Source organism: Rhodococcus sp. KRD175 (assembly GCF_017168275.1).
GTDB lineage: Bacteria > Actinomycetota > Actinomycetes > Mycobacteriales > Mycobacteriaceae > Rhodococcoides > Rhodococcoides fascians.
On sequence record NZ_JABFAQ010000007.1, the window covers coordinates 127,421 to 185,091 of the forward strand.

Here is a 57,671-nt window from a genome sequence, read left to right on the forward strand (position 1 = left end):
CAGCGGATCGCATTCGATCGGCCGTGCCCAGCGCCTGACCGCCGTCCCTACGCAAAACAAACTGCCGGTGACGCCCACTCGAAAGAAGGCGTCACCGGCAGTTCGCGGTTGGTCAGAGACGATCGGCAGGACTCAGGGTGCGGGGCACGCCGGGCTGGTCAGCTGCGCGAGAGACACGATGCCGCAGGCGTTCTCCTTGGAGAGCTTCCACACACCGTCCTCGGGGACGAACTTGAACGTGCCGGGGTTGGCCTGGCCGTTGAGGGTGATAGTGATGCCGGCGTTGAGCTCACCGGTGCCCAGATCGTCGATGCTGGTGATCTCGATCTGTGCGTTGTTGGCCACAGCAGCGGCGGCAACCTGGTTGATCAGACCCGGATCCTCGGACGCACCCTGGATCAGAGCAGCCTTCTCCTCGACCGGAACGTTGGGATCGAGTCCGCGGTTGAGCTCGGTGTTGAGCTGCTCGACGGTGGGCACCGGCGGGTAGTCCCCGCCCGCGGGTGGCGCGGCGGTGGTGGTGGCAGCCGTCGTCGTCGTGGCAGTCGGCTCGTCGCCGCCACCGGAGCTGCAGGCAGACATCGTCAGTGCACCGGCAATGGCGATACCGGCAACCATGGCCCGTCGGGTGTTGCGAAGCTTCAAGTGCTTGTCCTTTTCACTCTGAGTCACGTATCGATCGTTCTGTGACTCGTCGGTCGTCTGTATGGGGGTCGTCTCGGACCGAGTCCACTATGTCAGCTCGACTCGCCCGAGTCACAACGCGAAGGGCATACCTGTGAAACCTCACAGAGTTTCCTCAGCCGCGCCACAACTCACGCCAAGCTGTCCAGAACATCGGCCACGACCAGGTCGGTGTCCGATTCTGCAAAGGTGCGGGCCGTTCCCGGACCGGTGGTCCGTGTCTCGAAACGGACCGTCACCACCGAGTGTCCCGCGCCCTGCACCCACCCGTGACCGTACCGAACATGCCGAACGTCCATACCCGGTTGCCACCGCGGACCGTCCTCGACCACGGCGAGATTCGCGGCCTCCTCCGTCGCGGGTAACGGCTCGTCCGGGACCGGAGCAACCGGCTCGTACTCGAGTTCGGGGAACAACGATCCTTGCCGAACCGCGGACAGACCGGCGAGCCCTACACCGACGAGCCGGATCGGTCCGACATCCACCGGATCGACCGCCAACCGCTGAGCAGTGGCCACGATCGTCTGCTTGTCCACCGTCGCGTAGGGCAATGTCGCCGATCTGGTGATGATGCTCATGTCGGACTTACGCAACTTGAGCACGACCGTGCGGGCCCCCCGGCCGTCCTTCAGCAACCGGCGATGAGTCGACTCGACGATGGACTCGATCGCCGGGCGTAGTTGAACGAGAGTCGTCAGGTCGTTCGCGAACGTCGTCTCGGCACTGACCTGCTTGGCCTCGGCCCGCTCGGCCACCACCCGGTTGTCGATGCCGCGCGCCAGCTGATGCAGGCTCGGGCCCATGGTCGCGCCGAGAATCGACGCCACCTCCGACTCGGGCGTAGCCACGAACTTGCCGATGGTGTCGATCCCCAAGCGGTGCAACCGTTCTCCGGCAACAGGGCCGATCCCCCACAACTTGCGCACCGGCAGATCGGCCATCAACTCGGCCTGGATGCCGGGCGCTACCACCGTGATTCCATCGGGTTTGGCCAGACCCGACGCGATCTTGGCGATCTGTTTCCCGGACCCGGCACCGATGGAGGCGACGAGCCCGGTCTCTGCCAGTACCAGCGCCCGCAGATCGGCACAGAAGCGCTCGACCTCGGCGACCGTCGCGCCCGCCAGCTCGAGCGGCTCGCCGAAGGCCTCGTCGATCGAGAGCTGTTCCAGCACGGGCATGCGCACCCGAAGCGCCTCGAAGGCACGTCTGCTCAGCTCCGAGTACAGCGGGAAGCGCGGCGGCAGGACCACTGCGCTCGCACCGACGAGTCGACGGGCCTGATGCATCGGCATCGCCGAACGAGCCCCGAACGCCCGGGCCTGATAGCTGCACCCGGCCACCACGCCTCTGCCGCCTGCACCGCCGACCAACACCGGCCGACCCCGCAGCGTCGGCCGCGTCAGCTGCTCGGCGGACGCGAAGAACGCGTCCATGTCCAGATGCAACACCCAACGCCGGCTCCGCAGAGTCCGATCGACACTGTCGGGCATGGTCAACGACGGCCGTCGGGCGGCTCGAACGGGGCGTCGGCGCCGAAGCCGAGCACACGTGCGGCCCGCTCCGGTCCGGGATCGGACCACAGTGCGGCGTACTGCTCGGTCGTGGTCAGCGACCGTGTGTGCGCACGATCGATGTACAGCGTGCCGGCCAGGTGATCGCTCTCGTGGGCCACGATCCGTGCGGGCCAGCCACGCACCACCTCGTCGATCTCTCGGCCGGTCTCGTCGGAACACAGAAGCCGGACTTCCGCGGCGCGAGTGACGACGGCCTGATACCCCGGCACACTGAGGCAGCCCTCGTAGAACGAGGCAGTGCGTCGTCCTACCGGGGTGTACCGAGGATTGATCAACGCTCGGAACGACAACGGGGTGCGCTCCCGGACGAGGGCGACGCCCTCCGCAACATCGAAGAGATCCTCGATCACCGCGATCTGCAACGGAATTCCGATCTGCGGTGCAGCAAGGCCGACACCGGGCGCGTCGTGCATCGTCGCGCGCATCACCTCGATCAACTCCGTCAACACATCACGCTCGAGCTGACCGGTGTAGCGCAGCGCCGGGGCACGCAGCACCGGATGGCCGGCGGCGACGATGGGAACGACGCCGGCGCGAGCCTCGGAGAGACGCTCGTGCACGGCATCGACCACCTCCTCCTCGGTCACGACGACCCGGTGCCCCTCGCTCATATGCCCTCGGTCACGACGACTTCGTGATCGCTGCCCGAACTCCCTCACCGAGATCGCTGCCGTCGTCGCCGACCGAGCCGTCGACCAGCGACAACGCGAGTACTTCGCGCGCGATCAGATCCCGATGAGCGTCCAGCCACGCCCGTCGATGTTCGGGTACCTCGACGACGATGTCGATACGGTCGGACACATCGAGTCCGCGGCTACGACGCGCATCCTGCAGCTCACGGATGCGGTCCTTGGCCCAACCCTCGGCCTCCAGCTCTTCGGTGACCGCCGAATCGAGCACCACGAGTCCTGCGTTCCCGGGCAGCGGTGCCGTCGATTCCGGCTCCGCGGCAACGAGTCTGCGGGTGTACTCCTCGGGCAGCAACGCGATGCCTGCGGCGCTCACGACACCGTCGGCATCTTCCGACCAGTCACCGGCCTTGACTGCCTTGATGACCTTCTGGACATCCTTACCGATCCGCGGACCGGCAGCGCGTGCGTTCACGACGAGCTCGAATTTGCCGTGCACGGCAACGTCTTCGGTCAGATCCACCTTCTTGACGTTGACCTCGTCGGCGATGATGTCGAGGAACGGACGCAGCCGCTCGGCGTCGGCGGCCGCGACGGTCACCTCGGGCAGCGGCAGCCGCACGCGCAGATTCTGTGCCTTACGCAGACCGAGCACCGTGGAGCACACGGTACGAACCTCGTCCATGCTGTCGACCAGCTCCGGGTCGGACGGCAACTCGTCGGCCGTCGGCCAATCCGTCAGGTGCACCGATCGGCCACCGGTCAATCCGCGCCAGACCACCTCGCTGATCAACGGCAACAACGGAGCGGCGATGCGGGTGAGCACTTCGAGCACGGTGTGCAGGGTGTCGATCGCGTCGGCGTCCTCGCCCCAGAAGCGTGAACGCGACCGTCGCACATACCAATTGGTCAATGCGTCACAGAACGTACGCAGTTCGTCGCACGCCCCGGCGATGTCTTTGCCCTCGAGCGCATCGGTGATCGCATCCCGCGTGGCGGACAGTTTGGCCAGCACGTACCGATCGAGAACGTGCGGAGAATCGGTCCGCCACTGCCCCGGCGTCGACGCGTAGAGCTGCAGAAAACTCCACGCGTTCCAGATCGGCAACAGCGCCTGCCGGACTCCCTCGCGGATGCCCTGCTCGGTGACGATCAGGTTGCCACCGCGCAGGATCGGCGACGACATCAGGAACCACCGCATGGCATCCGAGCCGTCGCGGTCGAAGACCTCCTTGACGTCCGGGTAGTTCCCCTTCGACTTACTCATCTTCAGACCGTCGTCACCGAGCACGATGCCATGGGCAGCAACAGTTTTGAAGGCAGGCCGGTCGAACAAAGCAGTCGCGAGCACGTGCAGGGTGTAGAACCAGCCGCGCGTCTGACCGTTGTATTCGACGATGAAGTCGCCCGGGTTGTGCGTCTGGAACCACTCCTCGTTCTCGAACGGGAAGTGCACCTGTGCATACGGCATCGAGCCCGATTCGAACCAGCAGTCCAGCACCTCGGGAACGCGACGCATGGTCGACTTGCCGGTCGGGTCGTCCGGGTTGGGACGCGTCAGGTCGTCGATGTACGGCCGATGCAGATCGGTGGGACGCACACCGAAGTCACGCTCGAGTTCGTCCAGGCTGCCGTACACGTCGAGACGAGGGTAGGCGGGGTCGTCGGACGTCCAGGCCGGGATCGGGCTGCCCCAGTACCGGTTTCGGCTGATGTTCCAGTCGCGGGCACCTTCGAGCCACTTGCCGAACTGACCGTCCTTGATGTGCTCGGGCACCCAGGTGATCTCCTGGTTGAGCTCGACCATCCGATCGCGGAACTTGGTGACCGCGACGAACCACGACGGAACCGCCATGTAGATCAGCGGCTGACCACTACGCCAACTGTGCGGGTACGAGTGCTCGATGGTCTCGTGCCGCAGCAAGCGGCCCGAGGCCTTGAGATCCTTGATGATCACCGGATTGGCGTCGAACACCATCAGGCCCTCGTAGGGCGGCACCAACGACGTGAATTTGCCGCCCGCATCGAGCGGTTGCACGACCTCGATACCGTTCGCGGTGGCGACGTCCATGTCCTCCTCACCGAATGCCGGTGCGAGATGGACGATTCCGGTGCCGGAGTCGGTGGTGACGTAATCGGCCTCCAGAACGCGATGCGCATTCTCGTGGCCGAGGAAGAAGTCGTAGGGCGGTGCGTAGGCGAGGCCGACCAACTCCGCGCCGGTGTGCTCCGAGAGCACCTCCGGCTCCTCCCCCAGTTCCTTCGCATAGTGCGCGAGTCGGGCAGAGGCGAGCACGTAACGCTCCCCGTCGGCACCGCGGACCTGAACGTAGTGCACCTCCGGATGCACCGCGATCGCGAGGTTCGACGGCAGAGTCCACGGAGTGGTGGTCCAGATCAGTGCGTTCGCGCCGTCCAGGGGTGTGCCCGGTGCCGTCAGTGGCATGGTGACGGTGACCGCGGGATCCTGACGCATCTTGTAGGCGTCGTCGAGCCGGGTCTCCTGGTTGGACAGCGGCGTCTGCTCGTACCAGCTGTACGGCAGCACTCGGTAGCCCTGGTAGATCAGGCCCTTGTCGTGGAGCGTCTTGAACGCCCACATGACGGACTCCATGAAGTCGACGTCGAGGGTCTTGTAGTCGTTGTCGAAGTCGACCCACCGCGCCTGCCGAGTGACGTAATCCCGCCACTCGTCGGTGTACTGCAACACCGATTGCTTGCAGTAGGCGTTGAACTTCGCCAAGCCCATCTCGTCGATCTCGGACTTGTCCTTGATGCCGAGTTGCTTCTCCGCTTCCAATTCGGCGGGAAGGCCGTGGCAGTCCCACCCGAAACGACGCTCGACCTTCTTGCCGCGCATGGTCTGGAACCGGGGCACGAGATCCTTGACGTACCCGGTGAGCAGATGGCCGTAGTGCGGCAAGCCGTTGGCGAACGGAGGTCCGTCGTAGAAAACGAATTCCTCGGCATCGGCGCGGTTGTCGATGCTGGCGCGGAACGTACCGTCCTCGGCCCATTCGTGCAGCACGATGCGCTCGAGATCGGGAAACGGAACGCTTCCCGATCGACCTTCGGCCAGATCCACCAGCGGGTACGACGCGTTCTCGGTGCGTGCGCTCGAATCTGTCATATCTGTCTCCTCCGTGCCGGACGCGTACAGGACGCGACATCGATTGGCACGGGGACGACATTCGGCGATGGGGACGCCGAGTACCGCGGTACCACCCCGCTTGCTCGGACCGATGGAACCCGTCGGACCGAGCCTCTCCACACGAGCTGTGACGGGCTCACCCGTTCGGTTCTACTGAACAGCCCATTTCGGTCGTTGCAGACCGAATCGTCACTGTCGTTCTTCCGAAGGCTCCCCGGTGATGGCCGGATCGATGCCTGATTGTTCTTTCGTCTGACAACCGTCGAACTGATGCACTACCGCCTGGTGTACTGCCGCCTGATGCACTACCGCGTAGATGCTACCTGTCGATCTCGGGCGGTGGCCGTCGCCCGAGCAGGGCCCCGACCAGGAGCAGCACCGCCCCGACTATGCAGATCACGATGCAGGCCCAGGCCCAGACGACCGATCCGGTCATCAGGGCCAACACCAGGAACCCGAACCCGACAGCCGCCGCGCCGAGGGTCAGAATCAGCACAGGATTCCTCGCTCACCACTCGACGCTACAACCGAGCCCGACGCTGCCCCAAGAGGCAGCGTCGGAGAACGATCGCGTCAGTTGTTGCCCTTGGCGTACGACTGGCTGTAGCCGGACGTCTGGTTGTCCTGGTTGAAGTTGTCCTGGCCGTTGTCCACCGGCAGCGCCGAGGAACGGTTCTCGAGCTCTTCGAGCTGCGATTCGAGGTACGACTTGAGGCGCACCCGGTATTCGCGCTCGAACGTCTTGAGCTGCTCGATGCGACCTTCCAGCACGGACCGCTGCTGGTTGATCGTCGCCATGATCTCGGTGTGCTTGCGCTCGGCGTCGGCCTGCAATGCGTCGGCCTTCTCCTTGGCCTGGCGAAGCTGGGTCTCGGAGCGAGTCTGTGCATCGGTGAGCAGCGACTCGGACTTCTGCCGCGCTTCGGACATCATCGACTCCGAGCGAGCGCGGGCATCCGACACCAAACGTTCGGCGTTGGTGCGCGCATTGCCGAGCAGCTGCTCGGACTCGGTCTTCGCATCGCCGGTGAGACGGTCCGCCATTTCCTGCGCGAGACCGAGAATCTTCGCGGCCTGCATGTTGGAGTCGCCGCTCTGCTGCGGTGCTGCGGCCACGGGAGCGACCGGCGCAGGCTGCTGAACCACCGGTGGCGGCTTGGGGGGATCGACCGGCCGCTGCGGCTCGGCTTTCGGTGCGGCGACCGGAGCCGACTGTGGGCTCTGGCGCGCAGAGTTCTTGGCGTCCGCAAGCTCCTGGTCGAGCTCACCGACGCGCTGGCGCAGGTCGGCGTTTTCTTCGATCAGTCGGGACAACTCTTGCTCGACGAGGTCGAGAAATGCGTCGACCTCGTCTTCGTTGTAACCGCGCTTACCGATGGGCGGCTTGCTGAACGCAACGTTGTGCACATCAGCTGGAGTCAGCGGCATGGAAGGATCCCTTCACGCGTCTTGGGGCGGTAGAGCAAGCATTCAGTTATATGCCATTCCGCGCGAGTGCAGAACAATCAAACTGTAACTGGCGTCCATTCTGTCACACGGGACACGCAGCTTGCGCTGGGTCCCGAGTTCTAACATTCCATCTTCGGCCTCAGGCCGCGAGGCTGCTGGTCACATTCCACAGGATGAACACGACGAACAGCAAGACCATGATCGACAGGTCCAGTCGCACACCACCGAGGTTGAGCGGCGGAATTATCCTGCGCAGGAACTTCACGGGCGGGTCGGTGACCGTGAAGATCGCCTCCAGAAGGATGACGACCAGCCCGGTCGGTTGCCAATCTCTCGCGAAAGTCCTGATGAACTCGACGATGATTCGACCGATGAGAAGGAGCCAAAAAAGAAACAATACGATGTTGATCACCGTGAACACGATCACGGCTATACTCTGCCTGACTTCGCCGGGCTGAGCAAAGTGCGCTGGTCACAGCTCCGACTTGCCGCCCCAAGGGGAGAAACGATCACTGCTGGCTGTAGAAGCCGGTTTCCGCGATTCGCCTGCGCTCCTGCGGGGATACATCGACATCGGCCGGCGAAAGCAGGAACACCTTCGTGGCCACCTTGTCGAACGATCCACGGAGCGCGAAGGCCAATCCGGCAGCGAAGTCGACGAGTCGCTTGGCGTCGGCGTTGCTCATTTCGACGAGATCCATGATGACCGGAGTGCCGTCACGGAAACGCTCACCGATGGTGCGCGCCTCGCTGTAGTCCCTCGGGCGCAGGGTGGTGATCTTCGAGAGTGGGCCACCGTCGTCGACGATCGGGCTGCGTCGCGTCTCGGCCCGCACGTCCATGCGGGTGTCCATCGCCAGCGCGCCACGGGTGGCAGCGCCTCGGGTCGACGGTCCTGCTGTGCCGCGTGCGCGTCCACCGATCGGAGCGAGCGTCGCAGCGGGGCGAGGGGCCTCGTAATCGTCGTAGTCGTCGTCGGCCTGCGCGTGCCGCGAGCCACCGAACGACGGCTTGACGAAGTCACGATCGTCGATGTCGTCGTAACCGTCACGGCCACCACGGGGACTGCGGCGGGTGTCCGGATCGTCGAGGTAGTCGTCCTCGTAGTCCGCGAGCGGAACCATGCCGAAGTACGCCTTGAACTTGTGCAGGGTGCTCATCGTTCTGCCTTCCGTGGCCGTGTCTACTGTCCATCTCCAGGTTCGCAAGTGTCTGTTGTGACTGATGTGATCCGTGGACTGTTATTGGGAGGCTATCGGCCGCGCACCGAGTATTGCGGTACCGACACGCACGCACGTCGATCCGTGTCGCACAGCAGCTTCCAGGTCCCCCGTCATGCCGGCCGACAACTCGCGGGCATCGGGATGATCACGCAGAAGTCGCTGATGCAGCACCTCGAGATCACCGAACGCAGCGTCCGCATCGGCGTCCAACGGAGGTACGGCCATGAGTCCGGCCAGACGCAAGCCGGGTGCGGTCGACACCGCGTCGGCCAACTCGTACAGGTCCCCGCGTTCGACGCCGCCGCGGTGGACATCGCCGTCGAGACTGACCTGAACGAGGACGTCGAGCGGCGTCGTCCGAGCGCCGTCGTCGAGTGCTGTCTCGGTGGCCTTGGACAGCGCGGTGACCAATCGAGCACTGTCCACCGAGTGAATGGAGTGCGCCCACGCAGCGATGGACTTCGCCTTGTTTCGCTGGAGATGCCCGATCATGTGCCACCGCGGCGGATCACCGCGGAACTCTTCGGCGGTCTCGGCCACCTTGGGCGACGCATCCTGCTCTCTGGACTCGCCGAACTCACGGCAGCCCAGCTCGTACAGGATCCGAACGTCGGACGCGGGGAAGAACTTCGTCACCGGCAGCAGAGTCACGGTCGAGTCTTCACGACCTGCGTCCGCACATGCTCGCGCCAGTCGTTCGCGTACCGACGCCAACGCGGCGGCGATCTCGGCAGCTCGGTCGGTGGACTCGCTCACGACATCCTCTCCTGGCCGGAGTCGGGAACCTCGTCTGCGGATGCGGAATCCATCCACACGACGCTCGCGATACGGCCGGTCGAACCTTCCCGGCGATGGCTGAACAGGGTGCGATCCTCGATGGTGCACCGGGGATCCTGAGCCACTCCGTGCAGTCCTGCGGCGATCAGCTGCGCGCGCACACCTGCCGGAATATCGAGACCGGGGGTGTTCCGAACCGTCGTCGTCGCGCTTCCGGGAAGGTGCTTGTCGACGTCGGCACGCATGTGTGCGGGTACCTCGTACTGACGCCCACTGGCCGCCGGGCCGAGGAAGGCCCCGATCCTCTCCGGGACCGCGCCCAGCTCGACCATCGACGCAAGTACCCGAGGAATGATGCCGATGCGGGCACCGACGCGGCCGGCGTGTACCGCGGCGATCACGCCCGCCTCTTCGTCGGACAGCAATACCGGGACACAGTCGGCGGTCAACACCACGAGCGCGAGATTGCGCTGCGTCGTCACCAACGCATCGGTCATGGGAACGGGCTCGGACACCGGCCCGTCCACCACCGTGACGGTGCGGCCGTGGACCTGTTCCATGAACACCATACGTTCGATGCCCATACCCAACCGGTCACCGAGGCGCCGACGGTTGGCCTCGACAGCAGCCGGGTCGTCGCCTACGTGGTCACCGAGATTGAAGGTGTCGAACGGCGGGGCCGACACGCCGCCTGCTCGCGTCGTCGACACCCGCCTGACCCGAAAGGAGTCACTCACCGCCGCATGAAGGACGGCACGTCGACCTCGTCTTCGCCGTCGTCCTCGGCGACGGGAACGCGGCGTCCGGATCCGACCGACTCACGGCCCTGACCGCCGGAATCCCGGCCGTGACCGGCTGCGGACTCGCGGCTGGACGATTCGCGGTTCGACGAACTGGACGAGTTCAGCGGGGGCAGGCTCGATCCGCTGGGTGCGCCGACCGGGTCGCGGAACACAGCGCCTTCGGTGCTGTCGTTGGAGCGTGAGGAGACCTCACCCGAGCGTGCCGATCCGATCGGGCCGCGGGTGGATGCCGCTGCCTCGACCGGACGACGCGTGGGCGTTCCTCCGTCGAACCCGGCGGCGATGACGGTGACACGAACCTCGTCGCCGAGAGAGTCGTCGATGACGGTTCCGAAGATGATGTTGGCGTCGATGTGCGCAGCTTCCTGGACCAGCGAGGCGGCCTCGTTGATCTCGAACAGGCCGAGATCCGAGCCACCCGCGATGGAGAGCAGCACTCCGCGGGCACCTTCCATGGACGCTTCCAGCAGCGGCGAGTTGATCGCGGATTCCGCGGCCTTGATCGCGCGGCCTTCACCGCGGGAGGAACCGATGCCCATCAGCGCACTGCCTGCGCCGGACATGACGCCCTTGACGTCGGCGAAGTCGACGTTGATCAGCCCGGGGGTGGTGATCAGATCGGTGATGCCCTGCACACCGTTGAGCAAGACCTCGTCGGCACTGCGGAACGCATCCATGAGGCTGACGGCCGCGTCGCCGAGCTGAAGCAGACGATCGTTGGGAATGACGATGAGCGTGTCGCAGGATTCACGCAGCTGCTGGATACCGGTGTCGGCCTGGCCACCACGGCGCTTGCCCTCGAAGGAGAACGGACGCGTCACGACGCCGACGGTCAGCGCGCCGAGCTTGCGCGCGATGTTGGCGACGACGGGAGCGCCACCGGTGCCGGTTCCGCCGCCCTCACCTGCGGTGACGAAGACCATGTCGGCACCCTTGAGGACCTCTTCGATCTCGTCCTTGTGGTCGTCCGCTGCGCGGCGACCCACCTCGGGGTCGGCCCCGGCACCGAGTCCGCGAGTCAGCTCACGGCCGACGTCGAGCTTGACGTCGGCGTCACTCATCAGCAAGGCCTGAGCGTCGGTGTTGACGGCGATGAACTCGACTCCCTTGAGTCCCTGTTCGATCATCCGGTTGACCGCGTTCACGCCGCCGCCGCCGATGCCGACGACCTTGATTACGGCGAGGTAGTTGTGCGGGGGCGTCATGGGCTCTCGCCTTCCGTGGATTGTTGCTCGAAAAATGTGGAAAACCCTCAACCTAAACCACAGGCTTAGAGTTATGTCAAGTACTCGACTGATCGGAACGCTATTCACCGACGGCCACGATCGCCATTAGGCGCGCCGATGCCGCGCCGAAAATATGAGCCTTTCGGGCCCGTTGCTATTTCGTGGTCGGAAGATCGGGACTGGACACGTCGAAAATCTGACCCGGTTGCGACAGCAACGCGATCGCCACCGCCCCCTTGCGCTCGGAGTTGTCCTTGTTCCCCCACACGACGGTCCGCCCGTCCAACAGGAGGATCGAGATGTCGGACAGCGTGCTCGCGCGCACTTCGCCGACCTGACCTCGGATCAGCGGCGGCAGCGAATCGAGCACAGTCAGTGCATCTTTCGTCACCGGATCGCCGAAGACAGGATTGTCGGTCACCAGTCGGACCACCCCGGGCGGAGGCGGTGCGACGGCGAAGTCCACGCCCGTTGCATCGAGCAAGTGAGCGCCGTCGGGGGAATCGACGAACGCCACCGGGACACGTTCTTCGACGGTGACCTGCACGGTGGACGGGTATTTCCGTTGCACCCGAACCGATGCCAGCTCCGGTATCGACGCAACACGCTGGGCCGCGGCCGCGGCGTCGACACGGACCAGCGGCAGGCCGGTCGGCACCTCGAGTCGGTCGAGGATCTCCTGTTCGGACACCGACGAGGCTCCCACGACCGAGATCGTCCGAACCGACAGCAGCGGCGTGAAGTAGACCAGTACTGCCGACCCGACGATCACTGCGACAACCGCCACGACGGCAAGCACCGCGCGACGGCGTGACCGTTTCACGCGAGCGCGCTCTTCTTCCCTGGCCTGCGCGCGAGCTTGCCTGTCTGTGACCGACGACGTCGAATCACCCTGCCCGGCAACGGGTTCCGATCTGGAAGCGCGGTCTCGATCGGACCGACGAGTCACGTCGACGGCCGATCCTTCGGTACCGCGCGGCCGGTCGTGGCACCGAAATCGGTTTTGGAACGAAGGGCGTCGAGAATGGGACCGCCGAGCATGGTCACGTCGCCCGCACCCATCGTGATCACCACGTCGCCGGGACGGCTGAGATTGGCCACCTGCTTGGCGACCAACGACAGATCCGGTTGGTAGTTCACCGGTTTGGTCACCGACGCTGCGACCAAGGCCCCGGTCACACCGGGCAGGGGTTCCTCGCGAGCGCCGTAGACGTCGAGCACCACGATCTCGTCGGCCAACGACAGTGCGGTACCGAATTCCTCGGCGAACGTCGCAGTACGTGAGTACAGATGCGGTTGGAACACCACCACGACCCGCCCCCGCTCGCCCGGAAGTGCTTGACCCGCGACCAACGCCTGCGCAGCGGTCAGCACGGCCCGCACCTCGGTGGGGTGATGGGCGTAGTCGTCGAACACTCGTACTCCGTGCTCGCGTCCGGTGAACTGGAACCGCCGGTGCACTCCCCCGAATCCGGTCAGCCCGGCCAGCAACTCCTCGACCCCCGCGCCCACCTGGCGGGCAGCCACGAACGCCGCCAGGGCGTTGAGGGCGGTGTGCCGTCCCGGTACTCCCAGCCGAACCGTGCGGGCAGAGTCCTCACCGGCGATCTGCAACTGCGCGACGCCGCCGATGTCCTCGGGCTCCCAGGCCAACAGGCGAACGGCCATCTCGACCGGTCCGGCGTCGACGTCGGACGACCCGTAGCCGAGCACCGTCACTCCGGGGAGATTCTTCTCGACCACGCGGCGGGCCAGAGCTGCCGAACCCGGATCGTCCATGCATGCCACCAGCACACCGCCCGGGTGCAGCAGCGCGGCGAAATCGTCGAACACCTTCACGTAGGCCTCGGTCGTACCGAAGAAATCGAGATGATCGGCCTCGATGTTCGTCACGATGATCACGTTCGCGGAGTACTGCAACAGCGAACCGTCACTCTCGTCCGCCTCGGCGACGAAGACGTCGCCACTGCCGTGATGCGCGTTGGTGCCGGCCTCGTTGAGCTCACCGCCGACGGCGAACGACGGGTCGAACCCACAGTGCTGCAGTGCGACGACCAACATCGATGTGGTCGACGTCTTGCCGTGCGTGCCCGACACCAGCAGGGTGCGGTACCCCTCCATCAACGACGCGAGGACGGCGGGCCGCAACACCACCGGAATCCCGCGATCGCGAGCCTCGACGAGTTCGGGGTTGGTCTTGGGTATGGCCGCGTGGGTCGTCACGACCACGGTGGGGCCGCCGTCGATCATGTCCAGCGCGCTTGCATCGTGCCCGATTCGCACCAGCGCACCGCGGGCTCGCAGCGCCAACACCCCGCGCGATTCCTTGGCATCCGATCCGGACACCTGACCACCGCGCGCCAGCAGAATGCGTGCGATCCCGGACATCCCGGCACCGCCGATTCCCACCATGTGCACCCGTTCGAGCTCTGCCGGCAACTCCGACATCGCCGCACCCTCAGTTGTCACGCGGACGTCTCCCTCGTTCTGTGGCATTCTCGTCGCCGCCCGGTTCAGCGCCGCGCCGCGTGCGCGGTATCGAGCACGATCTGCGCAACGGCAGCCGCAGCACCCTTGTGACCGGCTCCTGCCGCAGCACGGGACATCGCGGCGATGCGCTCGGTGTCGGCCACCAAAGCGACGACCGTGTCGGTCACGTACTGCGCGCTCAGCGTCGCGTCGGCTACCAGGATGCCACCTCCGGCGTCGACGACGGGACGGGCATTGAGCTCCTGCTCACCGTTGCCGTGCGGTAGAGGCACGTACACGGCAGGAAGCCCGGTCGCGGAGACTTCGGCGACCGTCATGGCACCGGACCGGCAGATCGCGAGGTCGGCCGCCGCGTAGGCCAGGTCCATCCGGTCGATGTAGGGCACTGCGACGTACGGAGCATCCGGATTGCTCTGCTCCGCGTCCAGTGTGTTCTTGGGACCGTGTGCGTGCAGAACCGAGATGCCGGCGGCGGCAAGGGCGGCCGAGGCACCGGACACTGCGTCGTTGAGTGAACGCGCGCCCTGTGAACCGCCGAACACCAGCAGCACCGGCCCGTGTTCGGGCAGACCGAAATGAGCGCGAGCCTGCGACCGCATCGCTGCGCGATCGAGACCGGTGATGGTGGGCCGCACCGGAATTCCGATCACTTCTGCATCCTCGGACCCCGGTGCAGAGATACCAGATCCGGCGACGGCGGCAAGGACTCGTTCGGCGCTGCGTGCACCGACCTTGTTCGCGATGCCGGCGCGGGCATTGGCCTCGTGAATGATCACCGGAATACGGCCGCCGCGACCGAGAAGACGACCGCGGGCAGCGAGATACGCAGGAAGCGCGACGTAGCCGCCGAAGCCGACCAGTACATCGGCCTCGACCGCAGCGAAGATCTCCCGGGTTCGACGCACCGACCGTGCGACCTGAACCGGTAACTTCACCAGGTCGAGAGTGGGCTTGCGAGGCAGCGGCACGGGCGGTATCAGTTCCAGCGCGTAGCCGCGGGCGGGTACCAGTGTCGTTTCGAGCCCCCGGCTGCTGCCGAGGGCCGTGACGGTGACGGTGGGGTCGAGCTCGCGTAGGGCGTCGGCCACGGCGAGCGCGGGCTCGATGTGTCCGGCGGTTCCGCCTCCGGCCACCACCACGGATATCGGCCTCGATGTCTGCTTCACCGTCGATATCCTCGCTCACCCGAGCGGACCGGCGGACGACCGGGTTGCGGTTCCGGACGCGGCCGATACGGCGACCGAGGTCCGGCGGCGTACCCGCTGCCGGTGTCTCGGCGTTGGGGCTCGGCACGGCGGGCGTGGCCACGGGGTGCGTTCCTGACCGACCCGTTGGGGCCGGCCGTGTCCACCCGTGAACTCGACACCCGGGTACGTCCGGGCTCGGGTGACCGTGCCCCGCGGCCGTCCTTGTTCTTGCGGGACTCGAGACGTGTGCGATCCTGCGCCGCCAACGTGGGACGGGTCGATTTGGAGCGTGCCATCGCGGCCCGCTTCGGTGAGAAGACAGCAGGCAGCGGCAATCTCAGAGCTCGGGCGATACGACCCTCTTGCCCGGCGTGCAGTGCGGCGATGGCTTCCGGTTCGTGTCGGGCCGCACTGGCGATGATCCCGAACATCAACAGCGTGATGGCCGTGGACGTACCGCCGTAGGACACCAGCGGAAGCTGCAGACCGGTCACCGGCAGCAGCCCGACCACATAGCCGATGTTGATCATGGCCTGACCGAACACCCAGCACGTTGCGCCTGCAGTCAACAGACGCAGGAACGGATCGACCGACCGCATCGCGATGCGTAGGCCGGTGTAGACGAAGAGACCGAACAATCCGATGACGGCAAGGCAGCCGATCATGCCGAGCTCCTCGCCGATGATCGCGAAGATGAAGTCGTTGTGCGCGTTGGGGAGGTAGCTCCATTTCGCGCGACTCTGTCCCAATCCGCGACCGAAGAGTCCGCCGTCGGCCAAGGAGTACTTGGCCTGGGTGGACTGATACGACAGACCCTGGGTGTCCTCCCCCGGGTTGAGCCAGGCCTTGACGCGGTTCGAGCGGTAGCCGGCGGTGAACGCGAGCACGGTCGCCAGAGCCAAACCGGTCACCAGGACTGCTCCGAACAGCCGGGCGTTGAGGCCGGCGAACCACAGCAGTGCGACGAGAATGATGCCCAGGGCGATCGCGGTACTGAGGTTGGGCTGGAGCACGACGAGCAGACACATGAGCAGGCCCGCAGGCAGCAACGGCACCAGCAGTGACTTGATGTTGCCGTGCTCGCTGCGACGGGAGGCCAGCAGGTGCGCTCCCCACAGAACCAACGCGACCTTCGCCAGCTCGGACGGCTGGAACGAGACGACACCGAAGTCGAACCAACGCCGTGCGCCCTGACGCTCGGCACCGATACCGGGGATCAACACCAGCATCAACATCGTGATCGAGACCAGGAAGAGCGGGAACGACAATTTGCGCAGGTATCGCACCGGCAGTCGAAGCGCCGCATAGAACGCGACCACACCCAATGCGACACCGATCAGCTGTTGCGTGAACAGCGCGTAGCCGGACTCGTCGGCTGCGAACGATTCGGCCGACGACGCGGACAGCACCATCACCAGTCCGAGCACGGTGAGCAGCACCGCGATCGTGACGATGAGGTGGAACGACGCCAGCGGCCGACCGAACCACAGTCCGATTCGGGTGCGCGGCGTGGTGGTGCGACGAGGTGGACGCGCCGGTCGAGCTGCGGTGGTCACGATCGCGGCGATCCGAGGGCGGCGATGTCGAGGCGCTCGACGGACTCGGCGAAGCTTCGGCCGCGGTGACCGTAATCGACGAACATGTCCAACGACGCAGCCGCGGGGGCCAGCAGGACGGTATCGCCGGAGGCGGCGAACCCCGCAGCGTGGTCGACGGCCGCTCGCATCACCGCATCTGCATCTTCAGCCTCATGAGTCACACCAGCATCGTCTCCCGAAGGGAGCCTGACGACCGGAACATCGGGGGCGTGTCGCGCCAAAGCCTCTGCGATCTGCATCCCATCGCGGCCCAACACCACCGCAGCCACGAGCCGATCGGCGATTTCGACGACCAGATCGTCGATCACCGCACCCTTCAACAACCCGCCCGCGATCCACACGACCCGATCGTGCGCGAGGATCGACGAGCGCGCGGCATGCGGATTCGTCGCCTTGGAATCGTCGACGAACGTCACCCCAGCGAGTTCACGCACCACTGCGGCCCGATGCGGTCCCACCCGGTACGTCCGCAAACCGTTTCGGACGGCCTCGGCGTCGACACCGATCGATCGCGCCAACGCAGCCGCGGCCAACGCGTCGAGCACACCGGACGGGCCACTCGGTTCCACCTCGTCGGCCCGGAGCAACTCGACGTTGTCCCCGAACGCACGGTCGACGAGCATTCCCGCCCGCACTCCCAACTCGCCCGCGGCGGGTTCGTCCAGCCGGAAACCGACGACCGTCTCAGCAGGTGCCCCCGCCCGCAGACCGGCCGCCACCGCATCGTCGAGTCCGACGACCCCGACGTCCCCGCTCAACGCGCGCGCCTTGGCCTGGACGTACCCGTCCATGCCCCCGTGCCAATCCAAATGATCCTCGGCAATGTTGAGCACCACCCCCGCCGCGGGACGAACCGACGGTGCCCAGAACAACTGGAAGGACGACAGCTCGACCGCGAGGACACGGGGATGCGGGGTACCGCGCAACGCGTCGGCGATGGGGAGGCCGATGTTTCCGCAGGCGACGGAGTCGATTCCGGCAGCGACGAGGATCGACGCGAGCATCGAGGTGGTGGTCGTCTTACCGTTCGTGCCGGTGACCACCAGCCAGCGAGCTCGCGGGCCGTACACCTCGGCGCGGTCGAGATGCCACGAGAACTCCACGTCGCCCCACACCGGGACGCCGTGGTCGGCGGCCGCAGCCAGCACCGGAGAGTCCGGCCGGAACCCGGGACTGGTGACGACGAGCGCAAAGGCCGCGATCGCGTTCGAATCGGCGAGCAGATCGTCCTGAACCACTACGGCAGCACCGAGCGCCGACGCCTCGTCGAGCGCAGCTCGGTTCGAGTCGGTGACGGTCACGAGTGCGCCGAGGTCCAGCAGTGGGCGTACGACGGCCAGCCCGGAGATGCGCGCACCGGTGACCAGCACCGAACTACCGCGCAACCAGGACAGATCGGTTGAGGCTTCGGTCATCGCCTAGCCGCCCACAGCCGCGAGGTATTCGCTGTAGAACAGTGCCAAGCCGACGGCCGAGGCGATCGCGGCGAGCAACCAGAACCTGATGATGACCGTGGTCTCGGCCCAACCGGCCAACTCGAAGTGGTGATGGAACGGGGCCATTCGGAACACGCGTCGCCGACTCGACCGGAACACTGCGACCTGGATGACGACCGACGCCGCTTCGGCGACGAACAACGCGCCGATGACCACCATGATCAGTTCGGTCTTGGTGACCACGGACAGTCCTGCGATCAGGCCGCCCAGAGCGAGGGATCCGGTATCGCCCATGAAGATCTTGGCGGGCGCGGCGTTCCACCACAGGAAACCGATGCAGGCACCGGCCGCCGATGCGCACACCAGGGCCAGGTCGAGAGGGTCGCGTACGTCGTAGCAACCCGGCGCAGGACCGGCCGGCCCTGCACACGCCTGCCGGTACTGCCAGAAGGTGATGACGGTGTACGCCCCGAGGACCAATGTCATGGACCCGGCCGCCAGGCCGTCGAGGCCGTCGGTGAGATTGACCGAGTTGGACCACGCGATCACCAGCAGACAGACGAAGAACACGAAGACAGCAGCCGACATCGACCACGTTGCGATGTCGCGCACATACGACAGTTGAGTGCTGCCCGGAGTCAATCCGTCGTCGCTGCGAAATTGCAGGACCAGGATGGCGAACAGCACCGCCGCGGTGATCTGGCCGACGTACTTGCCGGTGGCGTTCAGACCGAGGTTGCGCTGTTTACGAATCTTGATGAAGTCGTCGAGAAATCCGACGAGGCCGAGCACGGTGGTCAGGCCGAGTACGAGTAGCGCCGAGGCCGACGGCCCCTCGGCGTCGTATCCGATGCCGATCAGGTGCGAGCCCCAGTAGCCGGCCCAGATCCCGACCAGGATCGCCACGCCGCCCATGGTGGGAGTACCGCGCTTGGACTGATGGCTCGCCGGGCCCTCGACCCGGATCTCCTGGCCGAAGCCCTGTTTCGAGAAGGTCTTGATGAGCACGGGAGTCAGCAGAATTGCGACTGCAAGTGCGATCCCTCCGGCGAACAGGATCTGTCTCACTGCTCGCCCTCCGACGGTTCGGCCAACAGGGCGTCGGCCGACGGTTCGGCCAACAGGGCGTCGGCAACGGTCCACATCGCGCCCGACTGCGAGGCCTTGACCAGAACGATGTCGCCGGCGCGAACCTCGTCCTCGAGCACGGCGATGGCGGTCTCGCGGTCGGGTACGAGCATCGATTCCTCGCCCCAGGACCCTTCCATGACGGCGCCCTGATGCAGCGCACGCGTGGGCCGACCCGAATCGACGATGATCAACCGATCGACGTCCAGGCGGACGGCGAGCCGACCGATCGCATCGTGCTCCACCACCGATTCGCCGCCTAGCTCGCCCATCTCCCCCAGCACCGCCCAACTGCGCCGCTTCGGCCCGTCATCACGCCGCGACATCGACACCAGCGCCTTGAGGGCGGCCCGCATCGAATCGGGATTCGCGTTGTACGAGTCGTTGATGACGGTGACCCCGTCCGCGCGGGTGCATACGTCCATCCGGCGGATCGAGGTGGGTACCGCGGTCGAGAGCGCTTCGGCAACCTGGGCCACGCCGGCCCCGCACTCGAGCGCGACGGCCGCGGCAGCCAGGGCGTTGCCCACCTGATGTTCACCGTGCACCGCCAGGGTGATGTGCGCCGTGCCTGCCGCACATATGAGCGTGAACGACGCCCGCGCATCGGTGTCGACCACGACGTCGACAGCCCGGACGTCGGCGTCCGCGTTGAGTCCGACCGTGACGACGGCCGCCTTCGTGCGTGTCGCCATCTCGGCGACGAGCCGATCGTCGATGTTGAGGATCGCCACGCCGCCGTCCGCGGCAGCGGGCAGTGCCTCGACCAATTCGCCCTTGGCCAACGCGATGGCGGCACGTGAACCGAACTCGCCGAGGTGCGCGGTTCCGACGTTGAGGACCACCCCGATCCGCGGCGGCGCAAGCCTGGCGAGCTCGGCGATGTGGCCGATTCCCCGGGCGGACAGCTCGAGGGCGAGGAAGTCGGTATCGGCGTCGGCCCGCAGAGCAGTCCATGGATGCCCGAGTTCGTTGTTGAACGATCCGGGTGGGGCCACCACGGATCCGAGCGGACGCAGCACCGCCGAGATGAGATCCTTCGTCGACGTCTTGCCCGACGACCCCGTCACGCCCACCACGGTCAGGTCGTGGCGCGCGGTCAGTTCGAGCACCGATTCCCGGGCCAACGCACCGAGCGCGGTCAGCACCGCAGCGCCGGCCCCCTCCGGGTCGTGTTCGAGTGCCATCGCACGGCTCGAGTGCGGTGCCGGCCGAACGACGACAGCCGGGACGCCTACCGGACGCGCCGCGAGAACGACAGCAGCGCCTGCGGCCACGGCGTCGGCCGCGTGCTCGTGGCCGTCCACCTTGGCACCGGGCAGGGCGAGAAAGACACTGCCGGGTGTGACCTTGCGTGAGTCGAACTCCACCGGCCCGGCGACCAGCACCGTCGGGTCCGCCACGTCGTGCAGTTCGCCGCCGACGATCTCGGCGATGCGAGCGATCGAGAGCGGTATCACCGTGCGCCTGCGCTCGTGGTGACCAGTCGTGCGTCGATGGCCGATGCGAGTACCACTCGGTCGTCGAACGGATACTTCACCCCCGCCACCTCCTGGCCCGTCTCGTGTCCTTTACCTGCGATCAACACAACGTCCCCCTCACGTGCCCACGCCACGGCTTGTTCTATCGCCGCTGCGCGGCCTTCGACATTTCGTACTTCGCCACGAGCGTCGTCGGGCACCGACAGTGCACCGTCTTCGACGGCATGCCGTATCGCTGCCGGATCCTCACTGCGCGGATTGTCGTCGGTCACCACGAGCAGATCGGCACCGCGCGCTCCGGCCGCGCCCATCAGAGGGCGCTTGGCGGTGTCTCGATCCCCGCCGGCACCCAACACGACGGCGATACGTCCACGGGACGACTCTCGCAGAGTCGCCAGCACCGCTTCGACCGCAGCAGGCTTGTGGGCGTAGTCGACCACCGCGAGGAAGTCCTGGCCGCGATCGATTCGTTGCACTCGACCGGGCACGTCGACGGTCGCGATTCCGGGCGCCGCCGTCGCGGCATCCACGCCTGCCGCTTCGCAGGTCGCGAGCGCGAGCACGGCGTTGGCGACGTTGTAGCGACCCGGCAGACGCACCGACACCGGCAACGACGTTCCGTTCGGATCGGCAACGGTGAACGACTGCGTTCCGTCGTCGTGCTTGGCCCACTCGGAGACGGTCCACTGCGAGTCGGCACCGGTGGACACCGTGACGACCGTGGATCCTGCCGACCGGGCGATATCGGCCATCCGCACGCCCCAGGCATCGTCGACGCACACGACCGCTGTGTCTGCCCGTACCGGCGAATCGACCCCGAACAGCCGGCTCTTGGCCAGAAAGTAGTCCTCGAGCGAGTCGTGGAAGTCGAGATGATCCTGGGACAGGTTGGTGAACGCGCCGACCGCGAAGTCGGTGCCGTCGACTCGGCCGAGGGACAACGCATGGGAGGACACTTCCATCACCACGGTGTCGACTCCGGCCTCGACCATGACGGCGAAGAGCGCGTGCAACTGCGGAGCCTCGGGGGTGGTGAGAGCGCTCGGTACGTGCCGGCCCACTACGCGGGTCTCGATCGTGCCGATCAGTCCGCAGCGGCGGCCTGCGGTTGTCAGGCCGGCCTCCACGAGGTACGCGGTCGTCGTCTTGCCCGACGTGCCGGTGATTCCGACGACCGTCATCTTCGACGACGGATTGCCGTACACGAGGGCGGACACGGTTCCGAGCACCTGGCGTGGTCGGTCGTGCACGAGGACAGGAACCTGGCGATCGGCGGTGGCGAGGACGCGGCGGACGATGTCGGCACCGGATGGGTCGGTGAAGACCGCCGCTGCACCCCGCTCGATCGCGTCGGCGGTGAACTCGGCTCCGTGCCGAGCGGATCCGGGTAGCGCGGCGAAGAGATCGCCGGGACGAACGGACTGCGCTCGCAGATCGATTCCGGTGACCTGCACTCCGTCGAGGTGTCCCCACTCGATCGTTGCACCGACAGCGGACGCCACGTCGGATACGTCGGTGTGCGGCGGATTCGCCGGCCGAGACCCCGGAGCGGGTTGTGAATCCGATGACACAGTCACTCCTGCTCCCTTCCTCTGTACTGCCACCGCACACTGCGTCAGCTCGAACACGCTGCGGTGGCTGATCGACGAACACGCCTCGAGCCGATGTGTCAGATTACCGGCGACCGCGATCGGCATGCTGCCGCCCCGATTCCCGGACCGACAGATTCGAGCCTCAGTCGGCCTGAAGAACCAACTTGGGGCCCGGGTCTGCGGACATCGGAACACTGTCGCGCTGCAACAGCCAGCTGGCGATGTTGTGGAACAGCGGTGCGGCCGATTGCCCTCCCGAGCCGTCGGCACTGCGGGACGGCGCGTCCAGCATGATCCCGATCACGTAGCGAGGATCGTCGGCCGGAGCGATACCCGCGAACGTGATCCAGTACTTCGAGTTCGAGTAGCACTTGCACTCGGGATCGACCTGCTGGGCCGTACCGGTCTTACCACTGATCTGGTAGCCCTCGACACCCGCGGCGACTCCGGTACCGCGCTGATTTCCAGTGTCGTCCTGGGTGACCGACCGGAACATGTTGCGGACCGTCTTCGCCGTATCGGAACTGACCACGTACACCCCGTCGGGTCGCGGCGTCTCGGATCGTTCGCCGTTGGCGTCCACCGTTGCCGCGACGATCCGAGGCGGGATGCGCACACCGTCGTTGGCGATCGCCTGGTACATCCCGGTCATCTGCAGGAGCGTCATCGACAGACCCTGCCCGATCGGCAGGTTGGCGAAGGTACCGCCCGACCACTGATCGCGGCTGGGCACGCTGCCTGCGCTCTCGTTGGGGAGGCCGACGTCGCTGCGCTGGCCCAGGCCGAACTTATTCAGCATGTCGGCATACCGATCCTCGCCGACACGTTGAGCCAGCATCAGAGTCCCCACGTTGGAGGACTTACCGAACACTCCGGTGGAGGTGTACGGCGCAACTCCGTGTTCCCAGGCGTCCCGGACCGAGACACCGGACATGAAGATGTTGCCCGGTACCTGCAGCACCTCGTCGGGTGTGGTGAGCCCGTACTCGATAGCGGCTGCAGCAGTGATGATCTTGTTGACCGAACCGGGCTCGAACGGCGTCGTGACGGGCAGATTGCCCATCTCCTTGGTCCGTTCGTTGTTTCCGACGCCGATTCCGGGGTTGAACGTGTTGTCGTTCGACATGGCCAGCACTTCGCCGGTGTGCGAATCCTGAACGTAGGCAGACGCATTCTTGGCCCCGGACAGATCTTTCGCCAGCTGCACTTGCTGCTGTACGTAGTACTGCAGGTCCGCGTCGATGGTCAGTTCCACGTTCGAGCCGTTGACCGCGGGCTGCTTGTCGCGCCAGCTGCCGGGAATGACGGCCCCGTCGGAGCCGCGATCGTAGGTCTGCGATCCGTCGGTACCGGCGAGCGTGGCGTCGAGCGAATCCTCGAGCCCGAGCAGGCCGTGTCCGTCCCACCCGGTGGCCCCGACGATGTTCGCGGCGAGCGAGCCACCCGGGTACTCGCGGATGTCCTGACGTTCGAGCCCGACCTGCTTGAATTCCTTGCTGATGTTCGACGCCACGGTGGCGTCCACACCCCGTGCCAGATAGGTGAATTCGTCGTTGCTCTTCAGTTTCGCGAGCAGATCCTTCTTGCTGACGACGTCACCGAGATCGCTGTGGATCCGCTCGGCGATGTCGTCGAGGTACTTGTCGGTTTCCGGCTTCGTCGGATCCTTCGCGCGTGCCTCGTCGAGTTCTCTACGAACCCGGACCGGCTGGAACGTCAGCGCTTTCGCTTCCATGGTGAAAGCGATCGGGTTTCCGTTGCGATCGAGGATCGAGCCGCGCATCGCCGGATCGACGAGGGTGGTGGTGCGCTGCGAGGCGGACTCGGCCGACAGTGTCGGCGCATCGAATCCTTGTATCCAGAGCAACTGTGCCGCGACGACCGCCAAGGCCACGTACATCAAGATGCGGCCCGTACCGTGCCGAAAACGAAATGTGGACGAGTCCAAACGCTTTCGTCCCGGCCGCGCTCGATCTGCGGGCCGGGGACGTGACGCAGGCGACGGCCTGGTCACTGCTCGTCACCGGAGGATTCGCCGGGGGCGGGAGCCGAGGGGGTGCTCATGGGAACCAATTGTTCAGCAAGCGCGGCAGTTCCGGCACCATTGGGCGCACTCGGCGTGGCGGCACGGGTGTCACCTGTGCCCGTCGGCCTGGTGGGCTGCGACGCACTTCTCGGAGTCTGCGACTGCGCCGACTGTTGTGCGGGATTCTGTGTCGACGCACTCGGAACCGAGCCCTCCCCCGAGCCGGTGGCGGGAGGCGGATCGAGGGGTGCAACCGGCGCACCGTCGGCGGGAGCGGGCGTGCCGACGACCTGCACACCGCCCTCGGGCTTTGCGCGCGAGCTCGCGCGCAGATTCCGCGAGCTCGACGTCACGCTGCAAGGAGGCACGCTGTTGTGCGAGCTCGGCGTTGACGGCCTTGGCGGCACTGAGGTCGTAGGAGTCGCCCGCCGAGCGCGTCGTCAACAACAACGTCAAGCCGAGCCCGAGGGCAAGCAGACCGATGACCAGGGCTACGAACGGGATTCGAGCCGCAATGGCGCTGCCGTTGAGCGTCGGGCGAAGTGAGGCCGCTGAACCGCGAGCAGAATCCGACGTATGTATCGAGGCACGCTGCTGCCTGCGCTCGTAGGCGCGCAATGCGGCTCCGGACCGACCACCGCGGCCGGCCCGCTCGGGTCGAGTAGCCGGAACCCGATTGCGTTGTGTTCCAACAGTTGTGCCTGGAACCGTCATTCCGCTCTCCTTGCAATCCGTTCGGCGGCGCGCAACCTCACCGGGGCCGAGCGTGGGTTGACTTCGATTTCCTCGTCCGAGGCGCGTTCCGCACCTCTGGTCAACAGCCGAAATTCCGGACCCATCCCGGGAAGTTCGACCGGCAATCCCTCGGGACTTCGAGACTTGATCCGAGGGGCCAACTCCTGCTTGACAACTCGATCTTCGAGCGACTGATACGACATGAAGACGACGCGGCCGCCGACGGCCAAGGCGTCGAGTCCGGCCGGCACCGCGGCTTTGAGCGAATCGAGCTCCCCGTTGACCTCGATACGCAGCGCCTGGAAAGTTCGCTTTGCCGGATGCCCACCGGTGCGGCGAGTCGCGGCCGGTATTGCGGCATACAGCAATTCGACCAACGGGCCGCTCGTCGTGAACGGCGTGTGCTCACGTCGCCGCAGAATTGCGGACGCGATCTTGCCTGCGAACCGCTCTTCTCCGTAGGTGCTGAGCACGCGAGCGATATCGCCGTGCGAGTACGTATTGAGCACGTCGGCTGCCGTGATGCCCTGCGTCGGATTCATCCGCATGTCCAGCGGTGCATCGACGGAATACGCGAAGCCGCGGTCCGACTCGTCCAGCTGCATCGACGAGACTCCGAGGTCGAACAGGATGGCGTGAACGGAATAGGTCGCGGGAAGTCCGGCCTCGTCTAGGGCGGCGGCAATGCCCTCGTATGTGGTGTGCACCAGAGTCGTTCGATCCGAGAACGCGGCCAGTCTGGCACCCGCCTTGTCGAGCGCGTCAGGATCGCGATCGAGTCCGATGAGGTGCAGACCGGGATACTTCCGTAGAAAGTGTTCGGCGTGACCGCCGAGTCCGAGCGTGGCGTCGATCATGACCCGAGTCGTGTCGGGGTCGTCCGCCGATTCCACTGCGGGCCCGAGAAGCTCGTCGGCACGCTCGAGTCGAACGGGGACGTGGATCGGGCCGCCGGAGCGACGGTGAGTGCGGTCGGCGGACGCGTCGTTCTCGTCCGGCCCGGCTCCCTCCGTCATGGTCCCTCCCGGTTGCGTATACGTACTTCTCGCCCGGGTCCGGGCCCTGCGGGTCGTCCATTGCGGCCGGTGCGAATGCTTCGAGGTCCCTGTCCGATAGGGAACCTGGCGTTGGGGAAGAACGTCAGGGTCCTGATCTGCGAAACCTGGCGTTGGGGAAGAACGTCAGGGTTCTGATCGGGCAGAGGCCTCGCTGCACTCGCAGCCGGCCTCGGTGGTCTACAAGATCCCTCCGAGGGATTCGTCGAACGCGTCGGAGAAATCCTGCTCGTTCTCGGCGGAGTAGCGGGCCCAGGCTTCGTCGTTCCAGATCTCGATGAAGTCCATCGATCCGATCACCACGCAGTTGCGTTCGAGTCCCGCATACCGACGGTGCTCGGGACTGATGGTGATACGGCCCTGTCCGTCCGGCCGCTGTTCGTCGGTTCCCGAAAAGAACTGGCGCACATAGGCACGGGCTTTGGGGTTGGCACGAGAGGCCGCCGTCAACTTTCGAGAACGCTCTGCGAAGTCTGCCGCGGTGTAGACAGCAAGGCTGAAATCCTGCCCCTTGCTCACCATGACACCTCCCGCAAGCGCGTCCCGAAACTTGGCCGGCAACGTGAGTCGACCCTTGTCGTCGAGCTTCGGCGTGTAGGTACCGAGAAACACTCGCCACCTCCAGCCTCGACTCTCCGCTGCGGACCACTTTACCCCACTCTCCCCCACTTCGAACCATTCACAGCCCGAAAACTTTGTGGACAACCACATATCCGCAGCTCAGACGCAAGAAGATTGCCCGTTCAGGTTGCCGCGTTCGACGTCGGCCCTGATCTGGCCGACGCAATCCCCCGGGGCGCGCGGCGTCGCGAGCAGGCACTTTGTGCGACAACCCGCCTGACAAGCGCAGCTGAACCCTGAAAGTGGGGACTGGGTGGGGGGGGCAGGATTTCAGCCTTGCTGTCTACACCGCGGCAGACTTCGCAGAGCGTTCTCGAAAGTTGACGGCGGCCTCTCGTGCCAACCCCAAAGCCCGTGCCTATGTGCGCCAGTTCTTTTCGGGAACCACCACCCGGGAACCACCGCACGGGAACGATCGCCCCGCGTCGTCGCTGGGGCGCACTTGATCGAGCACGCCGCGCGACAGGGGCTACGGAATGCTCGCCGTATCGAAGAGCCGTGGAACGACAGCAGCACCTCACCCGAGGGTGAGGTGCTGCTGTCGAATCGGTGAAGTTGTGGTGGGTGACCGTCAGGCCCAGGAAGATCCGGACGGCGGAGTCATATCACTCCTGATCGAACCGCTTACGAAAACGGTCTTCCATTCGAGAGGTGAAGCTGCCGCCCTTGCGGCCACCACTCGATTTCGGCTGAGCACTACGACCTTGCGTGCCGGCTCGGTCGCTTGCGCTACCTTCTTCGCCGGTCGCGGCAGCTCCCTTCTTGGAGCCGCCGAACAAGAACAGTGCCCCGGCACCGAACATGAAGAGAAAGCCGATGAGGCTGACGACGAGAAAACCCAGACTGTTCGTCGACAGTGCTACACCGGCGACGAGCAACACGAGTCCCACGACGAACAACGCGGCAGCCTGAAAACGCCTCTTGCTCGACGCCGCGCGAACGCGACCGCCCCTCACATGGGACGCGAATTTGGGATCCTCGGCGTAGAGAGCGCTCTCGATTTGATCGAGCATGCGCTGCTCGTGCTCGGAGAGTGGCACGGTACCTCCCCCTGCACAGATAATGAGAGTCGTTTCGGTTCAGAAGCGACGGGAAGCTGACCTTGGCGGCTACCTACTGACGATGATACGAGCTGAATCGGCCGCTTACCACCTACTCGCACTATGTGTTCCTGAGAAACGACCAAGTTTTCGAGACGGACGTCTCGGAAACACTTGTCGAACACCGTGTGACGTGGCCGTTCACGTCCGTTCGAACTCGAGGAATCGACGCGGCGGGCTATGCGGACAGCGGTGCCGCCATCGGATCGACGGGCTGGAACCTCGACTGACCGCCCAACCGGTCCTCGACCGCGTTCAGAAAACGACTGACGTGTCGATAGAAGTCGTCGGCGTCGACGTCTCCGACAGCGGACGAGGCACCCGCCTCGACTGCCGCGCGGGTTGCGGAGAAGGACGAGAAGTACTCGGACCAGATCGCCAGATCCGGCGCAGCCTTCGCCATCAGAACCCAGGCGTTGCGTGAACGTGGCCGCGAGCCGATCGAATTGGGCAGCGATGCCAGGACTGCGGCAGCACCCTTGAGTGCGGCGATGTAGCTTCCGAGGAAGCGGTCCCCCGCATCGCGCTCACCGATGGATTCGGACAGCAACGCATCGGCTCGACCGAGCAGGACCTGCGCCTGACGCGACACCGGCGACCGCACGCCGACATCGAATGTCTTCGTCATCGTCATACTCGAACACCTCCAGTTCGAATCTCCGGGCGCGCTACCGACACGCCTGGAACCGTGATGAAGCCTTACAGTCGAACTCCGGGAGAATCCGCCTCGTTCGTCGAGGTGATCCACCGGCGCGCTCGGCCCCGATCATCGAACACCCGTTCGACACATTCAATATAGCTGTGCCCACCGACAAGTTGCCGAAGAAAGGGTGAGAACCGTCGTCACCGATGCGCAGACAACCCCCTACGTGGTCGATCTGACGCCCCAGGAATTCCGTCGGCGCTTGTTCGAAGCTCTGGCGATCTACGTCGAGGCCATGGGATATCCCCGCGGAACCGAGCACAGCCGCGCACCGATGTGGACGGAGCATCTGCACCGGCCGGGCTGGCGAGCGGTGGGAGCCATGGTGCCCAATCCCGACAAGACGCAGCCGGACACGCTGGTCGCCGTTGCGTACGGGTATCACGGCGCGCACCATCAGTGGTGGCATCAGCAGGTCCGCGACGGATTGCGCCGCGCCGGACACTCGACACAGCACGTCGACGCCACCCTCGGCGACTACTTCGAACTGACCGAATTGCACGTACTACCGAGCGCGCAAGGACACGGACTCGGCGGGCGTCTCTGTCGCAGGCTGCTCGACGGTGTTCGAGCGCACTCTGTGATGTTGTCCACACCCGAGGTCGCGCAGGAGGACAACCGCGCCTGGCGGTTGTATCGACGGCTCGGCTTCGAGGACGTACTGCGGCACTTCACGTTCGCCGGCGACCGGCGCCCCTTCGCGGTGCTGGGCCGCCGGTTGCCGCTCGACGGGCCCGTAGCCTGAAGGTGTGATCGATGCTGTGGTGGTGGGCTCCGGCCACAATGCCCTGACTTCTGCCTGCTACCTGACCGATGCCGGAATGTCGGTGGAGATCGTCGAACGCGACACCGTCGCGGGCGGTGCGGTGTCGACGGTGGAGCGCTTCCCCGGCCATCGAGTCGACCGCGGCTCGTCCGCGCACATCATGATCAGGCACACCGGGATCGTCGAAGAGCTCGGACTCGAGGAGTTCGGGCTGCGCTACATCGACTGCGATCCGTGGGCATTCGCCCCGGGCGACGTCGACACCGCCGAACGCGCCATCGTCTTCCATCGCAGCCTCGATCGAACGTGCGAGTCCATCGCTGCCGCCTGCGGGCCCGCCGATGCGCGCGCCTACCGTTCCTTCGTCTCGGTGTGGGGTCCGCGCAGCGAACGCACCATGCGCGCATTCGGTGGGCCGCCCACCGGGTCCAAACTGCTCCGATCCTTCTGGGGACTCGGTGCGCCCGACGGCGGCAGCGCGCTCTCGCGCGAGTTTCTTGCCACCGGCGATTCCCTGCTGGACGAAATGTTCACGAGCGAGCGACTCAAGGCTGCGCTGGCATGGTTCGGAGCGCAGTCCGGCCCGCCGATGTCCGAGCCCGGCACCGCCCCGATGGTCGGGTTCGCGGCTCTGATGCACACGCTCCCACCGGGCCGCGCCGTCGGCGGTAGCGGCGCACTGACCGAGGCGATGATCGCCCGGCTGCACCGGGACGGGGCAGCGCTGACGCTCGGCGATGCCGCCGTATCGCTGACGCGTCGCGCGCATGGCTGGACGACGAGGACCGCGTCGGGACGGGAGATCGACAGCACGATCGTCGTGGCCGGGTGTCACATCCTGACCACGCTCGACCTGCTGGCGGAGGGCGGACACGACGCGGCGCAGCTGGCCCGGTGGCGCTCCACCATTCGGGTGGGTCCGGGGATCGGTACCGCGGTTCGGTTGGCCACCGACGCGCTGCCGCAGTACCCGAGCGCCGACTGCATCGAGGACGGTACCCACGGTCTCGCGCTGCTCGTCCGCGACCGCGCGCAATTGCGGTTGGCTCACGGGCACGCTCTCGCCGGGGAGCTGCCGCCGAAACCCGCTGTTCTCGGCATGTCGTTCAGCGCCCTCGATCCGACGATCGCGCCGCCGGGTCAGCATCAGATCTCCCTGTGGTCGCAGTGGCATCCGCACACTCTCGCCGATGGCCGCCGGTGGCGCTCGAACGTACCGGGGCAACGTTCTTTGGCCGAGGTCGAGGGTGATCGAATCGTCGCCGAGCTCGATCGCTACGCCCCTGGATTCGCCGCGTCGGTCCTCGATCGGTACGTACAGTCGCCGCCGGACATCGAGCAGGAACTCGGACTGATCGGAGGCAACATCATGCACCTGGACATGTCACTGGACCAGATGATGATGTGGCGTCCTCATCCCCAACTGGCCGGCCACCGCGTTCCCGGAGCAGACGGTCTCTATCTCACCGGCGCGTCGACTCACCCGGGAGGCGGCGTCACAGCGGCCAGCGGCCGTTCGGCGGCGAGAATCGCACTCGCGGACGCACGCGCGGGGCGTCGTCGCGCATTCTTCAGCAGGAGACGAGCATGAAGATTGCCCCGACGGTCTTCGCGATCGGTGCCGTCGCCGCCCAGATCTGCTATCCGCTCGTATCGGGTTCGACGCGGGACGCGGTGACCATCGCGGTGGTCGCGCTACTCGCGCTGGCGTCGATCGCGCACGCCGTGCTGTACCGCGGAAAGCTGTGGGCGGCGGCTCTCGTGATCCTGACTGCAGGAACGGGATTCGTGTCCGAGCTCGTCGGCACGGCCACCGGGTTTCCCTTCGGCGAGTACTTTTACGCGCAGAATCGACTCGGCCCCAGCCTGTTCGAGGTCCCCGTGGTGGTTCCACTCGCCTGGACGGCGGGGTTCTATCCGATCTGGTGCGCGGTCACGTTCATCGTCGGCCATCTCGGTGCGACACGGCTCCGAGCGTCTGCATTCCGAATCGCCGCGGTCGCAGTCGGGATGGTGGGCTGGGACCTGTATCTCGATCCTCAGATGGTCACCGACGGCCAGTGGACCTGGACGTCCGGTGCCGTCGGACTGCCGGGTGTGTCGTCGATCCCGTTGACCAACTACGCGGGTTGGCTGTTGGTGGCGACATTGATGGCCGCAGTCATGGAAGCGGTGAACCGCGTGGTGGCCCCGCGCGCGTCCGACGACGTCGTTCCCATCGGGCTGTTCCTGTGGACGTGGCTGGGTTCGGCGCTCGCGCACGCGGTGTTCCTCGACGGACCCGAACTACGATTCTCGGCCGCCTACGGATTCGTCGTCATGGGTAGTGTCGGAATCCCGTTGCTGTGGATCGCACGTCGTCGCGGATCTCTACGTAGCCGACACGCACCGATGGCAACCCCTGCCGACTGACACCGACGCGACGCCCTGGCACGATGTCGCTGTGCAGTCGACATCACGAACATCCGCTCGAACCCGCCGACGCCGAGTTCTCTCGGTGCTCGCCCTGACGCTGCTGGTCGCGCCGATGCTGGCCGGCTGCTTGCGGGTTCAGGTCACGATGGGTGTGTCGGCCAACGACCGTGTGGCGGGTCAGATCGTCGCGGCGACGGTCCCTACCTCCGACACCGACACCGGCCCCGAACTCGTGGTGCCCTCCTCGATCGAGGACAAGGTCCGCGTCGAGCCGTACAACCAGGACGGGTACGTCGGGTCGCAGGCCATCTTCGACGACCTCTCGTTCGGTGATGTTCAGACACTCGGCTCGATCTTCCAGAACGCGGCCGGATCGTTTCAGCTGACCCTGCAGCGTTCGGGCGACACCGTGACGCTCGCCGGTAATGCCGACCTGTCGTCGGTACCGGTGCAGGGGTCCGACGTGCAGTTCACGATTGCGTTTCCCGCCCGTATCGGGACCACCAACGGCACTCGCGAAAGCGACAACTCGATCTCGTGGAAGCTGCCGGCAGGCGAAGTCACCTCGGTGCGTGCCGAGGTCAACTACCCGGACCCCAACACTCGTAGCTTCGCCGGCTGGGCGGGCATCGTGGGCGGCGTGACCGTCGGAGTGGCCGCTATCGTCGGTGCCATGGCCTGGGTGTCGCGGAACCCACCGTTGGGCAACCGTCGTAAGCGCGCTGCCGAGACGGGCGAGTCGAACGACCGAACGTCGGTGTGATCACCCCCATCTCGTCCCGCACGACAGATCTCGCCGAATGACGGTCCTGACCCGGGCGACTCGGGCGACTGCCGTTCTCGCCTCCACCTCCGCTGCCGTCGCGGTGTTCAATGCGCTGTTCGTGCCGGGTTTGCGTCGACCGAGCCGTGACGTCACCGAACGGGTCGCAGTGTGCATCCCCGCGCGCAACGAAGTCGACACGCTGCCCGCGTTGATCGGCGATCTCACGCGTCAACGATTCTGCACCGACCTGCAGGTCGTCGTCCTCGACGACGATTCGACCGACGGAACGGCAGCCGCTGCCGTCACCGCGGCTAACGGCGATCCGCGATTCCGCGTCGTGACCTCCCACGCGTCGCCGCCGCCCGGGTGGACGGGTAAAGCCGCCGCGTGCGCCGAACTGGCTGACTCGGTCGACGTGGACACGACGATCGTCATGTTCGTCGACGCGGATGTCCGGCTCGAACCCGAGGCCGTCGCCGCCGCTGCGAGAAGGTTGCGCCGCCGCGGCGACGCTCTGACGTGCCCCTGGCCCGAGCAGGTGGCGGGTGGTCTCGCCGAACGCCTCGTCCAACCGCTGCTCGCGTGGTCGTGGATGTCGACGCTGCCCGTGCCGGTCGGCAATGCGACGCTGCTGCCGTCGATGGCCGTCGCCTGTGGGCAGTTCATGGCGTTCGATGCGGCCGCGTATCGCGTCGTGGGCGGCCACAGCTGCGTCGCGTCGAGTGCCACCGAGGATCTGGACATCGCGCGTGTCCTGCGTCGACGCGGGTTCTCGACGTCGGTTGCCTCCGGTGCCGGGTTCGTACGGTGCCGGATGTACCGCTCGGCCGCCGATGTTCGGGCGGGTTACAGCCGGTGGCTGTGGAACGAGTTCGGTGGGCCCGTCGGTTCGGCCACGGCTGCCCTTGCGCTGGGAACGGTCTACCTGTTGCCGCCGGTCGCGGCGGTCTTCGGTTCCGGTTCGACGCGGCGACTGGGTCTCGTCGGTTACCTCGCCGGGACCGTATCGCGCGTGGCATCTCGTCGGCGCGAGTCGGGACCCCGATTCGGCGCTCGCGACGTAGTCGACGCCGCGGTGCACCCGCTGTCGATTCTCGCGTTCATCGGGCTCGTTGCGGAATCCCACGTGCGACGACGCCGCGGCGCGCTGAGCTGGAAGTCGCGTCCGATGCCGACGTCGTAACGCCGATCACAGATCAGACGCGCGCCGCTGCCAGCCCCAGGTTGCTCAGAACCTCACGTGTCGCGCGCGCGAAATTCAACGTGATGAAGTGCAGCCCGGGCGCACCTTCGGCGATGAGCCGCTCGCCGATGCTCGTGGCGAGCTCGATACCCACCTCTCGAACCGCGGCCTTGTCTTCCTCGGCTCCGGATCCTGCTGCGCGAGTGAACTTCTCGTCCAGATGCGACGGCAATGTCGTGCCCGAGAGCTCGAGCATCCGGCGCACCGAACGCAGCGAGGTGATGGGCATGATCTCGGGAATGATCGGCTTGGCACCCTGCTCGGGGTCGTATGCGCTGACGCGATCACGCAGCCGCAGGTAGTCGTCCACGTCGAAGAACATCTGCGTGATCGAATACTCCGCTCCCGCACGCAGCTTCCCGACGAGGCACCTGGTGTCCTGCTCGAGATCGTCGGCGCGGTGATGGCCTTCCGGGAACGACGCCACTCCGACGTGAAAGTCGCCCAGTTCGCGGACCATACGCACCAGCTCTTCCGCGTACTCGACTCCCTCGGGATGCTTCTCCCACTCGCCGAGTGGATCTCCCGGGGGGTCACCGCGAAGAACGAGGATGTTGGTGATGCCGCGGTCGGCGTACGACCCGACCATCGAGCGCAACTCGGCGACACTGTGCGACACGGCAGTGAGATGCGCCACTGGCAGCAGTGTCGTCTCCTCGGCGATCTGACCGGTGACGCGCACCGTTCGATCGCGGGTGGAACCACCTGCGCCGTACGTCATCGACACGAACGCGGGCTGGAGTTGCTCGAACTCTCGCACTGCTTGCCACAACCTGGCCTCGGCAGCCTCGTCGCGCGGGGGCGAGAACTCCACCGAGAACGGGATCCTCGCTTCGGGTTCGGTCCGCAATCGGTCGACGATCGACGGCGTCCTCGTCACGAATCCTCGGCTCGACCGCCCCCTGACGGAATCTTCGCTCACCCGAAGATCATAGGTTGCGCTGCGCCGCCGGCCCGCTGGGCATCCCCCGACGGCGTAGTTCACTGCTCGTCGGTGCCGGGTTCGGGTGCCTATTACTGTGGGACTGTAACGCGTCTTTCCCACGAAGACCTTGGAGGATCGTCCTGTCCGGAGACCTGTCCGCGCCCACCAACTCTGTGTCCGTGAATGCGACGTCGCTACGGGATTCCGTCGATGCGAAGCTCGCGGAGTTCTTCGCCTCGCGTCGTGCGGTCGTCGACAGCGTCGGCGGTGGCTACCCGGCCGCAGTGGCCGACCTCGAGGCGTTCGTACTACGCGGCGGCAAGCGCATGCGCCCAGCCTTCGCGTGGACCGCGTGGCTCGGCGCGGGCGGTGAGCCCACCGGGGACCGCGCCGACGCAGTACTGCGTGCGTGCTCGGCACTCGAGTTGATCCAGGCCTGCGCATTGATCCACGACGACATCATCGACTCGTCCCGCACCCGCCGAGGCTTTCCGACCGTGCATGTCGGCTTCGCTCAGCGACATCGCGATGCGGGGTGGTCGGGCTCGGCAGATCACTTCGGTGTCTCCGCTGCCGTTCTCGTCGGCGACCTGGCGCTGTGCTGGGCCGACGACATGCTGCGCGAGTCGGGTATCGACACGGACGCGGCGCGGCGGGCGCAGCCCGTGTGGTCCGCGATGCGTACCGAGGTGCTCGGCGGTCAACTCCTCGACATCGAGGCCGAAGCCGGGACGGACGAGAGCGTCGCGGCAGCCATGCGCGTCAACCGGTACAAGACCGCCGCCTACACAGTCGAACGCCCGCTGCACCTCGGGGCCGTTCTTGCCGGGGCCGGCGAACCGCTGACTGCGGCGTACCGCAGCTTCGGTGCCGACATCGGCATTGCCTTCCAGCTGCGCGACGACCTGCTCGGCGTGTTCGGCGACCCGGAGATCACCGGCAAGCCGTCGGGTGACGACATCACCGAGGGCAAGCGCACGGTGCTCATCGCCGTGGCCTTGCAACAAGCGGACGCGAGCCGTCCCGATCACGCGGCGAAGATTCGAGCCAGTCTCGGTACCGAGCTCAGCGAGAGCGAGGTCGCCGACATCCGATCGATACTCACCGAACTGGGCGCCGTCGACGCCGTCGAACGACAGATCGACGAACTGGGCACCCGGGCCGTTGCCGCGCTGGACGACAGTTCCATCGATCCGATCGCCGCCGAACACCTTCGTGCCATGGCCACCGCCGCCATCCAACGGCAGTACTGAAAGAGAGCGTCATGTCTACGATCCGAACCGTTCCCGGCCGCACCGACTCGGTCGTCGTCGTGGGAGCTGGATTGGCCGGCCTGGCCGCGGGGCTCCACCTACTGGGCGCAGGCAAGAAGGTCACGATCGTCGAGCGCGACGACACCGTGGGCGGCCGCGTGGGGGTGTATCCGGTGACCGACTCCGACGGAACGCATCTCTACGACATCGACAACGGTGCGAGCGTACTCACGATGCCGAACCTGGTGCTCGAAGCGTTGGCCGCCGTGGGTGCCGACTTCGAGTCCACGACGCCGCCGATCCGGCTGACGTCCCTGTCGCCGTCGTACCACACGCGGTACGCCGACGGCACGTCCATCGACGTCTACTCGGACCCGGCGGCAATGGCCGCCGAGGTCGAGCGGACCTGCGGTACGGCCGAGGCGCAGGGCTACCGCGATCTCCGGCGCTGGCTCGCCGACATCTTCGATGCCGAATTCGACCGCTTCATCGACTCGAACTTCGATTCGCCGCTGGACCTCGTGGGATCCAAGGCCGCGATCACCGATACCGCAACGCTGACGAAGCTGGGCGGCTTCGGTCGCCTCGGGCCACGGGTCGATCGTTTCCTGAAGGACACCCGTCTGCGCCGAGTGTTCACGTTCCAGGCCCTCTACGCCGGCATGGCACCGCAGAAGGCGCTGGCCGTCTACGGTGCGATCGCACACATGGACACCTCCCTCGGGGTGTTCTTCCCCGAGGGAGGCATGGCGGCTATCGGGCGGGCCATGGCCGACGCGTTCGTGACGGCGGGCGGCACGCTCGAACTGGGCACCGACATCGTCGACATCACCGTCGACCGCGGCCGTGCCGATGCCGTCCTCACTGCCGATGGACGTCGAATCGCTTGCGACGCATTGATTCTCACCGCCGACTTGCCCGTCGTCGATCGCCTGCTCGATCGCGCCTCGGTGTCGAAGAAAGGCAGGCGCAACGGGTACGGCGTCGTGTCGCCGTCCGCCGTCGTGGCCCACGGAACGGTTCCGGTCGAACTCACGGCGTCGTGGCCTGCGCGGGCGCACCACACCATCGACTTCGGTGACGAATGGGCCGAGACCTTCCGCCGGATCACCGCCCGCTCCGGCAAAGGATCTCTGATGGCCGATCCGTCACTGCTGATCACGCGGCCGTCGGTGAGCGATTCGGGCCTCGAGGTCGTGCGCGACGGGGTCCGCAGCGAGCCGGTCTCGATCCTCGCCCCGTGCCCCAACCTCGACAGCGCTCCCCTCGCCTGGACCGAACTGGCTCAGCCCTACCTCCGAGAGATTCTGGCGACGCTGGAGGGCCGCGGATACACCGGACTCGCCGACGCTTTCGTGCTCGATCACATCGACACACCGCAGACGTGGGCGGACAAAGGCATGTTGTCGGGCTCGCCGTTCTCGTCCGCGCACGTCTTCCGGCAGACCGGGCCTTTCCGGAGAAAGAACATGGTCGCCGGCCTCGACAACGTGGTTCTCGCCGGCTCCGGAACCACTCCCGGTGTGGGCGTGCCGACCGTCTTGGTCTCGGGCAAGCTGGCGGCAGAACGAGTGACAGGGCCGCGAGGGCGGTAGGTTCGTCCGATCGACTGCGTCGACCAACTAAGCTGAGCGCGATCGTTTGCCGGTCGCGATCTTTGCTGCGACCATGATCCTTCGGCCGACAGCGAGAACGCGTCGGCGCGGAGCCACATCTCGACACACACGACTCGCAGCAGAGGAGGAGCAGGCGGCAATGTCTTCGGTTTCGTCGCACTCCACCTCCGAAGGGCGCTCGTCGGACGGGTCTGCACCGGTGCCTGCGCGGCATCCGTCGAGACTGACGACCACCGGAAACTTCCTGCGAAGTCCCGAGGGCAAAGCAGCGATCCTCGGGGTTCTCGGTGCGGTCTGCATCATGTTCGGTGGATTCGGCGCGGGCAGCGTGCGCCGTCGTGACCCTCTGCTCGAAGAGATGCATCTGTCGTGGCTGCGATTCGGCCACGGCTTCGTGCTGTCGACCGTCATCGTCTGGGCCGGTGTGCTGTTGATGATCACCGCCTGGGTCAGGCTCGGCAGAGCCACGCTGCACGGCCGCACCACGGTGGGCGAGCTCCGGTGGATCGTGCCCGCGTGGACGGCACCGCTGCTGCTGTCGGTGCCGATGTTCAGCCGCGACGCTTACTCGTACCTCGCTCAAGGTGCGTTGCTACGGGACGGCTTCGACCCGTATGCCGTTGGGCCCGTGGCCAATCCGGGAATCCTGCTCGACAACGTCAGCAACGTGTGGACCACGACCACTGCCCCGTACGGGCCGCTGTTCCTTCTCCTCGGTCGCGGCATCACGAGCCTGACCGGCGACAATGTGATCGCCGGAACCATGCTGCTTCGCCTGACCATGCTTCCCGGGCTCGCTCTGATGATGTGGGCCGTCCCGCGACTGGCCACCCATCTGGGCGGGCGCGCCACAACGGCGGTGTGGCTCGCCGTGCTCAATCCCCTGGTGCTGATCCACCTCATCGGCGGAGTGCACAACGAGTTGCTCATGGTCGGCCTGATGACCGCGGGCATCGTGCTTGCGCTCGAGCGTCGCCACGTGGCCGGCATCGCGCTGGTGGCGATCGCCGTGGCCATCAAGGCAACTGCCGGTCTCGCTCTGCCGTTCCTCGTGTGGATCTGGATGCTGCACCTCCGCGACAAGGCGCGCGAAGAAGGCCGCACACCGCCTGCACCGATTCTGGCGTTCACGAAGACCGCGGGCATCGGAGCGGCCGTCTTCGTCGCGGTGTTCGCCGTCGCGTCCGTGATCGCCGGAGTCGGCATCGGCTGGCTCACGGCGTTGTCCGGCTCGGCGAAGATCATCAACTGGCTGTCACTGCCGACGATCCTCGCGCATCTGGTGACCGTCAGCACCTCGTGGTTCCTCGATCTGCGTCTCGGACCGGTTCTCGACGTCACCAGGTTGCTGTGCGCGATCGCCTTGGTGGTCATCCTGGCCGGGGCGTGGTGGTTGGGCCGCCGATCCGAGCGGGACGCGGTCAAGGGCATCCTGATCGCTCTTGTCGCCACTGTCGTTCTCTCCCCCGCCGCGCTGCCCTGGTACTACTCGTGGCCGTTGGCGATCGCGGCCGGCTTTGCGTTGTCCCGCCGAACTCTGATGGTTCTCACCGGCCTGTCGACCTGGCTGATGCTGGTGTTCCAACCCGACGGATCCATCGGCCTGTACACGTTCGTGCACGTGGCCCTCGCAGTTTTCGCTGCAGTCGTTGCCGCGCTGGCGCTGACCCGAGTCGACCCGTTGCGTTTGCGATCGGACCGCTCCCGGGAACACCGTGCCGTACCCAACGCCCCCAAGACCGCGCCCGTCTCCACCGAAGACGACGCCACACCGTGAGGTCCCGCGCCATGAGTGCCCGCGTATCGAGAGAACTGACCGACATCGATCCTGCTCTGCACGAGGCGTATCGCATCTGCCGCGAACTGAACGCCCAGCACGGCAAGACCTATTTTCTGGCAACCAGACTGTTGCCCGTCGACAAGCGCGCAGCCGTGCACGCTCTGTACGGTTTCGCTCGGATGGTCGACGACATCGTCGACCTCGAGGGCACCGACATCGCGGTCGGTTCGGACGAACTGAACGCCCGCAGAATCGTCGAACTCGACATCATCGAATCCCGGGTGCGCGACGCCTTGGCCGGAAAACCGCTGTCCGACAGCACATCCGATCAGGTGTTGAGCGCATTGTGCGACACGGTCGCTCGGTACGAGATTCCCCACGATTACTTTTTCGCGTTCATGCATTCGATGCGCATGGACATCCCGGGCAGCGCGATGTTCGTCTCGCGGTACCGAACGATGGAGCAGTTGAACGAGTACATGTACGGATCGGCCGCAGTCATCGGACTGCAGATGTTGCCGATTCTCGGAACGGTGGTTCCGCGAGCCGAGGCGGAGCCGTCGGCTGCGGCGTTGGGCGAGGCGTTTCAGCTGACCAACTTCATCCGCGACATAGGTGAGGACCTCGACCGCGACCGCATCTATCTCCCGACCGACGAACTGGCGGCCTTCGGGGTCGACGAGGATCTGTTGCGGTGGTGCCGGACCACCGGCTCGGTCGATGCCAGAGTCACCCGCGCCCTCGCCCACTCGATCGCCGTCACCCGGTCGATCTACCGGACGTCGGACGCCGGGATCGACATGTTGGATCCGCGAGTGCGTCCGTCCATGCGAACGGCGTCCATTCTGTACGGCCGCATTCTCGACGAGGTCGAAGCGCAGGGCTACCGGGTGCTTTCCCAGCGCGCGACCGTGCCGCAGTGGACGCGCGCACGCGTCGCGCTGCCGCAGTTCGCCGTCACCGGCTGGAAGCGCGCCACGGTCCGCTGACGACCGCTGTTCCAGCTGCTAGAAGGCCATTGCCTGAGCGCGTCTGATCACTTCGCGCATCAGGTCACCGTGCAACGCTGCGACCGGGGTGCCGGGCAGACTGTCGTCCTCGGCGAACAACCACCGCAGAATTTCTTCGTCCTCGTAGCCGCCGTCGTGCAGCACCGCCAGCAGGCCGGGCAGACCCTTGACGATTTCGCCCTTGGTCGTGTCGAAGAACTGCTCGGGCACGCCGGGGACGCGGGAACGCTTGAGAGCCAACAGCTGACGATCCCGCACGAGCTGCTCGACGCGCGTCTTGGGGACGTCGAGGATCTTGGCGACATCGGCGAACTGCAGCAGAGAAACCGACGGATCGAGCACGTCGTCGGCGTAGGGAATGGCACTCACGCGGGTAACGTTAACGGGTCCGGCGTCCAGACTTCAAAAGTGACGCGGCCCGCCACGGAGACCGAAGACACGAACCACGATCGTCGGTGAGCACCCACGGCGCCGATACCATCGTCGTCAGGCGTCCGGATTTCGAGCGGACACATCGAGGACGACGAGGGGAGGTTCGGTGATACCGGGTTCGATGCTCGATCGTCGATATCGAATAGACGCACCGATCGCACGGGGCGGAATGTCGACGGTCTACCGCGGACTCGACACCAGACTCGATCGACCTGTCGCGGTGAAGATCATGGATCCGAAGTTCGCCGAGGACCCGCAGTTCGTTCAGCGATTCGAGTTCGAGGCACGCGCGGTGGCCAGGCTGAGCCACCCCGGTCTGGTGGCCGTGTACGACCACGGGCGGGACGGCGATCACGCATTCCTGGTCATGGAGCTCGTCGAGGGCGGAACGTTGCGCGAGCTGCTGCGGGAGCGCGGGCCCATGCCGCCGCACGCCGCAGTCGCCGTGGTTCGCCCCGTGCTCGAGGCTCTCGCCGTCGCACACCGCGCCGGTCTGGTGCACCGAGACATCAAACCGGAGAACATCCTGATCAGCGACGACGGAGACGTCAAGATCGCCGACTTCGGGCTGGTCCGAGCCGTCGCCGCCTCCACCGTCACCTCGAGCAGTGTGATTCTGGGCACGGCCGCGTATCTGTCTCCCGAACAGGTCACCACCGGCTCCGCGTCCGCGAGCAGCGACGTCTACGGCGTCGGAATCGTACTGTTCGAGCTGCTCACCGGACGCACCCCGTTCACCGGCGACACATCCCTGTCCATCGCCTACCAGCGCATCGACAACGACGTTCCGCTCCCGTCGACCCTCATCGCAGGCGTGCCACCACAGTTCGACGACGTGGTCCAACACGCCACCGTCCGCGACCCGGAACACCGATACCGCAACGCCGACGACATGGCCCGCGCGCTGCGCACTGCCGCGTCGGCGCTGGCACTTCCCGCGTACCGGGTGCCCGCTCCCCAGCGTTCGGCACAGCACCTGAGCTCCGCGGCTGCGGGCGCACCGACGACAGTCGCCGGCGATCGACAACCGCCCACCCGCACCCAGGTAGTGCAGAGTGCTCCCCCGGTACCGCCGCCCGACGGCGTGCACCACACCCGAGTGGTCACGTCACCGACATCCCGCGAAATCGAGTACGAACCGCAACCGGACGACCCGCAGCCGGCGGCACCCCTGGGCCGGCGACACTACGAATTTCCCGACTTCGCCGCCGATCGCCAACGGTCCCGGCGGGCCATCGTCGTCTGGTTGGTGGTCGTTGCATTGCTGGCGGTGTTGGTCGGTTTCGGCGGCTGGTGGATGGGCTCGGGCCGATACACCGCAGTTCCGATGGTCGACGGTCTCGACACCACCGGTGCCACGAGCGCGATCGAAGCGTCGGGCTTGGAAGCAACGGTTCGGGGAACGTACTCCGACACCGTCTCGACCGATCTGCTCATCGGCACCGACCCCGTCGGTGGTTCCCGAATCGCCAAGGGCGACACCGTGTTCCTGCTCGTCTCACTGGGCAGCCCGATCGTCCCCTCCATCGACTCCGACGCCTCCGTCGAAGACATGCAGCAGCAATTGCGCGACAGAACCTTCACCCCGGTCGACGGCGGCGAGGCATTCAGCACCACCGCACCGATCGGCGGCGTCGCGGCGCTCGATCCCCCGCCGGGAACGGTGTTGAACACCGGTGCCGCAGTCACCGTGCTGCGCAGCAAAGGTGCACCGCCGGTGCAGGTTCCCGACGTCCGCGGACAGAGCGTCGATCAGGCACGGACGACTCTCGAATCGGTCGGCATCACCGTCGACGAGGTCCGCGAGACGTTCGACGAGGACACCGACGGCGGAAAAGCGATCGGCACGAATCCGAAGGCCGGCCAGACCGTCAAGTCCGGCACCACCGCCGTCCTCGACGTGTCGACCGCAGTCACCGTGCCGTCGCTCCTCGGCCGTTCGGTGGGATCCGCACGCACGACTCTGGACTCGCTGGGACTGACGATCGATGTTCGTCAGGTGGTCGACACGGACGGCTCGTTGGTCATCTCCCAGAGCCCCGGAGCCGGTTCACGGGTGGAACCGGACTCCGAGGTCATGGTCGTCTCACTGCCCTGACCCCCGGCTGCCCTCACCCGCCAGGGCGGTGCCGGCGATCAGCCGCGAAGCATCTCGGCGACGAGGAATGCCAGCTCGATGCTCTGCTGAGTGTTCAGTCTCGGGTCGCAGGCAGTTTCGTAGCGCCCGGCGAGGTCGAGATCAGAGATGTCCTGGGCTCCGCCGAGGCATTCGGTGACGTCGTCACCGGTCAGTTCGACGTGGATTCCGCCCGGATGGGTGCCGAGGCCGTTGTGCACCTCGAAGAAGCCCTGCACCTCGTCGACGATGCGGTCGAAATGCCGGGTCTTGTATCCGGTGGACGCCTCGTGCGTGTTGCCGTGCATCGGGTCGCACTGCCAGATCACCTGGTGTCCGGTGGCCTGCACCTTCTCGATGATGGCGGGCAAGATGTCGCGAACCTTGCCGTTGCCCATGCGCGAGATCAGCGTCAGGCGGCCCGGCTTGTTGGTCGGGTCGAGGCGCTCGACGTATTCGACGGCCATCTCGGGGGTCGTGGTGGGTCCGATCTTCAGCCCGATCGGGTTCGAGATCAGTTCGGCGAGCGCGATGTGCGCGCCGTCGAGCTGGCGAGTGCGGTCGCCGATCCACAGGAAGTGAGCCGACAGATCGTAGAGCTTGGGGTGATCGTCGGTGTTGTCGAGCCGCAGCATCGCGCGCTCGTAGTCGAGGACGAGTGCTTCGTGGCTCGCGAAGATCTGGGCGGTGTGCAGATTGGGGTCGGAGACGCCACAGGCATCCATGAACCGCAGGCCGCGGTCGATCTCCCCGGCCAGCGCCTCGTAGCGGGCTCCGGCGGGTGACTGCGCGACGAATTCACGGTTCCAGTCGTGTACCTTGTGCAGGTCGGCCATCCCGGCTCCGGTCAGTGCCCGAACCAGGTTCATGGCCGCACTCGCGTTGGCGTAAGCGCGCACCAGCCGTGACGGATCGTGGCCGCGCACGCTCTCGTCGGCCACCAGCGAGTTGATCATGTCGCCGCGGTAGGACTGCAGGCCGAGCGCATCGATGTTCGACGAGCGAGGCTTGGCGTACTGGCCGGCGATGCGCGCGACCTTGACCACCGGCATGCTCGCCCCGTACGTGAGTACGACGGCCATCTGCAGCAGCGTGCGAATGTTGCCCTTGATGTGCGGTTCGGTGTTGTCGACGAACGTCTCGGCGCAGTCGCCACCCTGAAGCAGAAACGCCTCGCCGCGGGCGACGGCAGCGAGCTTGTCCGACAGCGCCTCGACCTCACCTGCGACGGTGATCGGCGGAACGCTCTCGAGCACCTTGCGCATCTCGCCGGCCTGCTCGGGATCCCACTGCGGCTGCTGCGCAGCCGGCTTGGCCAACGCGTCGTCCAATCGAGTGCGCAGTGTCGGAGACAGCGGCGGCAGGTCGGGCAAGCGATCGATGGGTACGTCGACAGTCCAGTTCACCGCTACAGGATATTCGTACCGCCGTCACCGCAGGACAACGGGTGTTCAACCGCGGTACGAGTACTCCTCGATCGCCTGGAACTTGGCCAGATTGTGGCGCGCGTCGGCCAGGGCATCGTGGGCGTCGTCGGGCACCGCGGGAAGCGCGGGACTGCCGCGATCCTCCCAGTGCTGACGGAGCTCACGGGTGAATCGAGGCAGGGAACGCGGCAATTCGGTCATCGATCCCCACAGCTGGCAGAGCGCCACGTGGTCGTACGCCGCCACCCATGCCCATAATTCGACCTCGGCACCGTAGTGCGGAACGAGGAATTCGAGCAGTTCGTCGCGAATTCGGGATCGGCTCATCCACAACGGCGACGAGTACGGTGGCAGCTTGGGTAAGACGTTGCGCCGGACCCACCGGCCCGCCCGCTCGGGGTCGAACTCGGAGGACACCGCATAGAACTCGCGACCGTCCTCCGACACCACACCGATCGACACCAACTCGATTGTGCGACCATCCTCGATGAACTCTGTGTCGTAGAAGTAGCGCACGCGGCTCACCCTAGCGCGTGCCCCGGCACGTCCCCCACACACCGCAGAACCGAGCCGAACAAGCCCTGAAAGGGAACGTTGTGACTTCGTCCGACACCAACCGTCCGGTCGCCGAAGCGTCGGAGCCTGCCGGCCCGACGCGACGCCGGTGGCCGCGTTGGGCGGTGGCGTCGAGCAGGGTCGTCGTTGTCGTCGCGGCGGCGGTCGGTGTGCTCTTCCATCTCAACGGGTTTCCCGGGCTGCGAACGTTGGGTGAGCATTATCGACTGGATCTCGACGTCTACCGGCTCGGCGGAGAGGTGTTCGCTCGGGGCGGGGATCTGTACGGCCAGCTTCCTCCCATCGCGACCGGTACCACGTTGCCGTTCACGTATCCCCCGATTGCTGCCGCTCTGTTCAGCCCGCTCTCGAAGGTCTCGCTCTACGCCGCATCGATGACGGTGACGTCGTTGTCCATGCTCGCGTTGCTGGCGACCGTTGTGCTCACGCTGATCTCGTTGGGGGTTCGCCCTCGCACGCTCGTGTGGTGGAGTGCAGGCGCGGTGTTCGCGGTGTCCGTCCTCGTACTGGAGCCGGTCACGTCCACGTTGAACTACGGGCAGATCAACATTGTTCTGATGATGTTCGTCGCGCTCGACTGCTTGCCGAAGAAGACTCGGTGGCCTCGGGGTGTGCTGATCGGTCTGGTCGCCGCCGTCAAACTCACTCCCGCAGTTTTCGTCTTGTTCTTCTTGCTGCGCAAGGACTTTCGCGCTGCGGTGGTATCGGCACTGAGCTTCGCGATGTTCACGGCGATCGGGTTTGCGCTCACCTGGTCGGACTCGGTGAAGTACTGGACCGAGACGATCATCGATTCCGATCGGATCGGCGGACCGGGGTACCCGGCGAATCAGTCCATCACAGGTGTACTGGCCCGCCTCGGAATGGACGAGTTCCCCCGTTCCATTCTGTGGATCGCACTGTCGGTAGGGGTACTGCTCGTGGCGGGAATCGCGATGCGCAAAGCATTCGCCGCCGGTGAGATCGCCCTGGCGCTGACCGTGAACGCGATGTTCGGCCTGTTGGTCTCGCCGGTCTCCTGGTCACACCACTGGGTGTGGGCAATACCGTTCGCGATGGTGCTGGCCGCCGTCGGATACCGCCGTCGAAGCGCACTGCTACTCGCTCTGGTTGCCGTCGGACTGGCGATCATGGTGTACGCACCGCACTGGAAACTCGGTGAAGGTCGATGGAGTGGACTCGACTGGCCGCTGGTCGATCAGTTCGCCGCATCCGCCTACGTGTGGTGGGCGCTGGCCTCTGTGGTCGCCGTCGCGGCCGTGAACCTCTCGCCTCGGGTCACCCCGAAGGAAAGCGACACCGCGGTTCACTGACCGCAGTCGTCAGCTGGCCTTCGAGTCGGGGATACGGCGCGCGGACGGAGCCGAATCTTCGGGTGTCGCAACCTTCTTCAGCGAGGCCGCGTACACGTCGACGTACTCCTGACCCGAGAGCAGCATCAGGTCGTACATCACCTCGTCGGTGACGGCGCGCTCGACGAATCGGTTTCCTGCCATTCCCTCGAACCGGGAGAAGTCGATGGGCTTGCCGACGCGAATGGTGACCTTTGCCGGACGCCACAGGCGCGAACCGATCGGGTTCATCTTCTCGGTGCCGATCATGGCGACCGGCACCACCTGAACGCCGGTCTGCAATGCCAGGCGCGCCATTCCGGTCTTGCCCTTGTAGAGCCGGCCGTCGGGCGACCGGGTGCCTTCGGGGTAGATACCGAGCACCTTGCCGGCTTCGATCACGCGGGCACCGGCGTTCAGTGCGTCCTGCGCCGCGTCGGCTCCGGTGCGGTCGATGGGCACCTGACCCACCGCGGTGAAGAACCACTTCTGGAACGCACCCTTGAGACCCGAGCCGGTGAAGTACTCACTCTTGGCGAGGAAGGTGATGCGCCGCGGGGTCTTGAGCGGAAGATAGAACGAGTCGAGAACCGCTTTGTGGTTGCTGGCCAGGATCACCGGGCCGTGCGTCGGAATGTTCTCCGCACCCTCGATCGTGGGCCGACCCAGGGCAATGAGCAGGGGCCCCACGATGACGAATTTGAACAGCCAGTACCACATTGACGTGCTCCCTGATCATGGTCGGCAATCGATGGTGTGCCGGCTCGCGCGGAGCGAACCGACTGCGGCCGTGCGTTCTCGAACCGTGCCGCGTAGTGAACTGTACCCAGGGTTTATGACACCAGCCACATCGACGAGGAGGAGACGTGCGACATCACACGGGGTGGGTCCGAACCGTCATCGTGCGGTGGTGACGAACTGTGCTCGCGCGAGCTCGGCCGCACCGATCATCCCCGCGGCCTCGCCCAGTTCGGTGCTGCGAATCCGTGCCAGCGGGCGATGGCCCGCGCCGGTGACGAGCTCGGCGTACTTGTCCGTGGCACGAGCAAGGAACTGACTCGATGAAGTGGCCACACCGCCGGCCAACACGATCAGGTCGGGGTCGTACACATCGCTGACCATCGAGAGTCCGACGCCGAGCCAGTGTGCGAAATCCTCCATGGTGCGTCGGCCGATCGAGTCGCCGTCGTGCGCGGCGCTCGCGATCCGACGCCCGGTCAACGAGCCGGGATCGAGGAAGACCTCGCGCGCCAACCTCGTCGAGGACGACGGGTCTGCGGCCAACAACTCCACCGCCGTATCCACCAGTGCGGTACCGCTGCAATACCGTTCCCAGCACCCGCGTTTGCCGCAGGGACACGCTCGTCCGTCGGGCACCACCTGAATGTGACCGAGTTCGGGAGCCACCCCGTGGCTCCCTCGATAGATTCGGCCGTCGATCAGCAGCGCCGCACCGATTCCCGTTCCGATCGCCACCATCACCACGTTGCGGCCACCCGAAGCCGCTCCGAAACGGTATTCCGCCCACGCCGCGGAGTTGGCGTCGTGTTCGAGCAACACCGGTAGTCCGATGCGTTCGCTCATCTCGGTTGCGACCGGCGTGTCGACCCACGGCAGGTGCGGGGCGAACCGGACCGTCGTGCGGTCGGAATCGATGAAACCCGCCACGGCCAGACCGACGGCAGCGATGTCGTGTCGGCCGGCCAGCTCCTGCACGGCGCGGTCGAGACCACGCTCGAGTGCACGAGCAGTGTGGGGCGTGGGTGCTGCGGTCGAGTCGAGCACCTGACCGTCCGCGTCGACAACCGAGGCGCGCAGGCTCGTGCCGCCCACGTCGATCCCGACCGTCAATCGCTGATGATGACGCTTCATTCGTTCATGCCTTCCTCGGCCGTCCCCCCACGGCGATGGTCACTCCTTGACCCGAACGGTAATCGGTACGAACGCCGGTCGACGAACGGACGGCGCAGAGGTGTCCTCCGACACGTCCGCGGCGGCGTCGACCCGGTCGGCAGCGGACGCGGTCGACTCGGTGCCGGGCTCGCTGCTACCCCCAGCGGCGTGTTCGGTGCCCGGCGCGGTGTGGTCGATCAACAACTGACGCAGCAGTGCGACGACGACGGCCCCTTCCGAGGCAACGAGTTCGACGAGATCGTGCCGTTCACCGCGCACCAACGCCGCGAGCGCACACACCGGGCACCAGCTGCAGCCCTGCTGATCGCGGTCCTGCTGTGTCTCGGCAACTCGGCGCAGGATGGGCTCGAGACGTGTCAGGACGGTGTCGGCCAACGCCAGCAGGTCCGCGCCCAACTCCGAATGCCCGGCCGTCACAGCGTCTCTCCGCTCACAGCTCTTACGGTCATGGCTCGGCCGCTCACAGCGGCCACACATCGGGGTCGGGTCGGAAACGCACCACCAGGAACGGGCCGTCGAGTTCCGCAGAATCGGCGATACACCGACGCAACACCGACGCCAACGTGACGCGTCGCCGCCTACCGTCGGCACTCACTATCAAGTCGTCCTCCACTCGCCCCAGACCCAAGGTGGTCGAATCGACTACCGGCAGAAGCATTCTCATCGCGTACACGGATTCGAGTCCGCTCCCCGACTCGAGTTCGACCGACGGTCGACCGGCCGGGCTCGACGCACGTCGTTCGAGGGAGTGCGGTGCCAGGTGCTCGGCCACATCCTGCAAGGGGCCCAACCCTACCGGTTCCACTTCACAGTGCTCCACCTCCACGATCGGAACCGAGCCGACGCGTCGTCGGAGTTCGGCCACGGCGTCGAGCTGCGCGGCCCGCCATCGCTCGAACCAGAACACCGCAGGATGAGCTCCGACCAGACCGATCGACGAGGAATTGAGGGCCGGGAGCATCCGGTTCACCAGCAGTCGGTCGACGCGAACGCCGAACAGAGCCGCTGCGGAGAGCGTGCGTTCGGCGTCGACGATGGACAGGTGCTCGGGGTTCAGGACCACGGTTGCCCCGGTCCGGTCGGGATCGGTGATCAGCGCCCGGACCGATTCGATCTGTCCGAGGATCCGCTCGATCATGGCCACCACGAGCGTGAGCCGCACGTCGGTTCCGGTGCCGGCGACCATGCGATCGTGGCGCGGCCACACGCGCTCGAAATAGGACGAGACGGTGTCGGGCAGCTGCAGTGTTCGCAGCGCATCCCCCGATGCCGGAAGATCGACTATCACTGTGTCCCAACGACCTTCGTCGACGAGCCGGGACACCTCGTGCAATCCCAACAGCTCCTCGATACCCGGGAACCCCATCAGCTCCTCCGGCTCGATCGCGCCGAAACTCACGCCGTGTTCGTGGCCTGCCGAGGCCACCGACAGCATCGATCCCAGACCGCGGTACCGCTCTTCGAGCAGCCGCGAGGTATCGATCTCGACGACGTCCAGGTTCGGAGCAACCGCTCCGATGCCCGCGTCCTCGTCGGTGTCACCTTGTGCGCCGACGGCGTCGCGGAGCGAGTGCGCCTGGTCGAGGGAGGCGATCAGCACCTCTTGGCCCGAGGCCGCGAGCGCAAGACCCGACGCAGACGCCAGGGTGGTCTTCCCCGCGCCACCTTTGCCGATGAACAGCGATACCGTGGTGCGGGGTTCGGGGCGAGCGTCGGTCAGCCTTCGACCCGCTTCTTCAATTCCTTGAGCGCAGTGTCGGTGATGACCTTCTCTGCTTTGCGCTTGAACAGGCCGATCATCGGAATGTTCAGATCGACAGTGAGCTCGTACGTCACGTCGGTGCCGTTGCCGGTCTCACGCAGCGAGTACGACCCGTTCTGAGATTTCTGCATTTCGCCCGAGACGAGATTCCACGACACCGAATTGCCGTCCGCCGCCCAGTCGTACTCGAGTTCGTACGTGTCTTTCACCATTCCGGCGTCGAGCACGAACTTGACCCGCTTTCCCCGTCCGTCCGCACCGACTTCGAGGACCTCGACGGACTTCGCGGCGGACACCCACGTGGGATACGCGTCGAAATCGGCGATGACGTCCATGACCCGACTCGGTGGGGCTTCGACGACGATCGACCTCTGGGTTTTCTCCGCCATGACTACTGGTCCGCTTCCTCTCGGGTACTTCGATCCGCTTCGTTCGCTGCCTGCTGTGTAACCCGCGGCAGGCCTATCTCACACGATCGAACCGCCGACGCACAACGCGAACCGGCCGACCGTACCGCGCGGTTCATTCGGGAGCTGAACTCGACGCTACGTGGTGGGGTGCCTCGCCCGCTGACCTCCCGGCCTCGAGCTCCCGCTTCAGCTCGAAGGTCATGGCGCGGCCGGCCACCCGACGCGCATGCTGCTCGGTGGCCGACTCACTTGCTGAGGCCGGCTCGGCGTGCAGGAAGTAGTGGACGATCACGCCGTCGAGTACGGGCTCGAGCCACAGCTCCATCGTTCCGACGACGCCGCCGCGGACCGACCACCGAATGCCCTTCTCGCCGCGATCCTCGGTCACGGTCAGCGACAGGTCCGGCCACCACCGCCGCCACCGCTCCGGCGAGACGAACGCCTGCGCCACCGCCGCACCGGGCGCTGCCACGAATGTCTGATCCGCAACTTGAATACTGCTCATCGTCAGAGCTTCACATATCGGGTCCGAGACCAGGACCGCCGAGGCACATTCGGGACCGCGCGCCCTGGGTCTAGAGTATCTGTGAAGCCGAGCTATCGACTTTCTCCAACCCGTTCGATCCGGAGGTAATCCCGTGCGCGAGTTCACTGTTTCCGCCGAGTACGACATCGCGGACACCGACTCCGCTGTCGACAGCGTCTTCGCCCGCGCTCGGACGTCGCCGGATGCCGTGGTGTTCCGTCGGCTCGACGACGGCCGATGGACCGATGTCGGTGCCGCAGAATTCGAGCGACTGGTCGTCGACGTGGCCAGGGGCCTCGTCGCGGCAGGTATCGAGCAGGGCGATCGCGTCGCGCTCATGTCGTCCACGCGATTCGAGTGGTCGGTCATCGACTACGCGATCTGGGCCGCGGGCGGAGTGACCGTGCCGATCTACGAGACGTCGTCGGCGGGCCAGGTCGAGTGGATTCTCGAAGACGCCGAGCCGGTTCTGTTGGTCCTCGAGAACGACGCGCACGTACGGGAGACAGAAGCCGTCGTAGCTGCGGCGCCGTCGGTACGTCGAACGTTCGTGATCGACAACGCTTCCGGCACGGGCGCAGTGCAGGCTCTGATCGACAACGGCGCGGACGTCTCCGAAGACGTTGTGCACGAACGAGTCTCGACACTTCGCTCGTCCGATCCGGCCACGTTGATCTACACCTCGGGCACTACCGGCCGCCCCAAAGGTGTGCAATTGACGCATGCGAACCTCCTTGCGGAATCTCGCGGCATTCGCCAGACGTCGTTGAAAGCTCTTCTGACACAGGGCCGCAGTACGTTGATGTTCCTTCCGATGGCGCACGTCCTCGCTCGCGCGGTGAGTATCGCGTCGTTCGATGCCGGAGTCACCCTCGGCCACACCAACGACATTCCCAACCTGGTCGCGACCTTCGGGACATTTCGACCGGACTTCATTCTGTCCGTGCCGCGCGTGTTCGAGAAGGTCTTCAACACTGCGAAGCAGAAGGCACACAGCGACGGCAAGGGCAAGATCTTCGATCTCGCGACCGAGTGCGCAGTGGCGTGGAGCCAGGCGCAGGATTCCGGTGGCCCGTCGATCGTGTTGCGCGCCAAGCATTTCGTGTTCGACAAGCTGGTCTATGCGAAGCTGCGGACCGCTCTCGGCGGCAAGTGCGAACTTGCCATCTCGGGCGGCGCACCACTGGGAGCGCGACTCGGCCACTTCTACCGCGGCATCGGCGTGACCATCTACGAGGGCTACGGCCTGACCGAAACCACTGCGGCGTTCGCGGTGAACACCATCGGATTCCAACGTGTGGGCAGCGTCGGACGCCCGCTACCCGGGAACACCGTCCGCATCGCCGGCGACGGTGAGATCCAACTACGCGGACCCGTTGTGTTCGACGGATATTGGCGAAACGAGAAGGCGACCGCGGAATCCCTCGACGACGGGTGGTTCCGCACCGGCGATCTCGGATCCGTCGACGAGGAGGGATACATCACGATCTCCGGCCGCAAGAAGGAACTGATCGTCACCGCCGGCGGCAAGAACGTCTCCCCCGCGGGCCTCGAAGATCACCTTCGTGCCGGAGCACTGATCAGTCAGGCCGTGGTGGTCGGTGACCAGAAGCCCTTCATCGGTGCCCTCATCACCCTCGATCCGGATGCGTTCGACAAGTGGAAGTCCGCACACGGCAAGGACTCCGACGCCACCGCAGCGGATCTGCAGGCCGACCCCGATCTCGTCGCCGAGATCGACGCCGCCGTCGCCGACGCCAACAAGTCGGTCTCGCACGCGGAATCCATCAAGAAGTACCGCCTGCTCCCCCACGACTTCTCGGAGGAGAGCGGCGAATTGACGCCGACGATGAAGCTCAAGCGCAATGTCATCACCAAGGCGTACGCCGACGAGATCGAGGCGATCTACGCGAGGTGACACGCGTGGCGTGAGCCGTGGTGCGAGCGGCCCGCCCGGTCAGATCAGTGACCGCAGTTTCTCCGTCAGCACGTCCCAGCGCCATTCCGCGTCGACCCATGCCCGACCGGCGTTGCCCATCTGCGTCGCCAGTGTTCGATCGGACAGGATCGTCACGATCGCGTCGGCGATGGACGACACCGAAGTCCCGTCGACGACGAGCCCGGTCTTGTTGTGCTGCACAGCTTCCGGAGCGCCTCCCGACATCCCGGCAACCACCGGAACGCCACAGGCCGACGCCTCGAGGTAGACGATTCCGAGCCCCTCGACGTCGAGGCCCGCGCCTCGGGTGCGGCTCGGCATCGCGAACACGTCGGCGATCGTGTGATGGGCAGCCAGTTCCGCAGACGGCACCGTCCCGGTGAACACCACGTGCTGCTCCATCCCGGTGGAGCGAACGAGTTCGCGCAACGTGTTCTCGTACGGACCGCCGCCGACGATCACCAGAACCGCCCCGTCCACCGCGCGCCGGATCTCCGGTAGCGCCCGGATCAGGAAGTCCTGGCCCTTGCGCGGCACCAGCCGCGACAGACACAGAACCGTCGGTCGGTCACCGAGGCCGTACCGAGCACGTAGCTCCGTCCTCGCGGCATCGTCGGGCACGAAGCGATCGGTGTCGACCCCCGGCGGCAGATGCTCGAGTGCCGCCGACGCCCCGAACGCCGAGCTGAATCGGCTCCGCGTGTACTTGCTCACGTAGGTCACCACATCGGTGTTCTCTCCGATGGTGCGCAGCGTCGCGCGACCACCGGGCACCATCGACCACCCCACCTCGTGGCCGTGTGTGCTCGCCACGATGCGATCCGCCCCGGCTTTGCGCAGGTGTGACGACATCACCGCCAACGGGGCCGCGGCACCGAACCACACCGAGTCGCACCCTCGGGTCTTCACGATGCGCGCTGCGCGGCGAGCCACCAACGGAGTCGGCAGCATCAACGTGGTCGGATGCCTGATGACTTCGAAGGGTTGTTTCGCATCGAACTTCACGTGCGAATCACCACGCCACCGCGGCGCGTAGACCACGAGCTCGTCGGCGGGCAACTGCGAGGCGAAGCTGTGCAAGTAGGACTGGATTCCGCCCGGCCGGGGCGGAAAGTCGTTCGTCACCAGAAGAGTCCGACGCATGACGACAACCGTAGCGCTCCCGATCGGACAGCTCGTGTCGACGACGCGCACGTCCGGGTCAGCGTGACCGAGCGGCCACCCAGTTGCCCCACTCCGCGACGAACCGAGTTCGGCCCGGACTCAGGACCGAGGTGATCGCTGCGTCGACGACTCCGTCCGACCCGGGTCCGGACGCCAGCGCCTCGTAGAACCTGCGCAACGTGGACTCGCCGTACCGGTCGGCCACGAACGCGAAGACCGACCAGGCGGACTCGTAGGCTACGTTGGAGCGGGTGCCGCCTGCACCGAAATCCTCGTCTTTCGGCAACACGGTCGGCGGGCCACCGGCAGCCACGATCGATGCCAGAGTAGGTGCCAGCTGCCGGAAGTCGGCACCGGAACTGCGATACCCGGAGTAGTCGGCGAAACCCTCCGCCACCCACAACGCGGTGCCTTCCGCCGTCTTCGCCCGCGCCGCCACATGCGTCAACTCGTGCCGAAGCACCGAACGAAGAGTGAACGGAGTCAGCCGCGACGCGGCATCGGGACCGAACACCACGCGCTGACCCGTCGGACGCGACCCGCCGGCCACGGCGTCGGACACGGTCACTGCGGCCACGTCCGTCGAGGGCGAGGACCCCGTCGATTCGTCGAACTCCTCGGCCGTCGAACTGACGAACACCAGTCCGTCCCGGGCCCAGTCGGCTCCCCAGAAGTCGGTGACCGCAGCGGTCGCCGCGGGCAGCTCGGCGGCCACATCTGCCACGAACTGCTCACGGTCGGGATGTCCCAACACCACCGACGTGCCGGATGCAGTGGCGACCGAGCGCACCGTCACGGGCCCGAAATCCCACGGACCACGCCAGGTGTGGCGACGGTAGGTCGGCAAGTCGGCGTCGTCGACCAGTCGCCACTGGCCGTCGCGTTCGGCGACCACCAGCGAAACCGGCCGGCGGGTCGGCGAGGCATCCGGGCCCTGCACGGCATACCGCAGGTACACCGGTGGAGCCCACACATCGGTGGCATCCAGCTGCTCGGCAATCGACGACGGCACGGGGGTCTCGGGTTCGTCACCGATCTCGTAGTCGAAGTCCGAGAAAGGAACCGTCGGAACGACAGTCGCCCGGCGAACCTGCGCATCCACGAACGTCGGATCCGCGAGGGGGTCGAGCAACCCACGCAGCGCCGATTCGTCGCCGGAACGGAGGGCAGCCGCCCAGCGCTCGAGCAGCTCGGTCACTTCGGCGCGGCGCTGCTCGTCGTAGGTCGGCGGATTCTGCGAGGCCGACGGATCGGACGAAGTCGATGCGCTCGATGTCGCCAATCCCGATGCAGGACCGTCGTGACGATGAACCAACAGCAGCGTCGACGCCACTGCCAGAACGACCAGGACTGCCGCCCATCGCGCCCGCCCCGACGCGGTGAGCGCGTGGACAACGGACGGCCGTTCCGTACCGCTCATTCAGGCGTCAGTCGTCGTTCGCGGCACAGTCAGTATCGACGGGCCCCGTAGAACGGGAACGACGCCATCGACTGGACCTTCACCGGTACCCCGAAGGTGGAGGCATGCAGAACGTTGCCGTTACCGGCGTAGATACCGACGTGTGATGCGTCCGGGTAGAACAGAACGACGTCTCCCGGCTGCAGATCCTTCTGATCGACGGGAGTTCCGCCGGCAGCTTGAGCCTGACTCGACCGCGGCAACGTCTTTCCGACCTGCTTGTAGGCCCAGACGACCAACCCGGAGCAGTCGAAACCGTCGGGGCCGGTCGCTCCCCAGACGTACGGCTTGCCGATCTGTGTGAGACCGGCTTGCAATGCGCTGGAACCGGAGCCCGGCGTCAGGTTCTTCAGAATCGTGGAGGGGTCGAAACCTTCAGGGAGCGCCGATCCCGCGAGGGCCAGCTGCTCGGACGAGGAAAGCGCGCTGTACGCGGCCATGACTTCGGCGATCTGGCCCTGAAGTTCACTTTGCTTCGCCTGCAGATCGTCGCTGACCGCTTTGGCCTGCTCGGCGGCGACTCTGGCCTGTTCTGCGGCGGTCGCGGCGGCCTGCTCTGCCGCGGATGCATCCGCGCTGGCCTGCTGGAACCGAGCTACCTGGCCGGCTGTCTCGGCGGAGATGACATCGAGGGCCGACATTTGGTCGAGCAACTGTTGCGGGGAGTCGCTGACCATGACCGCGAACAACCGGTTGGTGCGAGCGCCCTGGTAGTTGACATTGGCCACCTTGTCCATGGCGGGTTTGAGCTGCGCCAGCTGCGACTGGGCGGCGTCGAGCGCCGCCCGACTGGCATCGACGGCGGTCTGCGCATCGAGCTGCTCGCGAGCCCGAGCGTCGAGATCGATCTGCGCGTTGTGCAGCGACTCGTTGGTCTGTTCCGACTCCCGGGACAGCTCCGCCAGCTTCGCCTGCGCGTCGGAAGCCGAGCCGAACCCCGGATCGGCACTCGCCGTCGTGATCGGCACCACCATGATGCACGCGGCCGCAACGGCTGTGGTCACCGAGCTACCTACTAGTCGTAGAACTCGGGTGGTTCTCGATATCGCCACGGAAAGCGACTCTCCGTCCTGACATATGCCATTCCAGCTGGAGTGGCGGTTGGAAAAAGTGACCGGAACCGAACGATACCCATGCTCAGCTGGGCGCGGACGTGAACACGGTCCGAAATCGACGCAGTCTGCACGTGACAGATCACAAACCAAACGTCGGAGAGGTCTCGATCAGATTACGAACTGGACGCTCTGCTGTCCACCGTACCGGCGTGTCGCCCGGAAACCGTCCTTGGAAACGACAACAGGGCCGAACCGTCGAAACGGATCGACCCTGTCGGTCGGTACACAACTCCGGTCGGAGCGCTCGGCTCAGTAGCGTCGAGCACCGTCGAACGGCATGGAGTCCACGGGAGCAACCTTGACCGGCACGCCGGACGTGGATGCGTGCACGACGTTGCCGTCGCCGATGTACATACCCGAGTGCGAGCCGCCGTAGAACGAGACGACGTCGCCGGGCATCAGGCTGTCACGCGAGACCGGGGTGCCCGCGGCTGCCTGGTCGTAGCTCGTACGGGGCAGGCTGACGCCGGCCTGCTTGTAGGCCCACTGGATCAGACCCGAGCAGTCGAACGAATCCGGACCCGATGCGCCGTACACGTACGGAGCGCCGATCTTGGACTCCGCCGCCTGGACGGCCTTGGCAGCCGGGGTGACCTGCGGGGCAAGAAGCGCACCCGGAGCGGGCATGCCCGGAATGTTGAGGGGAGGGAGACCCGGGATGTCAGGAATCTCGAAGGTTCCGACGCCGGGGATGGTGACTGGGGCCGCCATTGCCGGTGCAGCGGGGAGAATCACCACGCCTGCCGTGAGCGCTCCGGCTACGAGAGCTCGCCGCAATGTTCGGTTGGAAAGTTGTGACGCCACGAAAGATGGTGCTCCGTTTCTTCCACTCGTCCGCCGACCGAGTTAGCTGACGGGTTCGGGCTGGGAAGAGCAGCCCTACCCACCGGCCACCATCGGTGACTCGGCGGGATTCACCCCAGTAAATATCGGGTTCCCGGTACGAACACTCTCGCGAGTGATCGATTAGGCGGTGACCTGCGACGCCACTCCGGTTTGGACTGGCAAGACTCCGCAAGGTCTCAGGAAGGTTACGAAATGGCATACCCCTGTGT

The 57,671-nt window shown here is 66.0% G+C and carries 52 protein-coding genes and 1 riboswitch (1 of these 53 cut by a window edge); of the genes, 13 read left to right on the top strand and 39 right to left on the bottom strand.

The window, feature by feature from the left end:
• Nucleotides 1-38, top strand: the 3' portion of a protein-coding gene (locus J1M81_RS12835; protein ID WP_032399981.1) for a hypothetical protein. The gene continues 706 nt to the left of window position 1, outside the view; 38 of the gene's 744 nt are visible here — the last part of the coding sequence; its start codon lies beyond the left edge, outside the window; its stop codon occupies nt 36-38.
• 94 nt (nt 39-132) lie between these two features.
• On the opposite strand, the gene J1M81_RS12840 is transcribed toward J1M81_RS12835, so the two are convergent.
• The 25 genes from J1M81_RS12840 to J1M81_RS12960 all read right to left on the bottom strand — a co-directional run bounded on the left by J1M81_RS12840 (nt 133) and on the right by J1M81_RS12960 (nt 28,596).
• Nucleotides 133-618 carry a hypothetical protein gene (locus J1M81_RS12840; RefSeq protein WP_174557287.1) on the bottom strand — a complete coding sequence of 162 codons (486 nt, stop codon included), beginning with the start codon at nt 616-618 and terminating at the stop codon, nt 133-135.
• 197 nt (nt 619-815) lie between these two features.
• Nucleotides 816-2,177 carry a DNA polymerase IV gene (locus J1M81_RS12845; RefSeq protein WP_052061424.1) on the bottom strand — a complete coding sequence of 454 codons (1,362 nt, stop codon included), beginning with the start codon at nt 2,175-2,177 and terminating at the stop codon, nt 816-818.
• Between the two features lie 2 nt (nt 2,178-2,179).
• On the bottom strand, nt 2,180-2,872 hold the full coding sequence (locus tag J1M81_RS12850; protein ID WP_196250991.1) for a peptide deformylase: 693 nt from the start codon (nt 2,870-2,872) through the stop codon (nt 2,180-2,182).
• 10 nt (nt 2,873-2,882) lie between these two features.
• Nucleotides 2,883-6,020, bottom strand: coding sequence for an isoleucine--tRNA ligase (gene ileS / locus J1M81_RS12855; RefSeq protein WP_032400054.1), 3,138 nt, complete (start codon nt 6,018-6,020; stop codon nt 2,883-2,885).
• A gap of 340 nt (nt 6,021-6,360) precedes the next feature.
• On the bottom strand, nt 6,361-6,537 hold the full coding sequence (locus J1M81_RS12860) for a hypothetical protein (protein WP_027497336.1): 177 nt from the start codon (nt 6,535-6,537) through the stop codon (nt 6,361-6,363).
• Nucleotides 6,538-6,614: 77 nt separating this feature from the next.
• A complete protein-coding gene (locus J1M81_RS12865; protein ID WP_027497337.1) occupies nt 6,615-7,469 on the bottom strand; it encodes a DivIVA domain-containing protein in 855 nt (284 codons plus the stop codon).
• A 160-nt stretch (nt 7,470-7,629) separates the two neighbouring features.
• On the bottom strand, nt 7,630-7,917 hold the full coding sequence (locus J1M81_RS12870) for a YggT family protein (RefSeq protein WP_027497338.1): 288 nt from the start codon (nt 7,915-7,917) through the stop codon (nt 7,630-7,632).
• An 82-nt stretch (nt 7,918-7,999) separates the two neighbouring features.
• Entirely contained in the window at nt 8,000-8,650 is a 651-nt protein-coding gene (locus tag J1M81_RS12875; protein WP_027497339.1) for a cell division protein SepF, read from the bottom strand.
• 81 nt (nt 8,651-8,731) lie between these two features.
• Nucleotides 8,732-9,469 carry a YggS family pyridoxal phosphate-dependent enzyme gene (locus J1M81_RS12880; protein ID WP_032374347.1) on the bottom strand — a complete coding sequence of 246 codons (738 nt, stop codon included), beginning with the start codon at nt 9,467-9,469 and terminating at the stop codon, nt 8,732-8,734.
• Nucleotides 9,466-10,227 carry a peptidoglycan editing factor PgeF gene (pgeF, locus tag J1M81_RS12885; RefSeq protein ID WP_045841251.1) on the bottom strand — a complete coding sequence of 254 codons (762 nt, stop codon included), beginning with the start codon at nt 10,225-10,227 and terminating at the stop codon, nt 9,466-9,468. The genes J1M81_RS12880 and pgeF overlap by 4 nt, the downstream gene beginning before the upstream one ends.
• Nucleotides 10,224-11,498, bottom strand: coding sequence for a cell division protein FtsZ (gene ftsZ, locus J1M81_RS12890; protein WP_032374348.1), 1,275 nt, complete (start codon nt 11,496-11,498; stop codon nt 10,224-10,226). The genes pgeF and ftsZ overlap by 4 nt, the downstream gene beginning before the upstream one ends.
• 175 nt (nt 11,499-11,673) lie before the next feature.
• The gene (locus J1M81_RS12895; protein ID WP_230595323.1) at nt 11,674-12,342 is read right to left on the bottom strand and encodes a cell division protein FtsQ/DivIB; all 669 of its coding nucleotides are present in this window, start codon (nt 12,340-12,342) and stop codon (nt 11,674-11,676) included.
• 122 nt (nt 12,343-12,464) lie between these two features.
• Nucleotides 12,465-13,967, bottom strand: a complete 1,503-nt coding sequence (murC, locus tag J1M81_RS12900; RefSeq protein WP_045841252.1) for a UDP-N-acetylmuramate--L-alanine ligase — start codon at nt 13,965-13,967, stop codon at nt 12,465-12,467.
• 65 nt (nt 13,968-14,032) lie between these two features.
• Nucleotides 14,033-15,175 (bottom strand): undecaprenyldiphospho-muramoylpentapeptide beta-N-acetylglucosaminyltransferase, encoded by a 1,143-nt coding sequence (gene murG, locus J1M81_RS12905; protein WP_206498151.1) that lies wholly within the window; start codon nt 15,173-15,175, stop codon nt 14,033-14,035.
• Complete coding sequence (gene ftsW, locus J1M81_RS12910) at nt 15,172-16,752, bottom strand: putative lipid II flippase FtsW (protein WP_204847477.1); 1,581 nt, start codon at nt 16,750-16,752, stop codon at nt 15,172-15,174. Before ftsW ends, murG begins: the two co-directional genes overlap by 4 nt.
• A complete protein-coding gene (murD, locus tag J1M81_RS12915) occupies nt 16,749-18,209 on the bottom strand; it encodes a UDP-N-acetylmuramoyl-L-alanine--D-glutamate ligase (protein ID WP_032399979.1) in 1,461 nt (486 codons plus the stop codon). Before murD ends, ftsW begins: the two co-directional genes overlap by 4 nt.
• A 3-nt stretch (nt 18,210-18,212) precedes the next feature.
• On the bottom strand, nt 18,213-19,298 hold the full coding sequence (gene mraY, locus J1M81_RS12920) for a phospho-N-acetylmuramoyl-pentapeptide-transferase (protein ID WP_032374350.1): 1,086 nt from the start codon (nt 19,296-19,298) through the stop codon (nt 18,213-18,215).
• Nucleotides 19,295-20,818 carry a UDP-N-acetylmuramoyl-tripeptide--D-alanyl-D-alanine ligase gene (gene murF / locus J1M81_RS12925; RefSeq protein WP_206498152.1) on the bottom strand — a complete coding sequence of 508 codons (1,524 nt, stop codon included), beginning with the start codon at nt 20,816-20,818 and terminating at the stop codon, nt 19,295-19,297. Before murF ends, mraY begins: the two co-directional genes overlap by 4 nt.
• Nucleotides 20,815-22,416, bottom strand: a complete 1,602-nt coding sequence (locus tag J1M81_RS12930; protein WP_027497348.1) for a UDP-N-acetylmuramoyl-L-alanyl-D-glutamate--2,6-diaminopimelate ligase — start codon at nt 22,414-22,416, stop codon at nt 20,815-20,817. The genes murF and J1M81_RS12930 overlap by 4 nt, the downstream gene beginning before the upstream one ends.
• A 157-nt stretch (nt 22,417-22,573) precedes the next feature.
• Nucleotides 22,574-24,445 (bottom strand): penicillin-binding protein 2, encoded by a 1,872-nt coding sequence (locus tag J1M81_RS12935; RefSeq protein WP_032374351.1) that lies wholly within the window; start codon nt 24,443-24,445, stop codon nt 22,574-22,576.
• Nucleotides 24,446-24,565: 120 nt separating this feature from the next.
• Nucleotides 24,566-25,171 (bottom strand): hypothetical protein, encoded by a 606-nt coding sequence (locus J1M81_RS12940; RefSeq protein WP_241258023.1) that lies wholly within the window; start codon nt 25,169-25,171, stop codon nt 24,566-24,568.
• On the bottom strand, nt 25,168-26,208 hold the full coding sequence (gene rsmH / locus J1M81_RS12945; protein WP_032374353.1) for a 16S rRNA (cytosine(1402)-N(4))-methyltransferase RsmH: 1,041 nt from the start codon (nt 26,206-26,208) through the stop codon (nt 25,168-25,170). The genes J1M81_RS12940 and rsmH overlap by 4 nt, the downstream gene beginning before the upstream one ends.
• Before the next feature lie 219 nt (nt 26,209-26,427).
• Nucleotides 26,428-26,859, bottom strand: coding sequence for a division/cell wall cluster transcriptional repressor MraZ (gene mraZ / locus J1M81_RS12950; RefSeq protein WP_027497352.1), 432 nt, complete (start codon nt 26,857-26,859; stop codon nt 26,428-26,430).
• Nucleotides 26,860-27,473: 614 nt separating this feature from the next.
• Nucleotides 27,474-27,908, bottom strand: coding sequence for a DUF3040 domain-containing protein (locus J1M81_RS12955; RefSeq protein ID WP_027497353.1), 435 nt, complete (start codon nt 27,906-27,908; stop codon nt 27,474-27,476).
• A 238-nt stretch (nt 27,909-28,146) separates the two neighbouring features.
• Nucleotides 28,147-28,596: an SAV_6107 family HEPN domain-containing protein gene (locus J1M81_RS12960; RefSeq protein ID WP_230074380.1), complete on the bottom strand. Its 450-nt coding sequence runs from the start codon at nt 28,594-28,596 to the stop codon at nt 28,147-28,149.
• Nucleotides 28,597-28,798: 202 nt separating this feature from the next.
• Here J1M81_RS12960 and J1M81_RS12965 point away from each other — a divergent pair, with 202 nt between their 5' ends.
• From J1M81_RS12965 to J1M81_RS12985, 5 genes are read left to right on the top strand one after another with little or no spacing between them, the layout of a single operon-like run.
• The gene (locus J1M81_RS12965) at nt 28,799-29,416 is read left to right on the top strand and encodes an N-acetyltransferase (RefSeq protein WP_027497355.1); all 618 of its coding nucleotides are present in this window, start codon (nt 28,799-28,801) and stop codon (nt 29,414-29,416) included.
• Nucleotides 29,417-29,420: 4 nt separating this feature from the next.
• Nucleotides 29,421-31,028: an NAD(P)/FAD-dependent oxidoreductase gene (locus J1M81_RS12970; RefSeq protein ID WP_027497356.1), complete on the top strand. Its 1,608-nt coding sequence runs from the start codon at nt 29,421-29,423 to the stop codon at nt 31,026-31,028.
• Nucleotides 31,025-31,849: a carotenoid biosynthesis protein gene (locus tag J1M81_RS12975; protein WP_032374354.1), complete on the top strand. Its 825-nt coding sequence runs from the start codon at nt 31,025-31,027 to the stop codon at nt 31,847-31,849. The genes J1M81_RS12970 and J1M81_RS12975 overlap by 4 nt, the downstream gene beginning before the upstream one ends.
• 31 nt (nt 31,850-31,880) lie before the next feature.
• Nucleotides 31,881-32,615 (top strand): DUF3153 domain-containing protein, encoded by a 735-nt coding sequence (locus J1M81_RS12980; RefSeq protein ID WP_045841254.1) that lies wholly within the window; start codon nt 31,881-31,883, stop codon nt 32,613-32,615.
• A 37-nt stretch (nt 32,616-32,652) separates the two neighbouring features.
• Entirely contained in the window at nt 32,653-33,801 is a 1,149-nt protein-coding gene (locus J1M81_RS12985; protein WP_032374355.1) for a glycosyltransferase family 2 protein, read from the top strand.
• Between the two features lie 13 nt (nt 33,802-33,814).
• Here the strand turns inward: J1M81_RS12985 and metF are convergent, their stop codons facing one another.
• Nucleotides 33,815-34,741 carry a methylenetetrahydrofolate reductase [NAD(P)H] gene (gene metF, locus J1M81_RS12990; protein ID WP_032374356.1) on the bottom strand — a complete coding sequence of 309 codons (927 nt, stop codon included), beginning with the start codon at nt 34,739-34,741 and terminating at the stop codon, nt 33,815-33,817.
• Nucleotides 34,742-34,920: 179 nt separating this feature from the next.
• On the opposite strand from metF, the gene J1M81_RS12995 reads away from it, so the two are divergent.
• The 4 genes from J1M81_RS12995 (at nt 34,921) to J1M81_RS13010 (ending at nt 40,424) form a co-directional block, all read left to right on the top strand.
• Nucleotides 34,921-36,039, top strand: coding sequence for a polyprenyl synthetase family protein (locus J1M81_RS12995; protein WP_045841359.1), 1,119 nt, complete (start codon nt 34,921-34,923; stop codon nt 36,037-36,039).
• A gap of 11 nt (nt 36,040-36,050) precedes the next feature.
• Complete coding sequence (gene crtI / locus J1M81_RS13000) at nt 36,051-37,634, top strand: phytoene desaturase family protein (RefSeq protein ID WP_196249560.1); 1,584 nt, start codon at nt 36,051-36,053, stop codon at nt 37,632-37,634.
• 160 nt (nt 37,635-37,794) lie between these two features.
• Nucleotides 37,795-39,432, top strand: a complete 1,638-nt coding sequence (locus J1M81_RS13005) for an alpha-(1->6)-mannopyranosyltransferase A (protein WP_032374357.1) — start codon at nt 37,795-37,797, stop codon at nt 39,430-39,432.
• Between the two features lie 11 nt (nt 39,433-39,443).
• Nucleotides 39,444-40,424, top strand: coding sequence for a phytoene/squalene synthase family protein (locus tag J1M81_RS13010; RefSeq protein ID WP_032374358.1), 981 nt, complete (start codon nt 39,444-39,446; stop codon nt 40,422-40,424).
• Nucleotides 40,425-40,442: 18 nt separating this feature from the next.
• Here the strand turns inward: J1M81_RS13010 and J1M81_RS13015 are convergent, their stop codons facing one another.
• Entirely contained in the window at nt 40,443-40,814 is a 372-nt protein-coding gene (locus J1M81_RS13015) for an Rv2175c family DNA-binding protein (protein WP_027497362.1), read from the bottom strand.
• 184 nt (nt 40,815-40,998) lie between these two features.
• Between J1M81_RS13015 and pknB the strand changes: the two genes are divergently transcribed.
• Entirely contained in the window at nt 40,999-42,975 is a 1,977-nt protein-coding gene (gene pknB / locus J1M81_RS13020) for a Stk1 family PASTA domain-containing Ser/Thr kinase (protein WP_206498153.1), read from the top strand.
• 38 nt (nt 42,976-43,013) lie between these two features.
• Here pknB and J1M81_RS13025 read toward each other — a convergent pair whose 3' ends face one another.
• Together J1M81_RS13025 and J1M81_RS13030 are read right to left on the bottom strand one after the other, a co-directional pair.
• Nucleotides 43,014-44,399 (bottom strand): class II 3-deoxy-7-phosphoheptulonate synthase, encoded by a 1,386-nt coding sequence (locus tag J1M81_RS13025; protein ID WP_027497364.1) that lies wholly within the window; start codon nt 44,397-44,399, stop codon nt 43,014-43,016.
• Nucleotides 44,400-44,444: 45 nt separating this feature from the next.
• Nucleotides 44,445-44,936, bottom strand: a complete 492-nt coding sequence (locus J1M81_RS13030) for a polyadenylate-specific 3'-exoribonuclease AS (protein ID WP_032399970.1) — start codon at nt 44,934-44,936, stop codon at nt 44,445-44,447.
• An 80-nt stretch (nt 44,937-45,016) separates the two neighbouring features.
• Between J1M81_RS13030 and J1M81_RS13035 the strand changes: the two genes are divergently transcribed.
• The gene (locus J1M81_RS13035) at nt 45,017-46,309 is read left to right on the top strand and encodes a glycosyltransferase 87 family protein (RefSeq protein ID WP_206498154.1); all 1,293 of its coding nucleotides are present in this window, start codon (nt 45,017-45,019) and stop codon (nt 46,307-46,309) included.
• 9 nt (nt 46,310-46,318) lie between these two features.
• Here the strand turns inward: J1M81_RS13035 and J1M81_RS13040 are convergent, their stop codons facing one another.
• The 6 genes from J1M81_RS13040 to J1M81_RS13065 form a co-directional block, all read right to left on the bottom strand.
• Nucleotides 46,319-47,047 carry a 1-acyl-sn-glycerol-3-phosphate acyltransferase gene (locus J1M81_RS13040; RefSeq protein ID WP_032399969.1) on the bottom strand — a complete coding sequence of 243 codons (729 nt, stop codon included), beginning with the start codon at nt 47,045-47,047 and terminating at the stop codon, nt 46,319-46,321.
• Between the two features lie 177 nt (nt 47,048-47,224).
• Complete coding sequence (locus tag J1M81_RS13045; RefSeq protein WP_027497367.1) at nt 47,225-48,199, bottom strand: ROK family protein; 975 nt, start codon at nt 48,197-48,199, stop codon at nt 47,225-47,227.
• A 39-nt stretch (nt 48,200-48,238) separates the two neighbouring features.
• Nucleotides 48,239-48,658: a hypothetical protein gene (locus tag J1M81_RS13050; RefSeq protein ID WP_032368110.1), complete on the bottom strand. Its 420-nt coding sequence runs from the start codon at nt 48,656-48,658 to the stop codon at nt 48,239-48,241.
• Between the two features lie 43 nt (nt 48,659-48,701).
• Nucleotides 48,702-49,982 carry an ArsA family ATPase gene (locus J1M81_RS13055; protein ID WP_308051276.1) on the bottom strand — a complete coding sequence of 427 codons (1,281 nt, stop codon included), beginning with the start codon at nt 49,980-49,982 and terminating at the stop codon, nt 48,702-48,704.
• Nucleotides 49,958-50,392, bottom strand: a complete 435-nt coding sequence (locus J1M81_RS13060; RefSeq protein WP_027497370.1) for an SRPBCC family protein — start codon at nt 50,390-50,392, stop codon at nt 49,958-49,960. The genes J1M81_RS13055 and J1M81_RS13060 overlap by 25 nt, the downstream gene beginning before the upstream one ends.
• A 133-nt stretch (nt 50,393-50,525) precedes the next feature.
• Nucleotides 50,526-50,918, bottom strand: a complete 393-nt coding sequence (locus tag J1M81_RS13065) for a polyketide cyclase / dehydrase and lipid transport (RefSeq protein ID WP_032370298.1) — start codon at nt 50,916-50,918, stop codon at nt 50,526-50,528.
• Between the two features lie 133 nt (nt 50,919-51,051).
• Between J1M81_RS13065 and J1M81_RS13070 the strand changes: the two genes are divergently transcribed.
• Entirely contained in the window at nt 51,052-52,857 is a 1,806-nt protein-coding gene (locus J1M81_RS13070) for a long-chain fatty acid--CoA ligase (RefSeq protein ID WP_032370297.1), read from the top strand.
• A gap of 39 nt (nt 52,858-52,896) precedes the next feature.
• Here J1M81_RS13070 and J1M81_RS13075 read toward each other — a convergent pair whose 3' ends face one another.
• From J1M81_RS13075 to J1M81_RS13090, 4 genes are all read right to left on the bottom strand, one after another.
• The gene (locus J1M81_RS13075) at nt 52,897-54,021 is read right to left on the bottom strand and encodes a glycosyltransferase family 4 protein (protein ID WP_027497373.1); all 1,125 of its coding nucleotides are present in this window, start codon (nt 54,019-54,021) and stop codon (nt 52,897-52,899) included.
• Nucleotides 54,022-54,079: 58 nt separating this feature from the next.
• Nucleotides 54,080-55,462: a hypothetical protein gene (locus J1M81_RS13080; protein WP_206498155.1), complete on the bottom strand. Its 1,383-nt coding sequence runs from the start codon at nt 55,460-55,462 to the stop codon at nt 54,080-54,082.
• A 29-nt stretch (nt 55,463-55,491) separates the two neighbouring features.
• Nucleotides 55,492-56,475, bottom strand: coding sequence for an NlpC/P60 family protein (locus tag J1M81_RS13085; RefSeq protein ID WP_080729233.1), 984 nt, complete (start codon nt 56,473-56,475; stop codon nt 55,492-55,494).
• A 390-nt stretch (nt 56,476-56,865) separates the two neighbouring features.
• Nucleotides 56,866-57,420, bottom strand: a complete 555-nt coding sequence (locus J1M81_RS13090) for a C40 family peptidase (protein WP_063216721.1) — start codon at nt 57,418-57,420, stop codon at nt 56,866-56,868.
• Between the two features lie 18 nt (nt 57,421-57,438).
• Nucleotides 57,439-57,599: riboswitch (cyclic di-AMP (ydaO/yuaA leader) on the bottom strand.
• Nucleotides 57,600-57,671: the final 72 nt, after the last annotated feature.

Excerpts from the sequence above, each read along its gene's own strand:
- J1M81_RS12840 (WP_174557287.1), bottom strand. The coding sequence starts at position 618 with ATGGTTGCCGGTATCGCCATTGCCGGTGCACTGACGATGTCTGCCTGC.
- J1M81_RS12845 (WP_052061424.1), bottom strand. The coding sequence starts at position 2,177 with ATGCCCGACAGTGTCGATCGGACTCTGCGGAGCCGGCGTTGGGTGTTG.
- J1M81_RS12850 (WP_196250991.1), bottom strand. The coding sequence starts at position 2,872 with ATGAGCGAGGGGCACCGGGTCGTCGTGACCGAGGAGGAGGTGGTCGAT.
- ileS (WP_032400054.1), bottom strand. The coding sequence starts at position 6,020 with ATGACAGATTCGAGCGCACGCACCGAGAACGCGTCGTACCCGCTGGTG.
- J1M81_RS12865 (WP_027497337.1), bottom strand. The coding sequence starts at position 7,469 with ATGCCGCTGACTCCAGCTGATGTGCACAACGTTGCGTTCAGCAAGCCG.
- J1M81_RS12875 (WP_027497339.1), bottom strand. The coding sequence starts at position 8,650 with ATGAGCACCCTGCACAAGTTCAAGGCGTACTTCGGCATGGTTCCGCTC.
- ftsZ (WP_032374348.1), bottom strand. The coding sequence starts at position 11,498 with ATGACGCCCCCGCACAACTACCTCGCCGTAATCAAGGTCGTCGGCATC.
- murC (WP_045841252.1), bottom strand. The coding sequence starts at position 13,967 with ATGTCGGAGTTGCCGGCAGAGCTCGAACGGGTGCACATGGTGGGAATC.
- murD (WP_032399979.1), bottom strand. The coding sequence starts at position 18,209 with ATGACCGAAGCCTCAACCGATCTGTCCTGGTTGCGCGGTAGTTCGGTG.
- J1M81_RS12940 (WP_241258023.1), bottom strand. The coding sequence starts at position 25,171 with ATGACGGTTCCAGGCACAACTGTTGGAACACAACGCAATCGGGTTCCG.
- rsmH (WP_032374353.1), bottom strand. The coding sequence starts at position 26,208 with ATGACGGAGGGAGCCGGGCCGGACGAGAACGACGCGTCCGCCGACCGC.
- J1M81_RS12960 (WP_230074380.1), bottom strand. The coding sequence starts at position 28,596 with ATGACGAAGACATTCGATGTCGGCGTGCGGTCGCCGGTGTCGCGTCAG.
- J1M81_RS12975 (WP_032374354.1), top strand. The coding sequence starts at position 31,025 with ATGAAGATTGCCCCGACGGTCTTCGCGATCGGTGCCGTCGCCGCCCAG.
- J1M81_RS12985 (WP_032374355.1), top strand. The coding sequence starts at position 32,653 with ATGACGGTCCTGACCCGGGCGACTCGGGCGACTGCCGTTCTCGCCTCC.
- crtI (WP_196249560.1), top strand. The coding sequence starts at position 36,051 with ATGTCTACGATCCGAACCGTTCCCGGCCGCACCGACTCGGTCGTCGTC.
- J1M81_RS13005 (WP_032374357.1), top strand. The coding sequence starts at position 37,795 with ATGTCTTCGGTTTCGTCGCACTCCACCTCCGAAGGGCGCTCGTCGGAC.
- J1M81_RS13010 (WP_032374358.1), top strand. The coding sequence starts at position 39,444 with ATGAGTGCCCGCGTATCGAGAGAACTGACCGACATCGATCCTGCTCTG.
- pknB (WP_206498153.1), top strand. The coding sequence starts at position 40,999 with ATGCTCGATCGTCGATATCGAATAGACGCACCGATCGCACGGGGCGGA.
- J1M81_RS13040 (WP_032399969.1), bottom strand. The coding sequence starts at position 47,047 with ATGTGGTACTGGCTGTTCAAATTCGTCATCGTGGGGCCCCTGCTCATT.
- J1M81_RS13045 (WP_027497367.1), bottom strand. The coding sequence starts at position 48,199 with ATGAAGCGTCATCATCAGCGATTGACGGTCGGGATCGACGTGGGCGGC.
- J1M81_RS13060 (WP_027497370.1), bottom strand. The coding sequence starts at position 50,392 with ATGGCGGAGAAAACCCAGAGGTCGATCGTCGTCGAAGCCCCACCGAGT.
- J1M81_RS13065 (WP_032370298.1), bottom strand. The coding sequence starts at position 50,918 with ATGAGCAGTATTCAAGTTGCGGATCAGACATTCGTGGCAGCGCCCGGT.
- J1M81_RS13075 (WP_027497373.1), bottom strand. The coding sequence starts at position 54,021 with ATGCGTCGGACTCTTCTGGTGACGAACGACTTTCCGCCCCGGCCGGGC.
- J1M81_RS13080 (WP_206498155.1), bottom strand. The coding sequence starts at position 55,462 with ATGAGCGGTACGGAACGGCCGTCCGTTGTCCACGCGCTCACCGCGTCG.
- J1M81_RS13085 (WP_080729233.1), bottom strand. The coding sequence starts at position 56,475 with ATGGTGGTGCCGATCACGACGGCGAGTGCCGATCCGGGGTTCGGCTCG.